This is a genomic window from Agarivorans sp. 1_MG-2023 (genome assembly GCF_030548385.1).
Taxonomy (GTDB): domain Bacteria; phylum Pseudomonadota; class Gammaproteobacteria; order Enterobacterales; family Celerinatantimonadaceae; genus Agarivorans.
Genome location: NZ_JAUOSJ010000005.1, coordinates 57672 through 114945, shown reverse-complemented (window position 1 = coordinate 114945; position 57274 = coordinate 57672). Strand labels below are relative to the sequence as shown.

At 45.2% G+C, this 57274-nt stretch carries 61 protein-coding genes (2 of these 61 only partly in view); 31 read left to right on the top strand and 30 right to left on the bottom strand.

Features of this window, described 5'->3' with window-relative positions:
• Positions 1 to 78: the 3' end of a GTP cyclohydrolase FolE2 gene (folE2, locus tag Q4592_RS08810; protein WP_303512031.1), read on the top strand. It extends 849 nt beyond the left edge of the window; the window shows 78 of its 927 coding nt (coding positions 850–927); its start codon lies off the left edge, out of view; it ends in the stop codon at positions 76 to 78.
• Positions 79 to 136: 58 nt separating this feature from the next.
• On the opposite strand, the gene Q4592_RS08805 is transcribed toward folE2, so the two are convergent.
• On the bottom strand, positions 137 to 1951 hold the full coding sequence (locus Q4592_RS08805) for a diguanylate cyclase (protein WP_303512030.1): 1815 nt from the start codon (positions 1949 to 1951) through the stop codon (positions 137 to 139).
• Between the two features lie 110 nt (positions 1952 to 2061).
• Positions 2062 to 2967, bottom strand: a complete 906-nt coding sequence (locus Q4592_RS08800) for a TIGR01212 family radical SAM protein (protein ID WP_303512029.1) — start codon at positions 2965 to 2967, stop codon at positions 2062 to 2064.
• Between the two features lie 173 nt (positions 2968 to 3140).
• On the opposite strand from Q4592_RS08800, the gene Q4592_RS08795 reads away from it, so the two are divergent.
• The 10 genes from Q4592_RS08795 to Q4592_RS08750 all read left to right on the top strand — a co-directional run bounded on the left by Q4592_RS08795 (position 3141) and on the right by Q4592_RS08750 (position 14616).
• The gene (locus Q4592_RS08795; RefSeq protein ID WP_303512028.1) at positions 3141 to 3518 is read left to right on the top strand and encodes a DUF2750 domain-containing protein; all 378 of its coding nucleotides are present in this window, start codon (positions 3141 to 3143) and stop codon (positions 3516 to 3518) included.
• A gap of 124 nt (positions 3519 to 3642) precedes the next feature.
• Complete coding sequence (tyrS, locus tag Q4592_RS08790) at positions 3643 to 4929, top strand: tyrosine--tRNA ligase (protein ID WP_137673996.1); 1287 nt, start codon at positions 3643 to 3645, stop codon at positions 4927 to 4929.
• A 226-nt stretch (positions 4930 to 5155) separates the two neighbouring features.
• Positions 5156 to 6484, top strand: coding sequence for an RICIN domain-containing protein (locus tag Q4592_RS08785; protein WP_303512026.1), 1329 nt, complete (start codon positions 5156 to 5158; stop codon positions 6482 to 6484).
• Between the two features lie 60 nt (positions 6485 to 6544).
• A complete protein-coding gene (gene aldA / locus Q4592_RS08780) occupies positions 6545 to 7990 on the top strand; it encodes an aldehyde dehydrogenase (RefSeq protein WP_303512024.1) in 1446 nt (481 codons plus the stop codon).
• Positions 7991 to 8490: 500 nt separating this feature from the next.
• Positions 8491 to 8919 (top strand): GNAT family N-acetyltransferase, encoded by a 429-nt coding sequence (locus Q4592_RS08775; protein WP_137673993.1) that lies wholly within the window; start codon positions 8491 to 8493, stop codon positions 8917 to 8919.
• Between the two features lie 63 nt (positions 8920 to 8982).
• Positions 8983 to 9681, top strand: a complete 699-nt coding sequence (mtnN, locus tag Q4592_RS08770) for a 5'-methylthioadenosine/S-adenosylhomocysteine nucleosidase (protein ID WP_137673992.1) — start codon at positions 8983 to 8985, stop codon at positions 9679 to 9681.
• A complete protein-coding gene (locus Q4592_RS08765; RefSeq protein WP_303512021.1) occupies positions 9681 to 10628 on the top strand; it encodes a cobalamin biosynthesis protein in 948 nt (315 codons plus the stop codon). Before mtnN ends, Q4592_RS08765 begins: the two co-directional genes overlap by 1 nt.
• Before the next feature lie 46 nt (positions 10629 to 10674).
• Entirely contained in the window at positions 10675 to 11514 is an 840-nt protein-coding gene (locus tag Q4592_RS08760; RefSeq protein WP_303512020.1) for a cobalamin-binding protein, read from the top strand.
• 337 nt (positions 11515 to 11851) lie between these two features.
• Positions 11852 to 13501 (top strand): peptidoglycan DD-metalloendopeptidase family protein, encoded by a 1650-nt coding sequence (locus Q4592_RS08755; protein WP_303512018.1) that lies wholly within the window; start codon positions 11852 to 11854, stop codon positions 13499 to 13501.
• A gap of 8 nt (positions 13502 to 13509) precedes the next feature.
• Complete coding sequence (locus Q4592_RS08750) at positions 13510 to 14616, top strand: anhydro-N-acetylmuramic acid kinase (RefSeq protein WP_303512017.1); 1107 nt, start codon at positions 13510 to 13512, stop codon at positions 14614 to 14616.
• Here the strand turns inward: Q4592_RS08750 and Q4592_RS08745 are convergent.
• From Q4592_RS08745 to Q4592_RS08730, 4 genes are all read right to left on the bottom strand, one after another.
• The gene (locus Q4592_RS08745) at positions 14613 to 15827 is read right to left on the bottom strand and encodes a multidrug effflux MFS transporter (RefSeq protein ID WP_303512015.1); all 1215 of its coding nucleotides are present in this window, start codon (positions 15825 to 15827) and stop codon (positions 14613 to 14615) included. The genes Q4592_RS08750 and Q4592_RS08745 overlap by 4 nt on opposite strands.
• A gap of 91 nt (positions 15828 to 15918) precedes the next feature.
• Positions 15919 to 16443, bottom strand: coding sequence for a MarR family winged helix-turn-helix transcriptional regulator (locus tag Q4592_RS08740; RefSeq protein ID WP_303512013.1), 525 nt, complete (start codon positions 16441 to 16443; stop codon positions 15919 to 15921).
• Between the two features lie 71 nt (positions 16444 to 16514).
• Positions 16515 to 17366 (bottom strand): SDR family oxidoreductase, encoded by an 852-nt coding sequence (locus Q4592_RS08735; protein ID WP_303512011.1) that lies wholly within the window; start codon positions 17364 to 17366, stop codon positions 16515 to 16517.
• 48 nt (positions 17367 to 17414) lie between these two features.
• Positions 17415 to 18146, bottom strand: a complete 732-nt coding sequence (locus Q4592_RS08730; RefSeq protein ID WP_303512010.1) for a siderophore-interacting protein — start codon at positions 18144 to 18146, stop codon at positions 17415 to 17417.
• Positions 18147 to 18246: 100 nt separating this feature from the next.
• On the opposite strand from Q4592_RS08730, the gene Q4592_RS08725 reads away from it, so the two are divergent.
• Together Q4592_RS08725 and hmpA are read left to right on the top strand one after the other, a co-directional pair.
• Positions 18247 to 18672, top strand: a complete 426-nt coding sequence (locus Q4592_RS08725) for a MarR family winged helix-turn-helix transcriptional regulator (RefSeq protein ID WP_303512007.1) — start codon at positions 18247 to 18249, stop codon at positions 18670 to 18672.
• A gap of 286 nt (positions 18673 to 18958) precedes the next feature.
• The gene (gene hmpA, locus Q4592_RS08720; protein WP_303512004.1) at positions 18959 to 20137 is read left to right on the top strand and encodes an NO-inducible flavohemoprotein; all 1179 of its coding nucleotides are present in this window, start codon (positions 18959 to 18961) and stop codon (positions 20135 to 20137) included.
• A 122-nt stretch (positions 20138 to 20259) separates the two neighbouring features.
• On the opposite strand, the gene Q4592_RS08715 is transcribed toward hmpA, so the two are convergent.
• The 5 genes from Q4592_RS08715 to Q4592_RS08695 all read right to left on the bottom strand — a co-directional run bounded on the left by Q4592_RS08715 (position 20260) and on the right by Q4592_RS08695 (position 26185).
• A complete protein-coding gene (locus Q4592_RS08715; RefSeq protein ID WP_303512003.1) occupies positions 20260 to 20565 on the bottom strand; it encodes a DUF1330 domain-containing protein in 306 nt (101 codons plus the stop codon).
• Between the two features lie 113 nt (positions 20566 to 20678).
• On the bottom strand, positions 20679 to 23807 hold the full coding sequence (locus tag Q4592_RS08710) for an efflux RND transporter permease subunit (RefSeq protein WP_303512002.1): 3129 nt from the start codon (positions 23805 to 23807) through the stop codon (positions 20679 to 20681).
• Entirely contained in the window at positions 23807 to 24910 is a 1104-nt protein-coding gene (locus Q4592_RS08705) for an efflux RND transporter periplasmic adaptor subunit (protein WP_303512000.1), read from the bottom strand. The genes Q4592_RS08710 and Q4592_RS08705 overlap by 1 nt, the downstream gene beginning before the upstream one ends.
• Positions 24911 to 25096: 186 nt before the next feature.
• The gene (erpA, locus tag Q4592_RS08700; RefSeq protein ID WP_137673979.1) at positions 25097 to 25456 is read right to left on the bottom strand and encodes an iron-sulfur cluster insertion protein ErpA; all 360 of its coding nucleotides are present in this window, start codon (positions 25454 to 25456) and stop codon (positions 25097 to 25099) included.
• 69 nt (positions 25457 to 25525) lie between these two features.
• The gene (locus tag Q4592_RS08695; protein ID WP_303511997.1) at positions 25526 to 26185 is read right to left on the bottom strand and encodes a DUF6776 family protein; all 660 of its coding nucleotides are present in this window, start codon (positions 26183 to 26185) and stop codon (positions 25526 to 25528) included.
• A gap of 148 nt (positions 26186 to 26333) precedes the next feature.
• Between Q4592_RS08695 and hemL the strand changes: the two genes are divergently transcribed.
• Positions 26334 to 27617, top strand: coding sequence for a glutamate-1-semialdehyde 2,1-aminomutase (gene hemL, locus Q4592_RS08690; RefSeq protein ID WP_303511994.1), 1284 nt, complete (start codon positions 26334 to 26336; stop codon positions 27615 to 27617).
• Positions 27618 to 27649: 32 nt separating this feature from the next.
• Here the strand turns inward: hemL and Q4592_RS08685 are convergent, their stop codons facing one another.
• A complete protein-coding gene (locus Q4592_RS08685; RefSeq protein ID WP_303511992.1) occupies positions 27650 to 27928 on the bottom strand; it encodes a hypothetical protein in 279 nt (92 codons plus the stop codon).
• 59 nt (positions 27929 to 27987) lie between these two features.
• Positions 27988 to 28359, bottom strand: a complete 372-nt coding sequence (locus tag Q4592_RS08680) for a YbaN family protein (RefSeq protein WP_137673975.1) — start codon at positions 28357 to 28359, stop codon at positions 27988 to 27990.
• A gap of 212 nt (positions 28360 to 28571) precedes the next feature.
• On the opposite strand from Q4592_RS08680, the gene Q4592_RS08675 reads away from it, so the two are divergent.
• On the top strand, positions 28572 to 28757 hold the full coding sequence (locus Q4592_RS08675) for a hypothetical protein (RefSeq protein WP_303511990.1): 186 nt from the start codon (positions 28572 to 28574) through the stop codon (positions 28755 to 28757).
• A 66-nt stretch (positions 28758 to 28823) separates the two neighbouring features.
• Here Q4592_RS08675 and Q4592_RS08670 read toward each other — a convergent pair whose 3' ends face one another.
• From Q4592_RS08670 to hrpB, 9 genes are all read right to left on the bottom strand, one after another.
• A complete protein-coding gene (locus tag Q4592_RS08670; RefSeq protein WP_235836231.1) occupies positions 28824 to 29021 on the bottom strand; it encodes a hypothetical protein in 198 nt (65 codons plus the stop codon).
• A gap of 20 nt (positions 29022 to 29041) precedes the next feature.
• Positions 29042 to 29233, bottom strand: a complete 192-nt coding sequence (locus Q4592_RS08665) for a hypothetical protein (RefSeq protein ID WP_303511988.1) — start codon at positions 29231 to 29233, stop codon at positions 29042 to 29044.
• 26 nt (positions 29234 to 29259) lie between these two features.
• Complete coding sequence (locus Q4592_RS08660) at positions 29260 to 29451, bottom strand: hypothetical protein (RefSeq protein ID WP_303511987.1); 192 nt, start codon at positions 29449 to 29451, stop codon at positions 29260 to 29262.
• 26 nt (positions 29452 to 29477) lie between these two features.
• Positions 29478 to 29669 (bottom strand): hypothetical protein, encoded by a 192-nt coding sequence (locus Q4592_RS08655; RefSeq protein ID WP_137673973.1) that lies wholly within the window; start codon positions 29667 to 29669, stop codon positions 29478 to 29480.
• Positions 29670 to 30293: 624 nt separating this feature from the next.
• Complete coding sequence (locus Q4592_RS08650) at positions 30294 to 30947, bottom strand: dUTP diphosphatase (protein WP_303511986.1); 654 nt, start codon at positions 30945 to 30947, stop codon at positions 30294 to 30296.
• A 27-nt stretch (positions 30948 to 30974) separates the two neighbouring features.
• Complete coding sequence (mrcB, locus tag Q4592_RS08645) at positions 30975 to 33374, bottom strand: penicillin-binding protein 1B (protein ID WP_303511985.1); 2400 nt, start codon at positions 33372 to 33374, stop codon at positions 30975 to 30977.
• A 202-nt stretch (positions 33375 to 33576) separates the two neighbouring features.
• Positions 33577 to 34764, bottom strand: coding sequence for a patatin-like phospholipase family protein (locus Q4592_RS08640; RefSeq protein WP_303511983.1), 1188 nt, complete (start codon positions 34762 to 34764; stop codon positions 33577 to 33579).
• Between the two features lie 128 nt (positions 34765 to 34892).
• Positions 34893 to 35399, bottom strand: coding sequence for an outer membrane beta-barrel protein (locus tag Q4592_RS08635; RefSeq protein ID WP_303511981.1), 507 nt, complete (start codon positions 35397 to 35399; stop codon positions 34893 to 34895).
• Positions 35400 to 35668: 269 nt separating this feature from the next.
• Positions 35669 to 38143: an ATP-dependent helicase HrpB gene (hrpB, locus tag Q4592_RS08630; RefSeq protein ID WP_303511979.1), complete on the bottom strand. Its 2475-nt coding sequence runs from the start codon at positions 38141 to 38143 to the stop codon at positions 35669 to 35671.
• Between the two features lie 166 nt (positions 38144 to 38309).
• Between hrpB and sfsA the strand changes: the two genes are divergently transcribed.
• From sfsA to Q4592_RS08575, 11 genes are all read left to right on the top strand, one after another.
• Positions 38310 to 39011 carry a DNA/RNA nuclease SfsA gene (sfsA, locus tag Q4592_RS08625; protein ID WP_303511977.1) on the top strand — a complete coding sequence of 234 codons (702 nt, stop codon included), beginning with the start codon at positions 38310 to 38312 and terminating at the stop codon, positions 39009 to 39011.
• Positions 39012 to 39331: 320 nt separating this feature from the next.
• On the top strand, positions 39332 to 39775 hold the full coding sequence (gene dksA / locus Q4592_RS08620; RefSeq protein ID WP_137673967.1) for an RNA polymerase-binding protein DksA: 444 nt from the start codon (positions 39332 to 39334) through the stop codon (positions 39773 to 39775).
• A gap of 70 nt (positions 39776 to 39845) precedes the next feature.
• Positions 39846 to 40721: a tRNA glutamyl-Q(34) synthetase GluQRS gene (gluQRS, locus tag Q4592_RS08615; protein WP_303511975.1), complete on the top strand. Its 876-nt coding sequence runs from the start codon at positions 39846 to 39848 to the stop codon at positions 40719 to 40721.
• A 163-nt stretch (positions 40722 to 40884) separates the two neighbouring features.
• Entirely contained in the window at positions 40885 to 42180 is a 1296-nt protein-coding gene (gene pcnB, locus Q4592_RS08610; protein ID WP_235836233.1) for a polynucleotide adenylyltransferase PcnB, read from the top strand.
• Positions 42181 to 42182: 2 nt separating this feature from the next.
• Positions 42183 to 42683 (top strand): 2-amino-4-hydroxy-6-hydroxymethyldihydropteridine diphosphokinase, encoded by a 501-nt coding sequence (folK, locus tag Q4592_RS08605; RefSeq protein WP_303511973.1) that lies wholly within the window; start codon positions 42183 to 42185, stop codon positions 42681 to 42683.
• 55 nt (positions 42684 to 42738) lie between these two features.
• Positions 42739 to 43533, top strand: coding sequence for a 3-methyl-2-oxobutanoate hydroxymethyltransferase (gene panB, locus Q4592_RS08600; RefSeq protein WP_303511971.1), 795 nt, complete (start codon positions 42739 to 42741; stop codon positions 43531 to 43533).
• Positions 43533 to 44381 (top strand): pantoate--beta-alanine ligase, encoded by an 849-nt coding sequence (panC, locus tag Q4592_RS08595; protein WP_303511969.1) that lies wholly within the window; start codon positions 43533 to 43535, stop codon positions 44379 to 44381. The genes panB and panC overlap by 1 nt, the downstream gene beginning before the upstream one ends.
• Positions 44382 to 44406: 25 nt before the next feature.
• The gene (gene panD, locus Q4592_RS08590) at positions 44407 to 44787 is read left to right on the top strand and encodes an aspartate 1-decarboxylase (protein ID WP_137673961.1); all 381 of its coding nucleotides are present in this window, start codon (positions 44407 to 44409) and stop codon (positions 44785 to 44787) included.
• A gap of 240 nt (positions 44788 to 45027) precedes the next feature.
• The gene (locus Q4592_RS08585; protein ID WP_303511966.1) at positions 45028 to 45420 is read left to right on the top strand and encodes a hypothetical protein; all 393 of its coding nucleotides are present in this window, start codon (positions 45028 to 45030) and stop codon (positions 45418 to 45420) included.
• A gap of 89 nt (positions 45421 to 45509) precedes the next feature.
• Positions 45510 to 46601 carry a methyl-accepting chemotaxis protein gene (locus Q4592_RS08580; RefSeq protein WP_303511964.1) on the top strand — a complete coding sequence of 364 codons (1092 nt, stop codon included), beginning with the start codon at positions 45510 to 45512 and terminating at the stop codon, positions 46599 to 46601.
• A gap of 1 nt (position 46602) precedes the next feature.
• A complete protein-coding gene (locus tag Q4592_RS08575) occupies positions 46603 to 47442 on the top strand; it encodes a nitrate- and nitrite sensing domain-containing protein (RefSeq protein WP_303511962.1) in 840 nt (279 codons plus the stop codon).
• Positions 47443 to 47450: 8 nt separating this feature from the next.
• On the opposite strand, the gene Q4592_RS08570 is transcribed toward Q4592_RS08575, so the two are convergent.
• Genes Q4592_RS08570 through hpt form a run of 4 tightly spaced genes read right to left on the bottom strand, consistent with a single transcriptional unit; the run spans position 47451 to position 50389 of the window.
• The gene (locus Q4592_RS08570; protein WP_303511960.1) at positions 47451 to 48113 is read right to left on the bottom strand and encodes a tRNA (guanosine(46)-N(7))-methyltransferase TrmB; all 663 of its coding nucleotides are present in this window, start codon (positions 48111 to 48113) and stop codon (positions 47451 to 47453) included.
• A complete protein-coding gene (locus Q4592_RS08565) occupies positions 48113 to 48880 on the bottom strand; it encodes an ABC transporter permease (RefSeq protein ID WP_303512483.1) in 768 nt (255 codons plus the stop codon). The genes Q4592_RS08570 and Q4592_RS08565 overlap by 1 nt, the downstream gene beginning before the upstream one ends.
• A gap of 2 nt (positions 48881 to 48882) precedes the next feature.
• Positions 48883 to 49800, bottom strand: coding sequence for an ABC transporter ATP-binding protein (locus Q4592_RS08560; RefSeq protein ID WP_174235958.1), 918 nt, complete (start codon positions 49798 to 49800; stop codon positions 48883 to 48885).
• Between the two features lie 58 nt (positions 49801 to 49858).
• Entirely contained in the window at positions 49859 to 50389 is a 531-nt protein-coding gene (hpt, locus tag Q4592_RS08555) for a hypoxanthine phosphoribosyltransferase (protein WP_303511957.1), read from the bottom strand.
• A gap of 288 nt (positions 50390 to 50677) precedes the next feature.
• Here hpt and Q4592_RS08550 point away from each other — a divergent pair, with 288 nt between their 5' ends.
• Positions 50678 to 51295: a TetR/AcrR family transcriptional regulator gene (locus tag Q4592_RS08550; RefSeq protein ID WP_137673954.1), complete on the top strand. Its 618-nt coding sequence runs from the start codon at positions 50678 to 50680 to the stop codon at positions 51293 to 51295.
• 31 nt (positions 51296 to 51326) lie between these two features.
• Here Q4592_RS08550 and mpl read toward each other — a convergent pair whose 3' ends face one another.
• Both mpl and Q4592_RS08540 read right to left on the bottom strand, forming a co-directional pair.
• Positions 51327 to 52676, bottom strand: a complete 1350-nt coding sequence (gene mpl / locus Q4592_RS08545) for a UDP-N-acetylmuramate:L-alanyl-gamma-D-glutamyl-meso-diaminopimelate ligase (RefSeq protein WP_303511954.1) — start codon at positions 52674 to 52676, stop codon at positions 51327 to 51329.
• Positions 52677 to 52744: 68 nt separating this feature from the next.
• Complete coding sequence (locus tag Q4592_RS08540; RefSeq protein ID WP_303511953.1) at positions 52745 to 53077, bottom strand: hypothetical protein; 333 nt, start codon at positions 53075 to 53077, stop codon at positions 52745 to 52747.
• A 49-nt stretch (positions 53078 to 53126) separates the two neighbouring features.
• Between Q4592_RS08540 and Q4592_RS08535 the strand changes: the two genes are divergently transcribed.
• The 4 genes from Q4592_RS08535 (at position 53127) to Q4592_RS08520 (ending at position 56055) form a co-directional block, all read left to right on the top strand.
• Positions 53127 to 53366, top strand: a complete 240-nt coding sequence (locus Q4592_RS08535) for a hypothetical protein (protein ID WP_137673951.1) — start codon at positions 53127 to 53129, stop codon at positions 53364 to 53366.
• An 81-nt stretch (positions 53367 to 53447) separates the two neighbouring features.
• Entirely contained in the window at positions 53448 to 54368 is a 921-nt protein-coding gene (locus Q4592_RS08530) for a hypothetical protein (RefSeq protein ID WP_303511949.1), read from the top strand.
• Between the two features lie 76 nt (positions 54369 to 54444).
• On the top strand, positions 54445 to 54987 hold the full coding sequence (locus tag Q4592_RS08525) for a YtfJ family protein (RefSeq protein WP_303511947.1): 543 nt from the start codon (positions 54445 to 54447) through the stop codon (positions 54985 to 54987).
• A 246-nt stretch (positions 54988 to 55233) separates the two neighbouring features.
• Positions 55234 to 56055, top strand: a complete 822-nt coding sequence (locus Q4592_RS08520; RefSeq protein ID WP_303511946.1) for a TIGR03899 family protein — start codon at positions 55234 to 55236, stop codon at positions 56053 to 56055.
• Positions 56056 to 56125: 70 nt separating this feature from the next.
• Here Q4592_RS08520 and Q4592_RS08515 read toward each other — a convergent pair whose 3' ends face one another.
• Positions 56126 to 56878 carry a phosphoadenylyl-sulfate reductase gene (locus Q4592_RS08515; protein ID WP_303511945.1) on the bottom strand — a complete coding sequence of 251 codons (753 nt, stop codon included), beginning with the start codon at positions 56876 to 56878 and terminating at the stop codon, positions 56126 to 56128.
• Positions 56871 to 57274, bottom strand: partial view of an assimilatory sulfite reductase (NADPH) hemoprotein subunit gene (gene cysI / locus Q4592_RS08510; RefSeq protein ID WP_303511944.1) — the 3' end only. Its footprint extends 1300 nt past the window's final position; 404 of the gene's 1704 nt are visible here — the last part of the coding sequence; its start codon lies beyond the right edge, outside the window; it ends in the stop codon at positions 56871 to 56873. The genes Q4592_RS08515 and cysI overlap by 8 nt, the downstream gene beginning before the upstream one ends.

The window sequence follows — 57274 nt, the reverse complement described above, 5'->3', positions numbered from 1 at the left end:
CACTTAGAAAGCTTACATGCGCATGACGCAGTGAGTGTAGTCACTAAAGGCATTGCCCAAGGTTATCAGGCTTACTAAAACAACAAAGGCATTTCTATTTGAAATGCCTTTGTTACTTCAGCGACTAAGTGAGTGATTAAGTGTTGGGTAAGCTCTCACTGCAACTGTCTCCAACGCTGCAATACCTTGCCTTACCTTGGTGTTTAGCCCGATACAATTGCAAGTCAGCCACTCTTACTAGCTCGCCATAATCCATACCTTGTTCAGGTATTGCCGTGGCCACCCCTATGCTCACGGTAACAATCTCTTTTGCTTCCGAATACTCATGAGGGATTTTTGCTTCAGCCATAAACTTAAGCACATTTTCGGCGATGTTTCTCGCTCCCTCGGCACCGGTGTGTGGCAATAAAATAGCAAACTCTTCGCCGCCGTAGCGCGCCACTAAGTCTGAGCCACGTTTTACCGAGCGGCTAATCAGTTTAGCTACTTGGCGCAGCGCTTCATCACCTTGCTGGTGACCATAATTATCGTTGTATTGTTTGAAGCAATCGATATCAAGTAATAGCAAACTTAACTCAAGGTTCTCGCGGCGATGAGTCAGCCAAAGTTGGCTGAGTTTTTCATCAAAACTTCGGCGGTTAGCCACCTGAGTTAGGCTGTCGATAAAGCTTAATTCTTGCAACTGCATAATCGCATCAGCCAGTTGCTGCTCTGTGGCTTTACGCTCGGTAACATCACGCGTGATGAAGATAATCCCACGTTCGCCACTCACATCATCAAAGTAAGGGCCTTTAATCACCTCGTACCAAATTTGATGGCCATCATCTAGATACACCAACTCTTCGTAACGGATTGGTTTTCCATCTGTCAAAATTTGGCTATTTTGGTGTTGGTGTTGCTCTAGCTGTTCTTCGCTCAGCACTTCGGTAATGTGTTTACCCAGTAAATCGTCACTGGTGTAGTTAAACATTTTGGCGAACGGTTCATTACCACCAATAAAGTGGCCTTTGTCATCAATAAAGCCGAGTGGATCGGGAGTAGAATTAAATACCGTGCGAATCAGGTTGTTTTGTCGCCCTAATTCCCGCTCTGAACTCACCCGGTTTTGGTTTTCTTGTTCTAACTTACGGTTTAACTCATGCCACTTAGTCACGTCGTAAGAAACGTTCAGCACACCGGTCACTTCGTCTTGTTGATTACGCAGCGGATAAACATGGTTTTGTAATAAGATTTGTCGGCTATCGGGGGCACTAAACCACTCGGTGTGTTGGCATTGTTCTCCAGCGAGTACTTGTCGATCGTAATGCTGAGTACGCTCTAACTCGTTACGGGTTAAAAAATCACTCAAGCGCTTTCCGGCCAGCTCTCCGGGTTTTAAGCCATGAAAACCCGCCCAAGCTTGGTTACAACCGAGTAAGCGCTCGTTTGCGTCTTTAAAATAAATGAATTCGGGGATAGAGTTAAGCACGTTAGCAAACAGCTTTTGCTCTTGCTCAATTCGATTTAAGTAAGAATATCCTTGAGCATTTTCGTATGCATTAATAAACCATACTTCACGACCTTGATGCTGTTGCAGCACTGCATAAAGCAGCAATACTTTAGGCTGGTCGTTTAAGGTAACTAGCCAGTTCACCCCTTCAACGTCGCCTTTAGCCTTAAAGGGCCGCATCACGGCAAGTAGCTGCTCTAGGTGTTCCGGATCGGAAAACTGCCAATTATTGCCGTTATTTGAGAGTAACAACAACTCGCAAAAACGCGGATTGGCAAACTTCACTTGTTTGGCATGAAGATCGAGAATTAACTGAGCCGCGGGTGACTTTTCCATGGCAGCGCGCTGGGCAGACACCTTCCTGCGAGACAGTGCCCACATAACAATAACCACCACCAGCAATACGCTAAGTAAGGCGATAGTGGCTTGCATCCAGATTTCTGGATAAAAACTTCCTTGCATTGATTGTCCGTATATTTTGCAACCGCAGCTACTTTACCCGATTATATTACTTAAGAAAATAATCATTTACTAAACAGGTAATTAGCTCACATTCACGAACAAAAATTTGCTTAAAGAGAACTGCCTTGTGAACCTTCTGCGGCCAGTTTTTTAGCAATGTCGGTTAGCGCTAACCATTTGTTTTCACACCAACTTGGCGCGAGTAACATGGGTGGACGAGCATGCGCACTGACCCGATGGTAAACCACATCGGTAGGTGTATGGCGAATCAAACGAACGGCTTGCTCAATGTACTCTTGATGACCCAAGGTTGTTAAACGCCCAGCACGCCACGCTTTCGCCATAGTGCTGCCCTCTACAACATGTAGCGGGTGTAACTTAATACCAGCAATTTGTTCATCCAGCACTGCATTCAAGGTCTGCATATAGTGCTCAGGCCCTTCGCCCGGCAACCCTAAAATAAGGTGCGCGCACACTTTCAAGCCATGATGATGAGCGCGCGCTACGGCTTGTTGAAACGCGGCAAAATCGTGGCCTCGATTAATTCGCTTTAAGGTCTCATCATGTGCGGTTTGCACACCCAGCTCTAGCCAAACTTCTTTACCTTGGGCTTGGTATTCAGCCAGCATTTCCAGTACAGCTTCTGGCACACAGTCAGGTCGAGTACCAATGCACAAGCCCACCACTGAGTCGTCAGCCAAAGCCTGTTGATACATGCTTCGCAAATATTCAACTTCTGCATAAGTGCTGGTATAAGCTTGAAAATAAGCCAGATAACGAATGTCTTTATGCTTTAGCTCAGCTTTGCGCGCATCCAGTTGCTCGCCAATTGGCATCATTTGCTGTTCGGGTTTAACAAAAGCATCTACGTTGCAAAAAGTGCAACCACCCTTGCCAATGCTGCCGTCACGATTAGGGCAGGTAAAATCACCATCCACACTTAACTTACGCACCTTGCCACCAAAGCGTTGCTTAAGATGACGCCCTAAAGTGTTTACATATAAATCTAATTGCACAACAACCACTTACTCAAAATCGCTGAAACCAGCCTTAAAAAACCGCCGCCAGTCTACTGTGTGGGCCGCTAAGCTGCGCCGTTTTAGATCAAGAGAGGGTAAGATTTAAGCACTATTTTGCTGCCGCTAAGCTGTTATACTACGCGCCGCCAATTTAGCACTTAGGATTGCCCATGAGCACCCCATCATCAGTTGAAGAAAACAGTCGCCTCACCACTAAACAGCGTTACCAGCAGTTTATTGAACAGGCCCGTAAAACCCAGCAAGTTTGGACCTTAAGCGACGAACAAGGCTGCCTAATCATTGAAACCGGTGACGAGAAAGTATTGTTGCTATGGAGCGAACAAGCGCTAGCCGAGCACTGGGCCAGCAAAGATCATTCAAGCTTTAACGCCTTAGCGATATCTTTGAGTGACTTAACTGAAAAATGGCTACCCGGCATGGCCAACGATGGATTTGACGTAGCAGTGGCACCTAGCTTTGCTGGCGAAGGCACCATTGTTGCGCCGCTAGATTTAGCCGATGAGCTAAGCAGTGGAAAAATCAAATAAGCCGAGCATTTAAAAGCGCTTAAGTCTACTAAGCAGTTTTTTTAACTAGTACTTAGGTGTAGAATCTTCGGCTCAAAAATTGTTAATTGCCCATCAGGGTACAGAAATACAAACAGGTTAAATTATGACAACAACGGTTAATCCATTAATAGAAGATCTTAAGGCGCGCGGTTTAGTTGCTCAATGCACAGCCGATGAAGAACTGGCCGAACACCTTTCTAGTGGAGCCCGCACCCTGTATTGTGGTTTTGACCCTACAGCCGACAGCCTACACATTGGCAGCCTAGTCCCTTTATTGATGCTTAAGCGCTTCCAACTTGCTGGTCACAAACCGCTTGCCTTAGTAGGCGGTGCTACTGGTCTGATTGGCGACCCAAGCTTTAAAGCGGCTGAGCGTAAGCTAAATAGCGACGACATTGTGACTAACTGGGTAAGCAAGTTACAAAAGCAAGTTAGCCAGTTTATTGAATTTAGCGAGCAAGCTAACTCAGCGAAAGTGATCAACAATCTAGATTGGATTGGTAAAGTTAACGTTATCGACTTCATGCGTAACGTGGGCAAGCACTTCAGTGTAAATACCATGATCAAAAAGGAATCGGTGAAACAGCGTATCGACCGTGATGAATCGGGTATTTCGTTCACCGAATTTAGCTACATGTTGCTTCAGTCATACGACTTTGCAGAACTAAGCGATAAAGAAGCCACCACCTTACAAATTGGCGGTTCTGACCAATGGGGTAACATTACCGGCGGTATCGACCTAGCGCGCCGCATGTACGGCAACAAAGTATACGGCTTAACCATGCCGCTAGTGACCAAAGCAGACGGCACCAAGTTTGGTAAAACCGAAACCGGTACTATTTGGTTAGACCCAGCACGCACCTCGCCTTACGCGTTTTACCAATTCTGGATTAACTCTGCTGATGCCGACGTGTATTCATTCTTACGCTACTTCACCTTTATTGATGTTGCTGAGATTGCTGAAATTGAAGCGCGAGATAAAGCCGCTCAAGGTCGTCCAGAAGCCCAAGGCATATTGGCGAAAGAAGTGACTCGCATTGTTCACGGCGAAGAAGGTTTAGCCTCTGCAGAGCGCATTACTCAAGCCCTATTCTCTGGTGACTTAGCCTCTCTTAGCGAATCAGATCTAGAACAACTGGCTCAAGATGGCCTGCCAAGTACTAAGCTTGAACAAAGCGAAGCTGGTTTAGTAGAGCTACTTACAATGGCTGACTTAGCTAAATCAAACAAAATGGCGCGTGAGTTTATTGGTAACGGCGCGGTATCGGTGAACGGTGAGAAGCTCACCGACCCACAACTTACTTTGCAAGCCAGCGATGCTCTTTACGGTAAATACTCAGTAGTTAAGCGCGGTAAGAAACTATTTGGTTTGGTGATTTGGGCTAACTAAGCCGTTAATCGCTAACTACAAACGATAAGGCCAGCTATGTGTAATAGCTGGCCTTTTTTTACATCTCGCGTTTATCAAAAAGCATAACCTTTCAATCTTTTCATAAACCTTCTTCTGTTCTACCACAAAATAGATCAACCAATTAAAATAAATGTTAACCAGTTTACAGATTAATTGCCAAATAACTGGCAGAATTGGTTTACACATTTTAACTGTATGAGCCAACATGCTTTTTAGAAACACCGCCTTAATTGTCGCCACCAGCTTATTGTTTACTGTTCAAGCCAAAGACTGGGCTGACTACCCAGTGCCAGCCGATCCCGGCTTTGGTAATACTTGGGAACTGGTTGAAGCCTTCTCTGATGATTTTAATTACCAGGGTAAAAACCAACAATTTAGCGATAAATGGAATGATCACTATCACAATGCCTGGACCGGCCCTGGTTTAACCGAATGGAGCTCGGCCCATTCTGATATTGTAGATGGAAAACTGGTTATCAAAGCCGCCAGAAAACCCAATACCGATAAAGTACACTTAGGCGTAGTAACCTCAAAAACGCCTATTATCTATCCTGTTTATATGGAAGCAAAAGTTAAAGTAGCCAACCAAGTATTATCATCTAACTTTTGGTTACTTAGCCCTGATGACAAACGAGAGCTGGATATTCTGGAAATATACGGTAGCGATCGTGCCAATCACCACAAGCATTCTCGGCATGCAAATACCAACTATCATGTCTTTATTCGCGATGAAGAAAGCAACTTGATCATTAAAGACGTAGGCTCTCAGCAGCATCACTTTCTGCCTACAGAAGCGCCTTACCGCGACAACTTTCATCGCTTTGGCGCCTATTGGATAGATCCTTGGAATGTTGAGTTTTATATCGATGGTCGCTTAGTGCGCCGCCTTACCAAAAGCTCATTAAAAGATCCCGAAAACCTCGGTTTAGACCGCGAAATGTTTATGATCATTGATATGGAAGATCATGATTGGCGCTCTAGTGTTGGCCACATTGCTAGCGACGCAGATTTAGCCGATGAGACCAAAAACAAAATGTTAGTGGATTGGGTTCGTGTGTACAGTCCCGTAAAGGCAAAACAAGGCGATCAAGCATTAGCGCCAGTCACCTTACCTAGCGAAGCGGCCGGTTTAAGTCTTCGACATAGCACCAAATGTTTTGAGATTAGAAATCCGCGTTCAGAAAAAGGGGGACGCTATCGTCAGAATTATTGCGATCATCGCAGCCAACAACAAAAATTCAACTTTGTTGAGCAAGCAGCAGAAGACCAACAAATAAGCATCAACAACGCAGCCAATAACTACTGTGTTGCAGCCCGCGAAGGGAAACAAGACCTGCGTCAGCAAACTTGCGATTCGCAGTCTGCAGCTCAATCTTGGATAGTCACTAACCAAGGGCAACAATGGTTCAGCATTAAAAATCTCGCCACCGGTGAATGTTTAGAGATGGCAAAAGCATCGAAGAAAAACGGTAAGCAACTGTCATTAGGCAGCTGCGACGGTTCAGAACATCAAAGCTTTAAATTTATTCAGTAACTTAGCGGTTGGGCAGATAAACCTGCTCAACCAAAGATCCCTTTTATAAATAGGTCGTTCATGAAGAATTATCAGATGTACATTAACGGGACTTGGCTTGACGCCAATTCTGGCGCGCGTGTTGAGGTGATCAATCCTTCAACTGAAGAAGTGATTGCAACCGTCGCCAATGGCGATGAATCCGATGCAGAACTCGCTATGAGTGCAGCGGTGGCAGCGCAAAAGCAATGGCGAAAACTGCCGGCACGTAAACGTGCTGAAAAGCTGTTAGATCTAGTGGCTGAAATAAAAGCCCATCGCGATGAGCTAGCCAAGTTACTCGTAACCGAGCAAGGTAAGCTACTTAAAGTCGCCCGTATGGAAGTAGATGTAACCTGCTCGTTCATCGAATATGCCTGCGAATGGGCACGCCACATTGAAGGCGACATTGTTGAATCAGATAATCCGGACGAGCATATTTGGATCCACAAGGTTCCGCGTGGAGTAGTGGTAGCCATTACCGCTTGGAATTTCCCGCTAGCCTTGGCCGGGCGAAAAATTGGCCCGGCCTTGGTAGCCGGTAACGCGATTATTGTAAAACCAACCACAGAGACGCCACTGGCCACACTTGAGCTGGCTAAGCTGGCAGACAAAGCAGGATTACCAAAGGGTTTATTAAACGTGGTTACAGGCCCCGGCCGAACCTTGGGAGATGCCTTAGTTCGCCACCCTAATACCAGTATGATTTCAATGACCGGCAGCACCCCTGCCGGCCAAGCCATTGTGCGTGCAGCGTCTGACAACCTTGCTCACGTGCAGTTAGAGCTGGGCGGTAAAGCACCATTTATTGTATTGGAAGATGCCAACATTGATGCCGCGGTAGATGCTGCACTAGGCTCAAAATTTGATAACTGTGGCCAAGTTTGTACCTGTAATGAGCGTTTGTATGTACACCAAGCCATTTACGATCAGTTCATGGAAAAATTTGTTGCCAAAGTGAAAGCCATAATAGTTGGCGATCCGATGCATGAAGATAGCGACATGGGTCCTAAAGTCAGCGCTAAAGAGTTGGCCAATATGGAAGCCATGACTGCTAAAGCTTTAGAAGAAGGTGCAACTTTAGCCTGCGGTGGTAAACGCTTAACTGGCCCAGGGTTTGAAAAAGGCTACTGGTTTGAACCCACCGTATTTACCAACGTAACGCAAGATATGAGCTTGGTACACGAGGAAATCTTCGGCCCTATTCTTCCGGTGGTCAAATTTGACGATTTTGATCAAGTTGTTGCTTACGCCAATGATTCTGAATATGGCCTTTCGGCAATGATCTTCACCAACAAAATCAAACTGGTGATGGACTTAGTCAACGATTTGGAATGTGGTGAGATTTACGTAAACCGTGGCCACGGAGAACAACATCAAGGCTTCCACAATGGTTACAAGCTAAGTGGATCTGGTGGCGAAGACGGCAAATATGGCTTCGAGCAATATCTAGAGAAGAAGACCTTTTACGTAGACTTCTCTAAATAAAAATAGCTTTCCTTAGGAAGGCATTAGAGCAGCTTTGAGTGAATATAACTTAGAGCTGCTCTGTTACCACGGTATACAGAACATTTTAGCTAAAGGCCATAATGGGCCACCAATAACGCCCCCAAATAAAGAGGATCAACAATGCTCTATATTGGATTTTTTCTTGGCTTGGTTATGTTGTATCTAGCCTATCTAGAGTTACTTGCCCGATGCAGAGCTAAGCATTAGTCCTCATATTGGGTCATTTTCCTCAAACTGCCTTAGCACCCATTCGCCCTAGCTTTATAATATTCGAATGCCTTAATCGATTAACGTAGAGGTTTAAGTGCCTGTTCCAATGATGAAGCAAGGCCAATTCTGACTAAACACTCAATAAAATCCTGCCTTTTGTCTTAAAAAAGTCATAAATCTTACCTAAGCTGCTTGCAGTTCACTGCCTATGTCGGTAACTATGGTTGTATAAAACCATTGGTTGGTTTTAACACATTTTAAGGAATGCTATGCAGATTCGTCCGGTACATATCGAGGACGCGGCAGATATTGCGAGACTAGCAAAACAGCTAGGCTACAATCCATCCGCGCAAACTGTATTACCCAATATTCACGGTATTTTGGAAAACTCCACTCATCAAGCTTTTGTTTACTTAAACGAAGAAGAGCAAATTGTTGGCTGGATACATGTATTTATTGCTCTACGTTTAGGCTCTTTACCCTTTGCCGAAATTGGCGGTATGGTGGTTGATCAAGACTCTCAGCAGCAAGGCATTGGCCGCAGACTGGTTAAACAGTGTCGCCATTGGGCTGCCAGCCATGGCGTTGGAGATATTCGAGTACGCTGTGACACCACTCGTGAGCAAGCTAATCAATTTTATCAGCACATTGGCTTTAAACAGCGCAAATCACAACGCGTATTTGTGCGCGATCTCTAGCTGTTCCTTACCCCTGCTTGTGGTAATATTCCGCTGATTTTTCCTTTTGATAAAGAGACGGTTATGACTACAGCAATTATTGGTGCTATGGAACAAGAAGTGGTTGCACTTCGTGAATTGATCGACAATTGTGATACCTATAGTTTTGCTGGTTGTGAGTTCTACAGCGGTGAAATAAACCAGCACCCGGTGGTTGTAACTCGTTCAGGTATTGGCAAAGTAGCTGCCGCCATTGCCACCACCGTATTACTGCAACGCTACCAGCCAACCCAAGTGATTAACACTGGTTCTGCTGGCGGCTTTGACCCCTCATTAAAAGTAGGTGACGTAGTTATTTCCGATGAACTGCGTTACCACGATGTAGACTTAACTGCATTTAGCTATGAAATGGGGCAACTCCCTGCTAACCCAGCTGCCTATAAAGCCGACGCGAAATTAATTGAGGTAGCAGAACAAGCCGCCACTCAGCTTTCTGGTCACCAAATTGTTCGCGGACAGATTTGTACTGGCGATATCTTTATGGCCGACCCAGAGCGTGTAGCCAAAGCTCGTGCAGACTTCCCAAAAATGGCAGCAGTTGAAATGGAAGGCGCTGCAATTGCCCAAGTTTGTCATTTGGCCGATGTTCCCTTTGTGGTGATTCGCTCGCTGTCTGATATTGCAGGTAAAGAATCACCATCGTCATTCGATGAGTTTTTAGAAACTGCCGCTAAACACTCAACCGCATTGGTATTGGCCATGTTAGAGAAACTCACTAAATAATGGATGAACACTCCTGGCTGTGGTTAAGCCTAAGTTTACCGTTGTTGGGCATTGCCCTAGAACGTTTATTACCTGGTCGAGGATTTGGCCAGGTAATGTTATTGATTCGCTGGTTTGGCGAACAACTAGCAAATAAAGTCAATCGCAGTACCAACGGCCCCAAACAACAACGTTTAGCGGGCGCTATTGCCTTGCTCACGGTGTTAACTCCTCTTGCCTTAGGCATTGCCTTATTCAATCAACTTAACCCTCTGAGTGCCTTGTTAGACGCACTATTGCTACTGTGTTTATTACAGTGGCAAGCCCCTATGCATAGCTTTCATCGAATTACCTTGCTACTGAATAAGCAACTACATCAGCAAGCCCGTGGCATTTTAAGGCCTTGGGTATTACGCGATTGTGATGGCTTATCGGCAGTAGGTGTTGCTAAGGCCTCGGCAGAAATGCTGCTACTGAGGTTGGCAGCCAATTGGTTTGGCGTGATTTTTTGGTTTATGTTGGGTGGCATTGTGCCAGCCTTAATCTACAGAATAATTAGTGAGTTACACCTAGCCTGGAATCCAAAGCTCTCCCAGTATCGCCAATTTGGCAACAGTGCCAGCCGCTTTTATCAGGCACTGAGCTGGCTGCCTTTTCAGTTATTGGCGCTAATTATTTGTGTTTACGGCAAGCTTTCACGTAACAAAGCAGCCTTAAGCCAAGGTTTTCGCTGGCCTTACAGCGCCAGTGGTAAGTTAATTAGCGTGAGTGCTAGCAGCTTACAAAGTGAATTAGGCGGCCCGCGCCACTATCAGCAGCAAAAAGTAGAACAAGCGCGCTTTGGTCCCGCCAAGCAATACCCAGAAGCAGCAGAGCTTGATCGCTTAGCCTTAAAACTCAATATGAGTGCGCTGCTGTTCTTATTGATCTTAAGCCCAATTTACCTTGTTCGTGTTATCTACTTATAAGCGTTTTACTGTCGCAAACTTAGCCCTATTCCTGGCGGCTGTATGCTTGCTTTTTAGTTCCACCTTGCACGCCAAACCACAACGTATTATTGCCTTAGCACCACATTTAACCGAGCAAGTTTACGCCCTTGGCGCTGGCGATAGGCTGATTGCCACGGTGGATTACGCAGACTACCCTGAAGCCGCTAAAGCCCTGCCACGCATTGGCAATTATCAATACATCAGTTTAGAAAGCATTATTTCATTGAAACCAGATTTAGTGTTGGTGTGGAAACAAGGCAACCAAGAAAGTTTGGCGCAAAAGCTAAGGGCCTTGAACATTGACGTATTTGTCTCTCAGCCCAAGCAACTCGCCACGCTACCCAAGCAACTCGCCACGTTAGGCGAAATATTGGGCGAACCAGAAACAGGCCAAAGGCTTAGCCGCTATGCCGAGCAGCAACTGGAACAACTAGCCCAACAGTACCAATCGCAACGCACTGTGAGTGTGTTTTATCAAATGTGGTACCAGCCATTACGGAGTATTTCTGCCAAAAGCTGGATAGACGATGGTATTCGCTTATGCGGCGGAGAAAACATTATGGCCGAAGCCGTTGCCCCTTACCCGCTGCTATCTGAAGAGTGGGTATTAAGTGCAGATCCTGAAGCCATTATTGTTGCCCAGTGGGAATTTACTCATTCGTGGGATAAATGGCCACAATTGCAGGCGGTAAAACATAGCAACATTTACCAACTAGATCCCGATAAGGCGCATCGCCTCACTCTTCGTACCTTAGAAAGCCTAAACACACTGTGTAGCATGCTAGATAAAACCCGAAAAAAAACCCACTCAGATAAACCGAGTGGGACGAGAGCATATACGAGTGAAGAAAAATCTTCGTTATAAGTAATGGAATTCTTGTGCCAGCTTTGAGCTAATTTAGCATTCACATGGTCATTCGATAGACACTGCCACCCCTAAAGAGGTATTTGGTTATTTATCTTGCGAAATGAGCTGCTGTTTAATCATTCACCAACATTTATTCTTTAGTGACTTTTCCTTAATAAATCTGCGGGTTAAGTAACTAAAATCGATATTGCACCAGTACTTATCAAGCTGCGCCAAATTGGCCACCCGCTGCGCTGTATCCCTTATAGCTCACGGCTTGCGATGTAGAATCTGGCATTCTCCTCAGCATCTGGCTACAATCGCCGTAATCACTTGTTTGTATGTTGGAAGTAGATTGCAAAGCTTATTACCCAAACGCCACCGCCGAATCTTAATCATTCTCTTTCTTGTAGTAGTGGCTGCTCTTCTTTTCCCTAGCGAGCAAAGTTCTCCCAGTGCCAGCCAGCGCCAAAGCATAGACTTATCTGCAGCATCAACTAATACGCAAAGCGCTGACCCCTTAACGCCGCAAATTAAAACCAAAGCTGAGCCGTCTATTGAGCAAATCAAGGTAGCAGAGCAACTTAAAGAAGCGGAGCAACAGCCTAGTGCTAAATCGCCTGAAGTGGAGTCAGTCGCAAAGACTCCGCAACCTAGCCAAGCTGCAGCCACGGAGCTTGTCAAAAACGAACCAGCCTCTGAGGCAAACCCTGAAACACATACCCTTGCATCAGAACAAGGTACGCCTTCAACCGCTAAGGCCGTTATCGAGCAAGATTCAAGCGGCGGTGAGGTCGATTTAAATGATGCAGCTGCAGTACTTGAGCAAATTCAGCAAGGCAACGAATTGCATTTAGGCGTACGTTACCCTTTAGAATTAGCCATTGAGTCTGATCAAACGCCACTAGAACAAGAGCACTTTTATACGCTTAAACGCCAAACAGTAAAATCTGGCGATAGCATGGCGTTAATCTTTTCCCGCGTGGGGTTAAGCGCCCGCACCTTGCACAACATTGATCAACTAGGCGGCGAAGCGCGTAAATTACGTACCGTACACCCCGGTGATACCCTAGATTTTTACCTCGATGACAACGATCAGCTTATCGAATTGCATTACCCTCAATCGAAATATCAAACTCTGATCATTGAACGTGACTCACAAGACCAATTTAGCGCTCGCATTGATACACAAGAGTTAGAAACTAGAACTAACTTTGCTCGTGGCACCATTAACTCAAGTTTTTGGAATGCCGGTATTAGCGCCGAGCTAAGCCAAGGCCAAATAATGGACTTGGCCGCAGTATTTGGTTGGGACATCGATTTTGCCTTAGACATTCGCAAAAATGACAGCTTTATGGTGCTGTTTGAAGAGCTATACGTAGACGGCCAATACGCCGGCAATGGCGATATCATTGCCGCTGAATTTATCAATCAAGGCGATGTATTTCGAGCTGTTCGTCACGACGATGGCAATTACTACACCCCTGAAGGCCGGCCAATGCGTAAGGCCTTTTTACGCGCTCCAGTTAACTTTAAATACATAAGCTCTAGCTTTAACCCTCGCCGCTTACACCCAGTAACCGGCCGAGTACGCGCTCATAACGGCATCGATTACGCCGCTAAAGTGGGCACGCCGGTACAAGCCGCTGGCGATGGCCGAGTCACCAAATCGGGTTACAGCAAATACAACGGTAATTATGTGTTTATTCAGCACAGCAGCGCTTATGTCACCAAGTACTTACACTTGCATAAACGTTACGTAAAAACCGGCCAACGAGTAAAACAGGGCAAGAAAATTGGTACCGTAGGTGCAACAGGCCGAGTAACCGGCCCGCACTTACACTATGAGTTCTTGGTACATGGGGTACATAAAAACCCGCGTACGGTTAAGCTGCCTACCTCTACCCCACTTAAAGGTGAGCAAAAGCAACGCTTTATGCCTATTGCTAAAGCCCGTATTGAACAGCTAGATAATACCAAACGGGTATTACTGGCCATGAACTAGGCAAGGCAATGAGTGATATTTATCTAGGATTAATGTCTGGCACCAGTATGGATGGCGTAGATGCGGTGGTAGTGGATTTTGCCCAATCGCCCCCTAAGCTACTGGCTCACCACCAGCAAGCTATTCCGGCTAAATTACTCCGCCAATTACACGGCTTATGTAGCCCAGCAGAGAACGAATTAGCCAACATGGCATCGGCTAGCGTGGCAGTTGCTGGCTTATTTGCCGATACCGCGAATCAAGCCATTCAGCTTGCCGACTTAAGTGCCGATAACATCACCGCCATAGGTAGCCACGGCCAAACCATTCGCCACTTCCCTGAGCTAAGTTTTAGTTTGCAGATAGGCAGCCCAAGCCACATTGCGGTGCAAAGCCAAATAGACGTAGTGGCCGATTTTAGAAACAAAGATATGGCACTCGGCGGCCAAGGAGCGCCCTTGGTACCAGCCTTTCACCAAGCAATGTTTAGTCACCCTAGTGAGCCCCGTTTCATCCTAAACATTGGTGGCATTGCTAACATTACTACTCTTGTTCCCGAACAAGAGTTACTGGGTTATGACACTGGGCCCGGCAATACCTTATTGGACCAACACTTTAAGCGCTATCACCCTACCGGTTTAGATTACGACGACAACGGTGACTGGGGCCGCAGCGGCACGCTGATACCTTGTTTACTAGAGCAGATGCTAAGCGATGATTATTTTAGTTTAAGCGCCCCCAAAAGCACTGGTCGTGAACATTTTCACCTTACGTGGTTAGATAGCTTTTTAACGCGGCCTGAGTTTTCTATGGCCTCGCCAGAAGACATTCAATGCACCCTGCACCATTTAACCAGCCAAAGTATTGCTCAGCAGTTGTTAAACTATGAAAAAGGTACGGTTTACTTGTGTGGTGGAGGTGATAACAATGGCTTTTTATTGGCGTTGTTAGCCAAGGCTTTACCCAAACTCACGCTGAGTAGAACCTCGGCATTGGGCATACCAGAACAAGCCTTAGAGGCCATGGCATTTGCCTGGCTTGCCCGCTGCTTTGTGCAGCAACAAACCGGCAACGCCAGCTCGGTAACTGGCGCCAGTAAACCGGCTATTTTGGGCGGGTTTTATCCCGCGAATTAAGCTTCTTGGCTTAGCTCAGAGATAGTGTCGGTTACATAAGAACGGTTTCTTACCAATAGCCATAAAGCCCCGCCCGTAAAGCCGATTACACACTGAATAGTGCCTAAGTTTTCAATCAAAGACTCAGGCCGTAACGACACCAATACCATACCCAGCGAACCGCACATCATCGCAAAAAATTGAATAATTGCCACCGCCGAACCGGTATCACTCTCTTGTTGTTCAAGCATTAGATTGGTGCCAGGTACACGCATACCAATTACCCCAACAGTGGCAGGGCCAGCAAGCATAGCAAACAGCCAAGGTGATAAATGCCCCACGGTAAGCATTAGCACGCCACATAGTGCCAATAAACCAAAGCACATCATCACTATCGTTTGAACAGAGATGTGCTTAGACAGTTTCATGTATATGCGTGGCCCAAATGAGGCTAACAAAGCATTGAATGCAAATGCATAACTAAACTCTTGCTCGGTAAGGCCAAAGCCATTGACATAGATGTACGACCCTGCCGCCAAAAACGCCATCATTGCCATGGCCGGAATAGAAAATATCCCCAGTAATGAAGTGAATCGAGGGTTTTTCATTACTACCGCTAAGCGCCCCCAAGAACGAACAATAGAACCGGTATAGCGCGTGTCTAGAGTTTCTCGGTAGCCAATGGCGAGTAGTGCAGACAAACCACCAAAAATGGCTAAAGCCACAAACATCATGCGCCAAGAACCAATCTTAAGCAAAAACGCCCCCAGTACCGGCGCCACCATAGGGGCAATGATCACTAAAGACATAATGGTGGCCATTATTCTTTCACGCTCTCTACCATCGTAAAGATCTTTAACAATGGCGGTAGCCACCACGGTCACCGCGCTGCCACCAAATGCCTGTATTAAGCGAGCTCCAATCAGCATTTCAATATTAGGCGCAAGGGCACATAAAATACTGGCGGAAATATAGATCGCCATGCCCACAAGCAAGATAGGTTTGCGGCCAAACTTTTCGCTTAACGGCCCCCAAAATAGAAGACCAACGGCATAAGTAACAAAATAAACACTGAGCGTTAAGTTCACCATGGTTTGATTGGTATTAAAAATATCGACCATTTGTGGCAAAGCGGGCAAATAGAGATCAGTGGTTAAGGGCGGAAACGCACTGATCACCACTAAAAATAGCAAGGTGCCCGTTTTCCCTAAAAAGGGTTGCTCTTTTTTCAAGGTACTACTCCAAACTACATTTAGTACAGGGGAGGAAACAACGCACAAGCGTTAACGCGAAGAAGGCTTAGTTCATTGATTCAGACAATGCTTACTTTAAGTTGTGATTAACTCGATGCAGCAACGAGCAAAACAGCTGAGACTCTTCTTCACTAAAGTCCTCCAGCATGTCGTTAACGATCTCCATTTCCACTTTGTCCAAACATGCTAGCAACTGCTGCCCACGTTCAGTTAAGGCCAGCAATACTGCTCGCTTATCGTCTGGATTGCCGTGCTTAGTGATGAGATCTTGTCGCAGTAAACGGGCTACTACCCGCGCTATTTGCGCTTTGTCTTTACTCATCGACACAACTAGCGTTTGCTGAGAGGCGCCTTCGCAGGCTGCAATATCGCTCATTGCCTTGTGCTCTAGGGGAGAAAAGTCCACCTGTTGGCGCTTTACCTCAGCCATCATTTTGGTTCGTGTTTTCAGGCGAATATCTCGCAAGGCGTGATTAATAGAACGATGAATCGGCACAATTTCTCCAAACGAGATGAACTTAGTAAAATAGCGAATAAGCGTGTGAGACGGGCTGCGCTGCCAACATAGTTGACTGCGACAACTATGTTGGCACATTTAGTTGTTCCAATCAACTAAATATTAAGAGTAAGCCAATCCAGTTTTTAACTGCACCTTAAGTCATTTAATCATAAAGGTTTGTTTAAAATGGAAAAATAATCATCCCAAGCTTGATGCTGCCGACCCGTTGCTGCTAAGAAATGGCTTGGGTTATCCGCTTCGCCTTGGCGAATACCGTCATAAATACCTGAAATTACTGTTCCGATAAACTCACCCAGTTCAGCAATTCGCTCTTGTTTATACTCTTCAACCAACATGGGGGTGTAACGCAGCGTGGTGTTGAAAGCACGATTAAAATACTCCGCTAAGTCGTATTGGCTAAGCGCCTCGCCATGTAAGTTATAGGTATTGCCATTGTGTTTATCATCACTGAGCATAGATGCATAAGCATGGGCTAATTCGGAACGCGTGGTATAGCCGCATTTCCCGTCACCGGCGCAGTTAGCGATTACCCCTAACTTCTTGTAGTTTTCTAGATATTCAATATCAGGTTCAATGTAGATGCCATTTCTACCAATCACCCAATCTAGGCCACTTTCTCGCACATCTTGCTCGGTTTGGCGATTGCTTTGAATCACCGGTGAAAAAGCCGTTCCCTGTTCTGCCCCTTGTACGCTGGTATACACTATCTTTTTAACACCTGCGTTCTTGGCTGCACGAATAACATTTCGGTGTTGCTCAATGCGCTTATCTGGCGCGTCCATACCAGATACCAGCAATAGTGCGTCAATACCCTGTAAAGACTGCTCTAATTGGCCTTGGTTATTGTAATCACCAGGGCGAACTTCTACGCCCAAAGCGGCGGCTTTTTCTGGGGTACGGGCCAGTGCCACGACGTTTTCTTTCGACAATAAAGCGATAGTCGCTTTAGCGATTGCAGAGCCTAGCTGGCCGTTAGCGGCGGTTATTGCAATTTTCACGGTATTCGTCCTCATCTCAATATTGTGGTCTTAAGTCATCTAGCAATCTTACAGAGGCTGAGCCTTCTTCTGAGCGCCAAAGCGGTCGGCATTTACGCCTTGTTTCCAATACCCTACTGCCGAAACATTCAATCTATCAAAGCCAATATCTTGCTGCAGAACCGAACGTAATGCGCGAATACTTCTCGCTTCAAGCCCCAAAAATACCTGGGTATCTAGAGGCATGTTTTTAGCCCGCTCAAAGACAGCTTGCTCTAACGTGCCAATGGCTTCATCTTCAACAAACCATTCGGTATGCACCGAGTTGCGGTAATCCATTTCGATAATGTCGGCACGAGTCGGTACGCTAATTACCACGTTTACTTCGGCACTTTTATTAAACCGTGGCACATAGCCGTTAATCGCATTTAGCGACGTGATGTCGCCCACTAGCAAGTAGCTATCATGCTGATACTGAGTCATTTTCATTGGCCCTGGCCCAGCGATACCGAGGCTGTCGCCCACCTTTGCATTTTTGGCCCAGTCGGTCGCTGGCCCACTATGGCGATTAACCACAAAATCCAAAGCGAGCTCTTTGGTTTCGGCACTAAAAGAGCGAATAGTATATGAACGCAGTATGGGATCTTTTGAGGTACTTTGTTGCAAAACTACTTTTACATGAGCGCCTTCTTTACCAATAGGAAAGTCACCTAAGCTATCGCCTGTTACCACTATTCGGCGCAAGTGTGGCGAAAGCTCAACAATATTAGAAACATGGGTTATTCGCATCTTTGGCTTCAAAGTGTTTCCTTCTTTAGCTTGAACAACATCAATTAAGTTGATAAGGTCTACTATAGTTCAACTAAGTTGACATTGTCAACAAAATATCAAAGTAGGATCTATGGATAGCCATTCAATTTCCAATACCATTTTCAGCATTGCACATTCATACCGCTTAACCATGCGTTCCGCACTTAAAGCTAACGAGTTAGGTTTAAACAGCATGCATGTAAAATGTTTAAGCTATATTCACAACTCAGAAGCCTGCACGGCCAATGACATTGTTCAATTTTTGGGAAGAGACAAAGCGCAGATTGCTCGCCTAGTTAAAGAAATGATTAGCAATAACTGGCTAACAAAAACCGCCAACCCAGAAGATAAAAGAAGCCAGTTTTTATCACTAACTGAGGAAGGCCAAGCGCTAGCCGCGCTTATCGCCGATACACAGAGCAAAGTAAGTATAAAGATGAAGCAGAATTTAAGTGATGAAGAGCTAAAGGAGTTCAGCCGAATAGCTGGGATAATATCAAGCAACCTAAAAATGTAGCCGCAAGAGACAACAAGATAAGGAGATATGTTCGGTGCAGTGTGTCCTTCAAGAGCAATGCTCAATCTGCAATATTATCAGCGCTATACTCTAGCACCCCAGCATTACAGCAAACTTTGCACATCAATAAAAAAGACAGAAAGGAGTCATTAAGACCTCAAAAATGAAGAGTCACAATGACACATTCATGCAATAAATTGATTTAAATCAATGTTTCCCACCCTGGCATGTTTCTGGCTATGTGTACTAACAGCACGTTAATACATAGAACAACAGGAAATAGGTAATGTTAGATACAGACACAATAAACATAATAAAAGCCACCGTTCCCGCAGTAAAAGCAAATGCCGACAACATTACCGCTTGTTTTTACCCGCTCATGTTTAAACAACACCCTGAAGTTATTCCATTCTTTAATCAAACTAACCAAGCAAAAGGCAGCCAACCTAAGGCACTTGCTAATGCCGTTGTCGCCTATGCCGCCAACATAGACGAGCTAGGCAATTTGAGTGAGGCGGTCAGCAAAATTGTTCAAAAACACTGCTCATTAGATATTCAGCCTGCCCATTACGACATTGTAGGTAGCTGCCTGCTGCAAGCCATTGCTAAAGTACTAGGAGATGCCGCCACGCCAGAAATAATAGATGCTTGGGGTAAAGCCTATGGTCAACTAGCCAAAATACTGATTGATGCCGAAGAAAGCATCTACGCAGGGAAAGAACAAAACCCGGGGTGGTGGCGAGGAGAGCGGGAATTTACTCTGGTTAAAAAACAGCAAGAAAGCTCCGTAATTAGCTCTTTTTACTTTAAGCCAAGCGATAAGGGCCAGCTGCCAGACTTTACCGCGGGCCAATTTATTAGCTTGGTATTAGAGATTAAGGGCCAAAAAGTCCGCCGTAATTACAGCCTTTCAGATGCACCAGGCAAAGGATACCTGCGGATCAGTGTAAAACGCGAAAGCGAAGGCTTGGTCTCTAATTATTTGCACGATGAACTAGCACTAGGGCAAAGCCTATCGTTGCTGGCGCCATGCGGCGATTTTGTGCTGCGCGACAACAATAAACCTCTGGTGCTGGTCACTGGCGGCGTAGGCATTACGCCTGCGATTAGTATGCTTAACGCCTCAACCAACGGTGAGCGAGAGATACGCTTTATTCACGCAGCGCTAAACAGTGACGCCCATGCCTTTAAAGACCATGTTGATCAGCTTGCCACTACTCGAAGCAACCTCACGCCGCTCTATGTTTACAACCAGCCAAGTGATAACTGCCAAGCCCACGCTACGGGTTTTATTACGCCAGAACTTATAGCTTCTCAGCTACCTGAAGACAGAGATGTAGAGTTTTATTTATTAGGCCCTAAGCCGTTTATGGTGGCAGCCTTCAACATTGCCAAACAATTAGGTGTACCGGAAGGTCAAATTCATTTTGAATTCTTTGGTCCAAGTGAAGAACTCAGAGCTTAATTAAGGTTTTGAAAATGATAAAGAGAAGGTGCTTAAACCGATAGCCTTCTCTTTTATTGAGCTCAATATGTAAGGCTGTGAACTATCTATTCATTTGACTAAGCGAATGAGTAGTGGGGAAGTTAAACACTTTTCTCATAGCTAGCGATGATAGTTGTGCTAGCAACTGATGCTTCGAAATAGTGTTCTCGCACCTTTAAGTATTCAGGGTTTGCAAAAAAAGCTTCTTTTGCAGCACCATCAGAAAAATAGATAGTAAAGACACGGTTAATGTCACTATTCTCTTCAGGGCGTAATACTTCAGACACCTTAAAGTCGTAACCAAACCCGCCGCCGTAACTTGAGAGAATCGGCCTCATCGCATCACGGTACTGCTGGTACATATCGTCATCTAATACATGTAAACCCACTAACATTTCATATGACATTAGAATCACCATTGTTAACCAAACTTTGGGGCAGGGTATTTTTGTTTTGCGTACCTTTCTTTGGCTAAACAAAGAAAAGTACGCTGTCATCAGGCAAAACCTAACACCATTACTTACGCTCCCAACATCTCTTGCTCTTTGGCTTCTTCAAGCTCTGCGTATTTATCTTTGCGGCTAAACTTAGCGCCTAACATCAATAAACAAGGGGTTAGGATTAAAGTCAGCAAAGTCGCAAAACTTAACCCCCCCGCTACAGCTGTAGCCAGTTGTGACCACCATTGTGAAGAGGGTGCGCCCACTTCAATCGTGCGTTCGAATACATCAATATTCAGCTGCAACACCATCGGCATTAAACCCAAAATAGTGGTGATGGTAGTTAGCATTACTGGGCGTAAACGTTGAGCACCAGTGCGCATAATGGCTTCTTGCGCCGGTATACCTTGCCTGCGTAATACATTGTAGGTATCAATCAATACAATATTGTTGTTCACTACAATCCCCGCCAAGGTAATGACCCCCAAGCCACTCATAATAATGCCAAAGGCTTGCCCTGCCACTAACAGCCCCAGCAATACCCCAATGGTAGAAAACACTACCGCCGACAGGATAAGCAAAGCTTGGTAGAAGCTATTAAACTGGGTAACCAAAATAAGCCCCATAACAAACAACGCCACCATAAAGGCCTTACCTAAGAAGTCCATGGTTTCTTGTTCGTCTTCGTTTTGGCCGCGAAGCTTCACCTCAACCAATGGGTCTAGCTCAAGTTGTTTAAGCTGCTCTTGTAATAGCGGCAACTCTAAACTTAGGTTTTGCCCTGGTGCCATATCAGCACTAACCGTAATCACTTGGCGGCCATCCACTTTGTTAATCACGTCTTGCTTAGGCTTAGCCTCTAAAGAAACAAAGTTAGTGATAGGCACTAAACCGTATCCCGTTTTAACCCGTAGTTCACTTAGGCGGCTAATGCTGCGGTTTTCTTCAGGAAAGCGAACACGAATCTCTAGCTCGTCATCCACATCATCGGGTCGGTAATCACCAATATTCAAGCCATTGGTAACAAACTGTACCGTATTACCCAACAGCGTGACGTCGGCGCCAAAACGTGCCGCTTTTGCGCGATCAACTTTAAGCTGCCATTCAATGCCTGGCTTGGTGGTAGAGTCTTCGGCGTTAACAAAGTGCGGATTATCGTCCACCATTGTGCGGATCTTTTTCGCCATAGGTTCTAAGCGCTCAGGAAAGCGAGAGCTAAGTTCTAGCTGCACATCTTTACCCGCTGGCGGGCCTGCTTTATCTTTGCGAAACTCAATTTCTAAACCAGCGATGGGCGCTAGGCGCGAACGCATATCTTCAATGATTTCGTTAGCTGGACGGCGCTCATTCCAGTCTTTAAGGTTTACTCGAATATCGCCTAATTGGTCACCACCTACTTTGGTGTAGAGGGTGTCGTAGTCATCAAGCTCAACGATTCTACGCTCTACTTCTAACATCACTTGTAGCTTTTCATCGGTAGAGTAATCGCCATGAGAGCGCACAATCACGTTGTAACCAACAGGTTCTACGTCTGGGAAAAACTCCACGCCTTTACCAGCGCTGCCGTAGGCCATAATCACTACAACGGCGATAACAATGCCCAAAGCTAATACGCGCAACGGTGCATTTACTGCCTTATGCAATACCCGTAAATAGACACCTGTTAAACCTTGTAGGTCTTTCCACTGTCCTTGGTCAGCTTTAATCAGCGCTTGTTGCTGCTTAGCACTTAGCTTACGCGGGCGACCAAAAATATTGCCTAGCGAAGGTACAAAGATCAACGCCATCACCAGTGAAGCACTTAAGGTGGCAATCAAGGTTAACGGTAAATAGCCCATAAACTGGCCGACCATGCCCGGCCACGCCAGCAGCGGCGCAAACGCCGCTAAGGTAGTTGCAGTAGAAGCAATGATTGGCCATGCCATACGTTGTGATGCCAGCGAGTAAGCTTGGTGCCGTGGTACGCCTTCACTCATTTGCCTATCGGCAAACTCGGTGACCACAATGGCACCATCCACCAGCATGCCCACCGCCATAATCAGCGAGAACAAAACGATCATATTAATGGTGAGACCACCCAGTGATAACACCAAAATACCGGCTAAGAATGAGCCCGGAATAGCAATGCCGACCAACAAGGATGAGCGCACGCCCATTACCGCGATAATCACCACCACTACCAATAATACCGCTGACAGAATGTTGTTTTGCAGCTCCGACAACATGGTGCGAATGTCTTTTGATTTATCGCCAGCGTAATCCACAATCACCGAGTCTGGCCAAAACTTACGTTCGTCGGCTATCAGCTGTTTAACCTGTTCAATGGTTTCAATCAGGTTTTCGCCGGGGCGTTTACTCACTTCTAAAGAGATAGTTGGTTTGCCGTTTACTCGAGCATAGGTGCTAGCGTCTTTAAAGGTGCGGCGAGCAGATGCTACATCTCCAAAGGTCACAATGCGGTCACCGTCCACTTTAATCGGTAACTCGATAACGTCTTTCACGTTTTCAAATACCGCGGGTACTTTTACTGCAAAGCGGCCGTTACCAGTATCTAAAGTGCCTGCGGTAACCAAGCGGTTATTACGGCTGACTAAGTTGTAAATGTCGGCTTGGTCGAGCCCGTAAGACTCCATCAGCAGCGGGTTAACAATAATCTCTAAGAAGTCTTCGCGGTCACCGCCAATGTTTACTTCTAATACCTGCTTCATGGTTTCCATTTGGTCTTGCAGGTCACGCGCAATGGTTAGCAATGCGCGCTGTGGCAAGTCGCCAGACAGCAACACAGTAATAGCTGGTTGCTCAGTGGCCAAAGTCACTTGATGCACCTCAGGTTCGTCGCCGCCAGCTGGTAATTTAGGTTTAGCTTGGTCTACTTTAGCGCGTACATCGGACAAGGCTTGGTCGATGTCTACCCCAACTATAAACTCTAATACCACCGAGCCATGACCCTCACTGGCGGTGGCGGTCATTTCCTTAATGCCCTCTAAACCTTGCAGCTCTTGCTCCATAGGGCGAAGCAGTAAGCGTTCGGCGTCTTGCGGTGAAATCCCGTCGTGCGGAATAGACACATAAATCACCGGGATCTCTACATCAGGATCCGATTCTTTAGGGATGTTGTTATAAGTAATGATGCCGGCGATAAACAAAAACACCAACAGCGACAGCACCGTACGAGTGCGCGACAAAATCGCTTCAATAAAGGCGTGCATTATTCAAGCCTCTCTTGGGCAAGTAGCTCCGCTTTGGTAACCGGTTCAACCTTGTCACCTTCACGTACAAAACCTTGGCCCAGTACAATTACGTCGTTATCGCCAGTAAAGCCAGATAACCAAGCACCATCTGGGTCTGAGCGCACTAAATCCGCCGGGATAAACTGCACCACGTCGTCCACTACCGTTTTAACGCCTAAGTTACCTTGCTCATCTAAGGCCAATACAGCGGGGCTGACTTTAATGGCAGCCACTTCTTCTAAGGGAATACGCACACTGGCACTAACGCCGGCCATCAGTTTTTGGTCTTGGTTTTTTAGCAGTACTTCTACTTTAAAGGTTCGGGTATTAGCATCAGACAAGGTGGCGATAAAATCGATAGTGCCTTCTACTTCTTGGCCAGTAACCAAGGTCACATAGGCTTTCTTATCTAACTTTAACTGGGAGATATCGCGCTCAGATACGTCGGTGCGTACCAATAACTGTTGGGTATCGGCTAACCGAAGAATCGGGTCACCAATGCCTAGGTAAGCACCTGCTTCTACAATGTTCTCTTCAAAAATACCTGTGTAAGGCGATAGCACTAAGGTGTTATCAATCGCCAAATTAAGGGTTTTTACCATTGATTCAGCTTCAACTAAGGACGCTTTGGCCTCGGCCAAACGCGCTTTACCTTGGAAGCCTTGCTTGCTTAAGGCTTTTACACCGGCATATTCAATGGTGCGCTGCTCAAGCAATGCTTCGGCGCGTAATAGCTGCGAACGACGGTCTTGAATATCTAGGCGGGCTAAGGCTTGGCCTTTTTTAATAGGGCGCCCTTCGGCAACCAAAAATTCCAATAGTCGACCAGAAACTTCAGCAGAAATAACACTTTGACGACGCGCTTCGGTTTGACCGTATAAATGCAAGCTACGTTCGATGGGCTCAGCGGTAAAAGTTTTAACTTGTACTCGAGTAAGTTGATGCTCGGTTTTAGTCGAATCTAGTGGCACTTTTTCTGCAGAGCTAAGTTGTCCAGAGAGCATCCATAAGACGACTGCGGTAACAATAATGATAGAAAAAATATATGGGCGAGCAGCAAAAAATTGTTTTACGGCAGACACAATCAAACACTCCCTGTTGACGATTCAATGGTAAGAGAATCAGTATACTAGGTAGAGCCTTTGATCTATATGCTTTCAAGAATACTACTGACAAATTTGCTACAAAGCCTGTGCTAAGGCTAAGAAACAACAAAGCCACCTTGCGGTGGCTTACAAAACAATACAAACATTAGCTATTATTAAAATCTAAATACTAAAAGAAGACCCACAGCCACAGGTTGTATTCGCATTAGGGTTGTTGACTAAGAAACGTGAACCCTCTAAGCCTGAGGTAAAATCAACAATGCCGCCAACCAAGTATTGTAGGCTCATTGAGTCAACAACCATTGATACGCCCTGCTTCTCTACTAAGGTGTCGCCTTCATTTACTTTTTCATCGAAAGTAAATCCGTAAGAGAACCCAGAGCAACCACCGCCGGTGACATAGACACGCAACATTAGTGCTGGATTTTCTTCTTCAGCAACCAACTCTTTTACACGTGATGCAGCGGCATCGGTAAATTGAATCGGAAATGCGGCTTGTTCAGTTACAGCTTGCTCTGACACTATCAATTCCTTAAATATGTTAACTAGCGCAGATTATCTAATACCTGAGTAATTTGTTCAAGTATTATCCTAGTTCGGCCAGTTTTGCTGATGAACGATTTCGGCCTTCTTGTTCCACTTATTGCCTTTCACTTTTGCCGTAAGCTCTATGCGCTCCGGCTTAAACCCATCCGGCAACTTTAGGTCGGCATTTACTTCTTGGAAATAATGAAACTTAAAGCTAAGTGCAGCGGGCTCTTGCTGCAGTTCGCTTAGTGAGTATTGAGCAGGCTGCTGGTCTTGGCTTCCGATAACCAATAATTCTAAATCGCCTTTTAACCAACGCTTATTGCGCGCAACCTGCATCAGCAACACTTGCATACGATAATAACCAGGGCTAAGCATTGGCTCGATATGTAACTGCTCTATCTTCATGCCGCCAGCTTGTTGCTCGGGCGCCATAATAGTTCGGTATACCAGTAACTCTTCGGTGATGCTTACATTTTGCTGGGTTAGCTCATCAATATTGCGTTTAAGCTGAGCCACTTCGGCTAAGCCAGTATCTTGCTCTAGCTGCACCATGGATAAACGCTGTTGTAAAACCGATTGGCTATCAAGGGCATTGCTTAAACGCAGTTGCAATTGGCTAATCATTTGGTCTTTTTCTTCAACGACCACCGATAAACCATAAACACTTGTTAAAGCTAACGCGCCAATTAAACTCACCACTAACAACTTCGGCTTTGCCACTTTCTACCCACTTACCCTGAAAAAACGACAGTTTACCCAGATTTATCTCCGGCAACAAACCAGAGATGTAGCCCCCGTTGATAGTTTGCTATAGTGAGCCCAATTTAGCGCCCAAGCGGCCAGTATTTTTGATATTAAAGGATGCTTTATGTCTCGCTCAGAACAACTCTTTAGCCAAGCCCAGCAAACCATACCTGGCGGCGTTAACTCTCCAGTGCGTGCCTTTAATGGCGTGGGCGGTACGCCAGTGTTTATTGAACGAGCCGACGGCGCCCGCATTTATGATGCTGACGGCAATAACTACATTGATTATGTTGGGTCGTGGGGGCCAATGATTTTAGGCCACAACCACCCCGCTATTCGCCAAGCAGTGATTGACGCAGCCGCCAAAGGTTTAAGTTTTGGTGCGCCTACTGCCACTGAAATAGACATGGCAAACCTAGTATGTGAATTAGTGCCATCTATGGATCAAGTGCGCATGGTGAGCTCTGGTACTGAAGCGACCATGAGCGCGATTCGCTTGGCTCGCGGTTATACTAACCGTGACAAAATATTAAAATTTGAAGGCTGCTACCACGGCCATGCCGACTCACTATTAGTAAAAGCAGGCTCTGGCGCATTAACCCTTGGCCAACCTAGCTCACCAGGTATTCCTGCAGATTTTGCCCAACACACTCTTACTGCGACATACAACGATTTAGCCTCGGTAGAAGCACTGTTTGCAGAATATCCTGAAGACATCGCTTGTATTATTGTTGAGCCTGTGGCCGGCAACATGAACTGTATTCCCCCAGTGAAGGGCTTTTTAGAAGGCTTGCGTGCGATTTGTGACAAATACCAAGCGGTATTCATTATTGATGAAGTGATGACAGGTTTTCGCGTATCACTAGGTGGTGCTCAAGCACATTACGGCGTTAAACCAGATCTAACCTGCTTAGGTAAAGTCATTGGCGGTGGCATGCCGGTAGGCGCATTTGGTGGTAGCAAAGAAATCATGGATAAACTGGCGCCTATTGGCCCAGTTTACCAAGCAGGCACGCTATCGGGTAACCCTATCGCGATGGCTGCTGGCTTAGCAGCGCTAACTGCACTTAAAGATCCAACGGTTCACCAGCACTTAAATGCAATGACCGAACGCTTAGCCAAAGGCCTGAAAGAAGCCGCTGATCGCCAAGCGATTCCACTGACTGTAAATCAGGTAGGCGCAATGTTAGGTTTCTTCTTCACCGAAGAAACAAGTGTGACTAACTTCGCCCAAGCTTGTGCTTGTGATGCAGAACGCTTTAAGACGTTTTTCCACTTGATGTTAGAAGAAGGTATTTACTTAGCGCCTTCAGCTTTTGAGGCGTCATTTACTTCGTATGCGCATACCGAAGCGGATATCGACGCCACCATTGAGGCGGCAGAACGCTGTTTTTCTCAACTAAAATAAGCTTATCAAACCGCGCTCGCTAAGGGCGCGGTTTAACGTAACCACTCTATTTTCACCACTTGCCCAGTTTTTAAGTACACGACATATTTCTTGCCGTTAATCTTATACAATACGCCTTCAAGTTTATTGAAGTTATCGCCACTCACTACTTCTTCATATTCTGGTTTGCCACAAGCGCTTATCAACTCAAGCTTATCGGTACCTGATCGGATCCACGTGCCATTGCAATTCACATTAGACACTTCTGTCCCATTACCAGCATTAACATTATTCGCCAACAATAAGCTACAAACGATAAACAGTATGCGCATCAACAACCTTAATATTAAATTTATTACTTAATAAGAATTATAGACAGAAAAAGAGAGGCTTAGCGAAGCAGCTTTTTAGTGGAAGGGCGAGTCCACAAAAACACCATTACTGCAAGCAGGCAGACACCAGCAACAATTCTTCCAATCCAAGGCACATTCATCCACAGCATTAATCCAGCAGAGATGGTGACCATTAGTGTAGCGCTTAATTTAGCTTTGAGGCTCACTACACCATGTTGGTGCCAATCATTAATTAAGGGGCCAAAGGTAGGGTGCTGTTGTAACCAGGCTTCGAAACGCGGTGAGCTTTTCGAAAACAAGGCTACCGCCAACAAAATAAATGGCGTAGTGGGTAACAAAGGTAGAAAAATACCTAGTGTTCCTAACAATACTGATAGCCAAGCGACCAGCATATAAAACAGTTTTAGCATGTAGTGCAGCCCAAACAAAAGCAGAATGGCTATCTTACTCTTTCAGAACTCGATAAATAACTAATAGTTATGACTTGTGGCAAAACATAATTAGACATCCAGATGGCCAAATGTAATTCTACCTCTGCCGCCGATTTAATCAACAACTTGCGGGCGGCTAACAAATACCGCTAAAGCGCCTCTAGGCGCGAACTAATATTTAGGAGTTCGTTATGTTTGAAGCATTTCAAAAAGAAACCACTATTCGCCCCACAAAGACTCAAGCAACTAGCAAAGGTTTGCCAACCATTGCCTTAAGCAATACTCAATTACACACTCAAGACTCAGAGTTATTAGCTTTGCTCAACGACTACTTTGAGCAACCTAGCTTTAGTGATCGTTGCCGACCAACTGCTTAGCCTAGCCAACAAGCAGATCAAAAAAGGCGATGTGAATTCACATCGCCTTTTTTGAAATCTGTTCACCTAACAAAACGGCGACTGTACTTCACCACGTAATGCTTCACGCTGACAAGTATGACGGTCAACACCGCTAGTACCTATTTGCAGACTGCCCTGAGCACTATTGGCTGGAGTAAAAGAGGCTTGGCTAGCAGCGCTAAACATTAAGGCTGAACCAAACACAACACTGAGTAAACTGGTGGTTAAGGCTTTCATCATCATTCTCCTAATACTTTATCTGCTTAACAAAACGGCGACTGTACTTCGCCACGTAATGCTTCACGCTGACAGGTATGGCGGTCAACACCGCTAGTACCTATTTGCAGACTGCCCTGAGCACTATTGGCTGGAGTAAAAGAGGCTTGGCTAGCAACGCTAAACATTAAAGCTGAACCAAACACAACACTGAGTAAACTGGTAGTTAAGGCTTTCATCATCATTCTCCTAATACTTTATCTGCTTAACAAAACGGCGACTGTACTTCGCCACGAATTGCTTCGCGCTGACAGGTATGACGGTCAACACCGCTAGTACCTATTTGCAGACTGCCCTGAGCACTATTGGCTGGAGTAAAAGAGGCTTGGCTAGCAGCGCTAAACATTAAAGCTGAACCAAACACAACACTGAGTAAACTGGTAGTTAAGGCTTTCATCATCATTCTCCTAATACTTTATCTGCTTAACAAAACGGCGACTGTACTTCGCCACGAATTGCTTCGCGCTGACAGGTATGACGGTCGACTCCACTGGTTCCTATTTGCATGCTTCCTTGCGCCCCACTTAAAGGGCCAACCGCCGCCTGACTAGCAGCGCTAAACATTAAAAAAGATCCAAACACTACACTTAACACTGTTGAAATAACGGCTTTCATAATAATTCTCCTGGTAATGATCCAAGACTGCGCAGCCATGTTCAAGAAGACCCAGTGGTCTACTGGCTTATTTCACAAAAATGAGAAAAAAATGAGGAGAAAGTGACGCAAAGAGGAAAAATACTAGATTTATCTGAAACTTAACTCAGCTAAAAAAGTGTGATTTAGTTAACAATAAATTAGCAATAGGGGGGATTTTAAAGCGCTCATCGGAAATAAGCGCTTTATTAGAATAGTGGATGAAAACCAACTACTCGACTATTTAGCATTGTTACGGGTTTGCTTATCACTAGACTTACTTGGACAAAAACTCGCACCTGAAGCACCTCTAAAACTTGAAACAGCCATAATATTTACCTCTACTACTTGGATTATGAAAGCGTGATTACCTACTTAACCACACAAAGTATAAGGAGCAATAACAAGGCCAGCTTTTCTTAAAAACCAATTTAGAGTAAAAATTCCACAAGCAAGTAGCTGAAAAGCATACCAATAGAATAATTGACTAGCTTTGCTGGGCATTTCACAAATAATCTAAAACAAGCGCGAGGAGAGGTGGTTTAGCGTATTGCAAATGCTCACAAAAAAGGCGCATCAATGCGCCATTTTGCAACAAAGCCTACATTACTTAGATTGGCTGTAGCGTTGATGTAGCGCCTGATACAAATCATCTTGGAAGCTCAAGCTAGTAGCATCCAAATCCAGCATCAACTCCACTAGGTGTTCGTTATCTTCTCGACCGCCCCACACTTTTCGATAAGTGCCTTGCTTATAGCCGTTGTCTTGGCGGAAAAAGTTAAGCACATTTTTGCTCACATATTGCTGGTACAGATCCACCCAAGTCATTTGGCAATCCGCCAACAAGGCTGAGAACAGACCAATACTAGTACGTTTGGCCGCCGCTAAACCAATGAGTAACTCTAGTTTTTCTAACAAGTTAAGTTCAGAGAACTGCCAAGTATTACCATCAAACTCTAGCGATGTTTCGTCGATATGGGCAAAAACATGGGCCTGAGCGGGTGCATGCTCCCCATTTTCTTGTAGTAAAAGCTCTGACAATACAAAGTGCCAAATATCTACTAGCTCCATTTGTAACTGCTCTAAGTCGCAGTCTTGTTTTTTCCACCATTTCCAGCCGTGATGCTCAATGGCTTCCGCGCCTTCAATAACAACCGCACGTAAAAACGGTGAACGCGTAGCCAGCCAATCTGGATTCACTTTAGCGTTCATGTTGTCTTGCAGTTGCAGCATTATTTGCGCTTGGTTTGCTTGTAACATTACGAGTCCTTAATCGATTAATTCGGCTTAGTTAAATATGCTTTGTAGCCAGGTTTTAGCCTTGGTCGCAGTGTGTTGTACACAGCCTTCGGCCAGCTCTGCTTGGCTACTTGGTGCAGGCAATAATTGGGTTTCACCACAGCCAGCCGAGGTAGGATGGCCATTACTTTTAGCAAAGTGAACCCAAGATAGTTGATCCGGTTGCATCGCTCTTAGCGATTGCGGGTAAGAGGTTTTTAAGTAGGCAGCATACACTGGTAGCGCTGCTGATGAACCGGTGACAGCAGCAGGTTTATTATCATCTCGGCCCACCCATACGGTAACGATTTCTCGCTGATCGATGCCCACATACCAACTGTCTCTTAAATCGTTGGTCGTGCCCGTTTTACCGGCTAAATCAACTTTAGGAATACGCCATTTCAGTGAACGAGCAGTACCGCTGCGCGTGACTTGGCTCATCCCGTATAAAGTGAGGAAATTACTCATTTCCGACCATCGGCGTTCAACATTGCTATCGGCGCGATACAATACATTGCCGTGGCCATCATTTACTTGATGCACCGCGTACAATGGGCGATATTCACCGTCGCCTCCTAGTGTTTGGTATAACTGCGCCATTTGAAAGGGCGACAAACTCAAACTGCCCAACAATAACGAAGGGTAAGCGCGAGTATTTTCCTGCAAGCCCGCTAATTTAAGCGTATCAACGACTGAATCAACCCCAACTTCGAGACCTAAACGAACCGTAGGCACGTTTAGCGACTCGGCTAGAGCACGCACTAACATTACTGGCTCACTAAAGGTTTTATCGTAGTTGTTGGGCTGCCAATTGGTGCCGTCATCTAAGGGAACAGAGAGCGGGCTATTATCCAGTAACTCGCCTAACTGGTGGCCTTGCTCTAGGGCAGTAAGATACACAAACGGTTTAACCAGCGAACCAATTTGACGACGCGCGTCTAGCGCGCGGTTAAATCCATGATTATTTTTTTCGCGGCCACCAATTAAGGCACGAATAGCTCCACTATGGCGCTCACTAATCACCATCGCCGTTTGTAGCTGCTTTTTATTGCCTTTGTCGAGTTGCTCTAATACTGACTGCGCGGCAGTTTGAGCGTGGCGCTGTGACAAAGGATCCAACGTGGTGAATACTTTCACCCCGTTGTGGCTGCTCCAGTCGTTAGCATATTGCTTTAATTCGCGGCGCACTAAAGAGACAAAGCCCGGCGTTTTTTGGTAACCCATGCTGCCGCGTTTGCTCAAGCCTAAAGGCTGTTTAACCGCCAGCTTGTAGCGCTCTGCCGATATCTCGCCTTCTTCAGCCAAGATACGTAATACAATGTCACGACGATTTAATGCCCGTTCTTCACGGCGCCACGGGTCGTAATAAGACGGCCCCTTGATAATTGCCACCAACAAGGCCACTTGCTCAACCGATAAATCAGTGACGGGGCGTCCGAAATAAAAGTAACTGGCCAAGCCGATACCGTGTACCGCGTTGCTGCCATTTTGGCCCAGATACACTTCGTTAAAGTAACTCTCTAATATCTCATCTTTGCTGTAACGAAAATCAATCAGCAGAGCCATGTATGCCTCTTGCAGTTTTCGCCACAGAGTACGGTCACGGGTTAAAAAGAAGTTTTTTGCTAATTGTTGGGTAATGGTACTTCCCCCCTGCACCGTTCGCCCAGCCCGTAAATTAACCACTAAGGCTCGAGCAATTGCCATAGGTGAAACACCGTCATGCTGATAAAACTGACGATCTTCTGTGAGAATAAGTGCGAGCTTTAGCGATTCTGGAATCTCATTAAGCGGCACAAATAGTCGGTCTTCTTGCTCGGTTACATTTAAGCGCTCTAGCAATACAGGATCGAGTCGGGTTTGGGCTATCTCTTCTCCGCTATCGCGATGCTGAATTTTAGCTAAACGTGATGGGCTAAAGGTGAGCAACATCGGCAATTCTGGCTCTACCCCATCGGCAAATTCAAACTGCCTGCGCACCACTTCAATTTTGGTTTCAGATACCGCATATTCACCACCACGTTTGGCCCGTTTTACTTTGCGGTAATTAAGTAAGGCTAATTCATCTTGTAGCTCTTTTCGGCTTAAGCGAAGCCCTGGATAGAGTTGAAGCTCACGGCCATAAACCGCAGCGGGTAACTGCCACTTGTCTCCGGCAAAACGCTGCTGAATTTGTCTATCTAATACAACTCCCCATGCCACTAACACCACAATACCAACTACGGCCAGTTTCCAGCCGATTCGCCATAAACGTTTACCGAGAGAGACTTTTGGGGTGTTTTTTTTAGCACTGCGTGGCTTGGTGGTTTTCTTTGCTGGAGATCGCTTGGCTTTACTGGCGGGCTTTTTAGCAGTCGTTTTTTTAGGACTTGGCTTTTTAGCCGAAGAATTGGGCTGTTTTGGACTCATACTGCCTTACTGCTTAATTAAACGTTAGTTATTAGCCAGCCAAAATGTAGCGAGAAAGGACCAGCGAATAGAGCCATAAGGATACTCTCCCTTGCTACGTTTTATAAGCATAAATTAGTATTAGCGCTACTCGCCCCTCTAACAGTAAATAAAATGGGTAAATGCTATACGGTTTACTCGATAAACCCCGTTACAGGCAAGCTTAATTTGCCTGTAAGCTAGGCGGTAGGGTTTGCCAAAGGCCTTCATTCATGGTTTTTTGGTATGCGTAGTCGTACACAGCGTTCATATATTCTTTAGTAAAAGCCTCATCTTTAATTAACTCAAAATCGTCATCAATATATGCCAATTTAAAGCGCATATTATGACGCTGAGAAAAGTGATAAATATGCTCCACATCTCCAATGCCTTGATTACGAATCATGGTTGATAATGAACGCAAGCTAATGTCGGTAAGATTGTTCTCTACCACCTGATAAAAAGGCTTTAACGCACCATTTCGAATCACATAAACATGTTGTGGTAGCCCGTTAACATAGTCACTATGGTAAGCCCATTGTGGTGCCAAAAATACTTGCCGAGAAACACCACCATCTACATGTAGTTCTTCAAAACGCTGATGGCCATCATCAATCACAATGCTTTTAGCGGGGAATGCACCGGGCACCGAACTGCTAGCAATAATAATGTTTTGAATCAGCTCTACGGCTTTATCGCTACCCTCTTGGGCAATTTTTCCTACATCCCACATCGATAACTTTTCATTATCAAGGTTCGTAGTACCAATAATTAGCAGCCGGCCCTCGCTGCGTTGTTTGGCTAATTGGCTAACAATATCAGCATCAATATAACTACGAACCTGTCGTTCAAACCCGTTAGTATCTAAAACCGCTTCACCGCCCAACAAGCTCCAGTAACTGTTCACTTCAAACAGGCTGCTTAAGCTCGTTTGGGTATAGTATTTTTTTAGTATATGGTCGTAGTCGCTGCCGAGGTAAGCGAATATAGATACAATCGCGCCAGTAGACACACCGGTCACTAAATCAAACTCTGGGCGGTTTCCTTTCGCTGTCCACGCATTCAATACACCAGCAGAAAATGCACCATTAATCCCACCACCCGATAACGCTAGGTGATACACCTGATCTTGGTCTTGTGCTCTGCTTTTTTTTCGACTGCGTAAAATATGTTGGTACTCGGTCTCTAAGTCGTGGCCTGTGATTTCTTTACTTTCGCCATCCCAATAACGAATGCCTGAGGTTGCTAGAGGTGACATTAATTCTGAATGCTGAGAGGCATTTCTTGGCGGCGCGCTGCAAGCAACCAATAACAGCAAACTAAACAACCACAGGGGTTTGAGGGTCACAAATTTACACAGCTGGCTAGCCATGAGGGCGTACTCCAATTCAATTGATATGAGAATAAATGGCAAAAAGAGGGGGGAAACAGACGTTGTAAAGACGACGTTGATTAAAACACTAGGCTGGCATCCGTGCTCAGCCAATAGTAGAAAACTGTTTAGAAGCGGTAATCAATTGACAGCATAACTTGCTGAGTATCATTTAAACTAAAGTTCGCTTCTTCATAATCTTGCTCTAAGTAACGGTAGCTTAGCTCGGCACTCCAATTGCTGTTGATGTTGTAAATAGCACCTACTTGGCCGCCCCAAACAAACTCTGTTGAGCTTTGATTGTTAATTTCGCTATCGGCTGCGCCCATAGAAGCACCCGCAAACAAGCTAAATTTTTCATTCAGTGGGTGAATATAGTCATAAGAAGCTAAAAAGGTATTTTGGCTAAGTTCATCCATATAGGCATAGGTGCCCATTACTCGATGATTGTTGTTAATAATTACACCACCACGCAACTGATAGGTTGCGCCGTCGTCTTCGCCGTTATACATGCCCTTTACATTATCAGCCTGATAACCCACACCCGCGCCAGCGAACCAATCTAGATCAGCTGCGATAACGCCAGTAGACAGTGAAGAAACAATCAGTGCGCCTAATAAAGTCTTTTTATTCATAATGCTAGCTCTCACAATTTAAATTAAATCATGACAAGTCACTCGTTCGAAGGGAGTCACTCGTCAGCATGTCACTCAATAATTAATTTGAGGTAATGCGCCCAGTAACAAGGCTTAACTCGTTACTGCCCGAGCATGATATCCAGATAAATTGTTCGGATATACCATCCGCAGCATCACATACTGTCACACTTATCATGACAGTATAAATGTTTGATATGAGTTCAGGGTAATCAAGATTGCACTATAAAATCCCGTTTAGAGGCAGATTATGTTTTAGAGTAGTTAAGTTGTCGCTTAGTTTTATGGGTTGCTTGGGCACTCACCGGATCATCGGGCCAAGGGTGCTTGGGATAACGCCCTTTCATTTCTTTTTTTACCTCGACATAAGCGGATTGCCAAAAGCTGGCTAAATCTTGCGTCAGCTGCAGCGGTTTTCCACCCGGTGATAACAGCTCTAGAGTAATCGCAATTTTGTTCCCCAATTGCGGGGATTGCGGCTGACCAAACATCTCTTGCAGTTTAATTGCCACTACCGGAGCTTGACCTAACTGATAACGAATAGCCGCTCGATTACCCGATGGTGCCAAATAATGACTCGGTACCAACTGTTCAATCTGTTGTTGTTGCTGCCAATCTAAGCGAGATTTTAAAGCCGCTAACCAATCTATGCTTTTTAACTGCTGCCAACTGCGGCACGATTGTAAATGCATATTTAGCCATTGCTCAGCACTATCCACTAAGGCTTGGTCACTAAAGTCTAGGAGTTTTAGATCGCCAAACCACAGCTCTGCGCAACGCACCTTTTCTAACCACGCTTGGGCCTTGTCGCCAAGGGGTAACCAACTAAAGCCTTTACGATTAATTTGCTCAAGCCAAGCTTGTATCACTAGCTCTGGCTCTAGCTGATTGGCGGGTTGAGAAGACAGCACTAAGCTGCCCAATCTTTGCTGTTGCTCGGCCACTACCCGCTTAGCAGACTCAGACCACAAACAATGCAGTTGTTGACTAAAACGCTCAGGCTGAAATTGGCGTAAACGCTCAATGTCTAGCTCGCAAGCTAAAGCCACACGACCTTGATTTCGCCCTTCTGGCCAATATAAATCGACCACCACCATGGCTGAATACTTCGCTAACGCTTGCTGGTCTTGCTGTAACTCCAAACCAAATCCAGCACTGGCAGTGTAGCTGTTAGCCTGGCGTTTTAAGGCAATCCTATCGGGGAATGCTTGTGCGAGTAATAATCCATCCCAATAAGACTCAACAGCTGCTTGTGAATTAAGCTTAAGTCGCTGACTTAAGCTTGTTAGCTGTTGTTTGTATTGCTGTTTAGCCGCACCTTGTAGCTGCAAAATGGCTTGATTTGGCTCCACACCATTTAGCGGGGCATTAATATCTAATAATGCAGCTAGTTCACAGGCTCGCCATAACAAGCCTTTCTGAGACAAATTGTTCTGCCATTGCTGAGCTTGATCTAACATCGCCACGCTGCGGGGCCCTAGGCCACTACTCGCTAAACCTTCTGCTCTAGCGGTTAAGCGGCCATCTTCTAGCAGCGCAAGTTGGCTTAACAGCTGTTCGGCTTGCGCTAAGTGCGCTGTTGGCGGCTGATCTAGCCACTGCAATTCATTGGCGCTAGCGCCCCATTGCTGTAATTCAACCACTAAACGGCTTAACTCACTGCGACAAATTTCCGGGCTATTAGCAAACGGTCGATGGTTAAGTTGTTCTTCACTAAATAAGCGATAACAGTGGCCCGCTTGCAGTCGGCCAGCACGACCAGCGCGTTGAATTGCCGAGGCCTTACAAATCATTTTGGTTTGTAATCGAGTGGTACCACTGGTGGCATGGTAGCTGGCTTGGCGTTCTAGGCCGCTATCTACCACACAACTAATGCCGTCAATGGTCAAACTGGTTTCAGCAATATTGGTGGCTAATACCACTTTACGTTTACCTGCCGCCGGAGGCTGAATCGCCGCTTGTTGCTCAGCCAAACTTAACTTGCCATACAGGCTATGTAGCTCTACTTCAGCATTGAGTTGGGTATCGAGCTGTTGGGCAACCTGACGGATTTCGGCATTACCGGGCAAAAATACCAATACATTTCCGGTTTGTTCGGCCAGTGCTTGTTGGGTGACCTTAGCAACGCGCTCACTCCATTGCCAATCTCGGTCTATGGGATGATAACTATAAGAAATCGGAAAACTGCGCCCCTCGCTTTCAAGTAATAAAGCCCCTGGCAATAGTTGCTGCAGAGCATCGCTTTCCAAGGTTGCAGACATTAGCATCAATTTAAGTTCAGGGTTAAACGCCTGCTGAACTTCTAAACTAAGTGCTAAGCCTAAATCTGCATGAATACTGCGCTCGTGAAATTCATCAAAGATAATTAACCCAACACCCGCCAACTCGGGGTCGGCTTGAACTAAGCGAGTGAGAACCCCTTCTGTTACCACCAACAACTGAGTATTAGCCGACTGTCGGTTCTCACCACGCATTTGATAACCGACACGCTCACCTACTTTCTCCCCTAACTGGCTAGCAAGGTACTGAGCAATGTTTCGAGCCGCTAGTCGCCGTGGCTCCAACATGATGATTTTTCCATCAAGCTTGGCTTGTTTAAGTAACATCAATGGCAGTGCAGTAGATTTACCCGCCCCTGGAGGCGCACAAACAATAAAGTGTTGTTGAGCCGCTAAGTGCTCGAGTAATGCGGGGAATATTTGTGCTACTGGTAGCGCGCTCAAAGCTGCTCCTCAAACCTAAAATCGTAAAACCCGTTTAGTGTACCCAATCAAGCACCATGACCCAAGTTCACCTTTTGTAATCCGCTAGCGCTCAAATAGCTAGGCTACTCGCTGGTATTCAATCAGTGTTAGCATGGGCTCACTATTTGTAAGATTACTCAAACCAATGTCATTTGAATCTCCGTTAAAGTCAGCCACATTAATCAAACGTTATAAGCGCTTTTTAGCCGATGTCACCTTGGCTGATGGTAGCGAAACCACCATATATTGCGCTAACACAGGCGCGATGACAGGCTGCGCAGAGCCTGGCAATACCGTTTGGTATAGCCAATCCAGCAACCCAAAACGTAAGTACTCACTTAGTTGGGAGCTAAGCCAAACTAAAACGGGCGATATGATTTGCGTAAATACAGCTAAAGCCAATGAGTGGATAGAACAGGCCATTAGCCAGCAGGTAATTACTGAGTTACAGGGTTATCAAAGCCTACGCCGCGAAGTGAAATATGGCAGCGAAAATAGTCGTATCGACTTTTTGTTAGAAGACCCACAGCGTGAAAACTGCTACATAGAAGTAAAATCTTGCACCTTATTGCAAGACGGCAAAGGCTACTTTCCCGACGCCGTCAGCACCCGTGGCCAAAAACACTTACGTGAATTGATGGAAATGAAACAGCAAGGGCATCGCGCAGTGTTGTTGTTTGCAGTGTTGCACAGCGGCATCACTTCAGTACAAGCCGCTGCGCATATCGACCCTAAATATGCCGAACTTCTGCAACAGGCAAAACAACAGGGTGTAGAAGTATTAGCCTATAAAGCCGAGCTAAGCCCACAAGCTTGCCAACTTCGCTCAGCCATTCCTACTAGCTAGGCCTCTGCGCAAAGAGTGGCTTTGTATATTATAATTTAGGGAGTGTTAGCAGAGCCTAGACAAATTAAAACAGAAATAAACAGTGAACGCCTGAAACATTAAGTGACATATTTGTGACAATAGCACTTAGCGATTTACTACTTTAGAGGAGTGATTAAAAAACAAGCAAACAGTCTTCAATATGTGGCGTAGCTTAGGTGGAATTGGCAAATTCATGGCAATTCATTTGCGGAGCGTTAGCCTTTCTGATATAGATACCCGCCTAATTTACATCCTCGACTGTTTAACGAAAAAAGTCGTACGGAATTTGGGAGAGAAGTATGCCAGACGGCAAAAAGAAAACACTAGGTGTGCTCTCTATCGCAGGGGTTGAACCATATCAAGCTCAGCCTGGCGAAGAGTACATGAACGATGCTCAGATTGACCACTTCCGCACTATTCTTGAAGCGTGGCGTAACCAACTTCGTGAAGAAGTTGATCGCACTGTAACGCACATGAAAGACGAAGCGGCTAATTTCCCTGATCCAGTAGATCGCGCGGCCCAAGAGGAAGAATTCAGCCTTGAACTTCGTACTCGTGACCGCGAACGCAAGCTGATCAAAAAAATCGAAAAGACTTTACTCAAAATTGAAGAAGACTTTGGTTTTTGTGATGCCTGTGGAGTGGAAATCGGTATTCGCCGTTTAGAAGCAAGGCCAACGGCCGATTTGTGTATCGATTGCAAAACCTTAGCTGAGATCAAAGAGAAACAATTGGTCGGCTAGTTTTGTTAAAACTTGGGCAGATTTGCTATCACTGCATTTCTGCCAAGTTTTATATTGTAAGACTTTAACTATGAGCGCTAAGCCCTACGTAGGCCGTTTTGCCCCCTCCCCTTCAGGCCCCTTGCATTTAGGTTCTTTAGTTGCTGCTGTTGGCAGTTATCTGCAGGCGCGTAGCCAGCAAGGCCAGTGGTTAGTTCGAATTGAAGATATTGACCCCCCGCGTGAACAAGCAGGCGCAAGTAAGGTAATCCTCAAACAATTGGAGCAATTTGGCTTACATTGGGATGGTTCGGTACTTTACCAAAGCCAACGTTTGGCCGCCTACCAACAACAAATTGACCAATGGTTATACCAACAAGCTGCGTATTATTGCCAATGTACCCGCAAGCAAATTAAAGCAGCTGGCGGTTATTATCTCGGCACCTGTCGCGACTTAGCCTTACATAGTGATAACTGCGCGACACGTTTATCCGCCAGTCGGCCAATATACAGCTTTAATGATCAACTGGCTGGAGAGGTTATTATTCCAAAAGCCCTAGCTGAAGAAGATTTCATTATTAAACGCCGAGATGGTTTATATGCCTACAACTTAGCGGTGAGCTTAGACGACGCCGAGCAAGGGATTACCGAAGTAGTACGCGGCGCTGATATTATTCTTACCACAGGCAGGCAACTGGCTATTTTTGAATTATTAGCCAAAGCTGCACCCAATTATTTGCACCTGCCGTTAGTGCTAGATGAACATGGAAATAAGCTCAGTAAGCAAAACCATGCACCGTCTATTTCCGGTAAACAAAATCAGCAATTGCTGCTGCAAGCCTTACGTTATTTAGGTCAAGCAAGCGAAGCAGGCTGGCTTGAACTAAGCTGTGAACAAATATTAAACAAAGCCTTAGCTAACTGGCAGCTTTCAGCGATACCAAAAATCTCGCTACACAGCCAGTGAATTGGTTGTATTTCTTTGTAAAAAAGCTATATTAGCGCCTTATTTTTCACCATGTAGATAATGCGCGCTCAAGGGGGCACCCATTTTACGCAAACTCGCCAAAGTATATAAGCGGATCATAAATCCAAACAGTGCCGAGCCAGCTAAGCTGGAGCAGCAAGTGATCCCCCGTGCTGAACACAATATTTCTCGCCAAGACATTAGCGAGAACGCGCTTAAAGTGTTGTATCGTCTACATAAATCTGGGTACAACGCTTACTTGGTTGGCGGCGGAGTACGAGATTTATTACTTGGCAAACAGCCAAAAGACTTCGATATAGCAACCAATGCTACCCCTGAGCAAATTAAGGCGCTATTTCGCAATTGTCGTTTAGTGGGCCGTCGCTTCCGTTTGGCGCATATACTATTTGGTCGCGAAATCATCGAAGTCGCTACCTTCCGAGGCCACCACGACAGTGAAGCCGCCAATACTGAATCGAAGCGCAGTGAAGAAGGTATGTTGCTGCGTGATAACGTATACGGCAGCATTGATGAAGATGCTGAACGTCGCGACTTCACTGTAAATGCCTTGTACTACAACATTGCCGATTTCTCGGTGGTAGATTTTGCTGGCGGTATTAGCGATATTGCCGACCGTCGTTTGCAACTGATTGGCGACCCAGAAACCCGTTATCGCGAAGACCCTGTGCGGATGCTCCGAGCGGTGCGTTTTGCGGTAAAACTTGATTTTGATATAGCCAAGGAAAGTCGGGATCCAATTGCTCAATACGGCCATTTGTTAAAAGACATTCCAGCGGCACGTTTATTTGAAGAATGCTTAAAACTATTTTTAAGCGGTGAAGGTAAATCTACCTTTAAAATGCTGGCCGATACGCAATTACTGTATCCATTATTCCCGCTGTTAAAGCCCTTGTTACAGCCATGGGATGAAGACTCACCAGAACTACGTTTTATGTTGATGGCTTTAGCCAGCACCGATAAACGAGTCCGTGGCGACCAAAAAGTAACACCAGCATTTGTGTTCGCCGCCCTATTGTGGCCGCTATTAGAAATTAAGAAAGACGAGTTATTGATTGAGCTTTCGCTTGGCGAGCATGACGCCTCAGCCATGGCAATGACTTGGTTGCTGGATCAGCAATGTAAAAGCGTGGCCATTCCAAAGCGCTTTACCACCGGTGTTCGCGAGATTTGGCAATTGCAATCACGCCTAGATCGCCGCTTTGGTAAGCGTGCTTTCCAAACCTTTGGCCATCCGCGCTTTAGGGCTGCGTTCGACTTTTTAGAGTTACGTGCCAAAGCCACTCAAGATAACAACTTGGTAGAGCTAGCGAGTTGGTGGCAACAATGGCAACGCAGTAATGAGCAAGGCCGTAACACCATGGTACGTGAGCTTAATAAAGCGTCAGGCCGCAGTAAGAGTCGCCGCCGCCCACGTAAGCCGAAGAAGACCGAAGGCTAATAATGGCCCGTTGTTTCCTTGCCCTAGGCAGCAATTTAGTTGATCCGCTCAAGCAAGCAATAGCTGCCAGGCAAACCTTGGCAGCTAGCCAACAGCTCACCCTCGTTAAAAGTTCTTCTTTGTATCAGAGCCGCCCAATGGGCCCGCAAGATCAACCAGACTACTTAAATGCAGTATTTGAGTTAGACACTGAGCTCACGCCTTTAGAATTACTCAACCTCACTCAAAAAATTGAACTAGAGCAAGGCCGGCAACGCAAAGATGAACGCTGGGGCCCACGCACTCTCGACCTCGATATATTGCTCTACGGCAATCAAATCATCGATACTCCACGACTAACCGTCCCTCACTATGGAATGAAGCAGCGAGAGTTTGTATTATTACCGCTCGCCGAAATTGCCGCCGATTTGCACTTACCAGACCAAAGTTTGGTACAACAATTAGCAGCATCTATTGATAGCAACGGCTTACAGATTTTTAAACGCCCTGCTGACTGGGCTTAAATACTATATTCACTAATTAATTTGCCTTGTTGTTAAAGGCAAACGGTAACTAACTATGAGCAGAATTACAGTTTCTCACTTACAAAAGTTTAAGCAAAATAACGAGAAATTTTCCTGTATCACCGCTTACGACGCTAGCTTTGCTTCGTTGTTTGACGAGCTAGGCATGCACTTGCTACTCATTGGCGATTCCTTAGGCATGGTATTGCAAGGCCATAAAGATACCCTAGCCGTAAGCGTAGATGACATTGCTTACCATACCCGTTGTGTAGCCCGTGGCACTGAAAAAACCATGATTGTTGCCGACATGCCATTTATGTCGTATGCCACGCCAGAACAAACCTACCAAAACGCAGCCAAACTCATGCAGGCTGGCGCGCAAATGGTAAAAGTTGAAGGCGGCGAATGGCTAAGCCCAACCATTAAAGGCTTGGTTGAGCGTGGAGTGCCTGTGTGTGGTCACTTAGGTTTAACACCGCAATCCGTGCACTTATTTGGCGGCTACAAAGTTCAGGGCCGCGGCGAACAGCAAGCGCAAGAGATGCTAGAACATGCTAAACAATTAGAAGCGGCTGGCATTCAATTGTTAGTACTTGAATGTATTCCTACTGAGCTAGCAAAACTGATTACTGAAGCCCTCACTATTCCGGTAATTGGCATAGGTGCTGGTAATGTGACTGACGGCCAGATCCTAGTGATGCACGATGCCTTTGGCATTAGCAAAGGGCATATACCTAAGTTTTCGAAGAACTTTTTAACCGACACTGGCGACATTCGTGGCGCGATCAGCTTGTATCTAGAACAAGTAGCTTCGGGAGAATTCCCTGGCGAGGCACAGAGCTTCAGCTAATGATAACAACTGTAAATCTGCCGAAGCAATTACGTTCGGCACTACAAGGTGCTCGCCAGCAAAACCAGCGTATTGGTTTTGTGCCCACCATGGGTAACCTGCACGCAGGGCATATAGCCTTGGTGAAAGAAGCACAGCGCCACTGCGACGTGGTGGTGGTGTCTATCTTTGTTAATCCATTACAGTTTAATAACAGCAGTGATTTAGACAGCTACCCTCGCACCCTAGAAGAAGATTTAGCCGCGCTAAGTAAAGCCGGAGCAGACTTAGCCTTTATTCCTAACGCAGAAGTACTATACCCCAATGGTTTAGCGCTTGAGACCAAAGTCAATGTACCAGGTATTTCTACAATGCTGGAAGGTGCACTGCGTCCTGGCCACTTTGAAGGCGTTTCCACGGTAGTCTGTAAACTATTTAATCTGGTTCAGCCTAACGTGGCGGTATTTGGTGAGAAAGACTTTCAGCAGCTCGCTTTAATTCGAAAAATGACGGCTGATTTATTGCTGCCAATTGAGATTATTGGCCTTGCGACGGTACGTGAGCCAGACGGCCTAGCCATGAGTTCGCGAAATACGCGTTTAAGCTCCCAGCAGCGCCTGCAAGCACCGCAGTTAGCCCAGCAAATGCAACTCATTGCTCGGCAACTAAATCACAACAATGTTCCCCAATTACAAGCTCAAACTATTCAACAGCTAGAGCTACAAGGCTTTCGCTGTGACGGCATCGATATCGTTGATGCCAACACACTTGAGCCCATTACTTCACAATCAACCACTGCTGTTGTTCTTATGGCCGCTTTCCTTGGGGAAGTGAGACTAATAGACAACTGTGTGGTTGAATTAAGCTAATTTGTCGATCAATAGAGAGAACGTCATGCAAACTACCATGCTAAAAGGCAAACTACACCAGGCGCGCGTTACCCACGCGGAACTAAACTATGAAGGTTCATGCGCTATCGACCAAGATGTGTTGGATCAAGCTGGTATCCTCGAATACGAAAAAATTGATATCTACAACATTGAGAACGGTGAGCGCTTTTCTACTTACGCTATTTCTGGCGAGCGCGGTTCTAAGATTATTTCGGTAAACGGTGCTGCTGCTCGTCGCGCAGCAGTAGGCGATCGCGTCATTATATGTGCTTATGTAAGCATGAGTAACGAAGACGCTAAAAACCATAAACCTTCTTTAGTGTATTTAAACGAAAATAACGACATCGTTCGCACCAGCAAAGACATTCCTGTACAACTAGCCTAAGCACTATGGCTGTGCACAGTGACAAAAGGCGCACCATTGCAGTGCGCCTTTTTGATTAAATGTTCAATAAGCATTAACAAATCCTGCCTTGATAACATCTAATTAGCACTTACAAAACAACCAGCCAACATCACTCCCCTATGTAGCGCATAATTTTACCAATTCAGAAAAAACCTAGCTCTTGGTTTGCTTTTTGCTTTATTCAAAGCGAATTTACGCTTACTTGCACCGGGAGCAGTAGTGCTAAGTATTTACCTAATATTGATGGTGTTGTTTGCTTTAGCCATGGTGCCGATCCCCAGCCTAATCAAAAGCCATAAACGCGCCGATAAACAGCAACAGATTGAACATAGCCAACTTCTACAATCGCTCTCTCATATCACTCGGCGACATTGGCGATTGCACGCCCAAAAGCTATGCGACCCGCTCTATTCGCCCGCTGAATTAGATAGTACCAAAGAACAAATTGATGAAATTATGGTGCTGCTTCAAGCCCGCATAAACTATCGGCATTGCCAACACTTAGAGAATATTATTGCTCATTGGCAAGCACTCTCGCACTGTGAGCAGTTAGCCATGTTGCGACATCATCACCAACAAATATTGCAGCTAAGCCAGCAAGTCAATGAATAGGCTTTTAGACAAAAAACTCAAAAAGGAATGGTCTTTGCTTTGTGGTAACTAAGATTTACAAAATACGCTGATATGTATGAGGAGTTTTGATGCATAAAGCCACCACCACATTTAATAGTTTCTTGTTAGCTTACTTACTACTCACCATAGTGAGTGTTGTTAACCTGCAGCACCAACCAAGCTTATTAGCCTTAACCTTAACTTGTTTATGTGTATGCTTAGCCATTTCTAGCTTATTCATTCTTAAACTGTTAATTAGCCAAATTCAGCAACCCGACCAAGAACAAAGTAAAGGTTTAGCTAGCTACTTTTTCCAAGATTCACGTCATCAACAAATGGAGTTACTCAGGCAGCAGCAACGCCGCGTAATAGAACAGCAAGATGCCTTAGACGAAATTAACCACTGTTCGGCGGAGCTATCTTTGCAAGCCCAATCAGTAGCAAGTGGCGCAATACAGCAAGCCGACGCTAGCCAAGCCTCTGCCAGTGCCGTAGTAGAAATGAGCGAGAGCATTAAAGACGTAGCCGAGCAGGTGAAGCAAGTAGCTCAAGCCAGTTACGAAGCCAAAAGCTTTTCTGAACTAGGCCAAGAGGCCGCATTAGCGGCTCAGCAAGGCACCGAGAAAATGGTAGCCAAAGGTGAAGTCAGCCTCGACAAAGTGACCCAATTACATCAAAAGTCACACACAGTAAGTAGTATTTCAAAAACCATTGAAGAAATAGCCGAGCAAACCAACTTGCTGGCTCTCAATGCTTCAATTGAAGCGGCGCGAGCGGGCGAGCACGGACGTGGATTTGCGATTGTGGCTAACGAAGTAAGAAACCTAGCCAACCGAAGCCATCAATCGGCCAACGAAATTAGCCAGAGCATGCAAGATGTGCAAGGCAACATTAACGAAGTATTAGAGCATATCACCCAGCTCACCACCCAAGCTCAGGACATTCAACATACCGTGGACAATTCACGTCAACAGCTCAAACGCATTTATAACAAAAACCAAGAGCTACAAGCACAAACCGAAATCATTGCTAGCAATAGCGAGCAACAACATGCAGCCACTATTGAGTTATCGGCTCATATTAGCCAAGTCGCCGACTCTGCGCGCAATAACACAGCCAGTGCAGAGCAAAGTGCCAGCATTGCCAAACACCTTAGTGTGTTAAGTCAGCAAGGAGCTTAATATGAACACTAGCGCCATTATTGCCACCAGCATACTAAGCTTATTGAGTCTTGCGGCCATTGTGTCTTGGCTTTTAGCCAAACGCCGAACGCAACAACAATACGCCGGTCTTGCGGCCCTTAAACAACTAAAAAACCTGGTGGTGGCAATTCAGAAACATCGCGGGTTAAGCTGCGCCTTTCTCAATGGAGACCAGCAACAGATCCATGCCTTAGAGCAACAACAACGGGAAGTAGCCAAAAGCCAACAACTGCTCGCCGACAACAGTTTTGTCGCTAGCCAATCTCGTTGGGACAGTTTTCTGCAGCATTGGCCGCGATTACAACAAAGCTGGAAAGAGAACAATTTAGAAAACAACATTGCCCAACACAGCTTAATGATTAAGAACTTGCTGTTTTTATCACAAGATTTGGCGGGGTTTTATTGCTTAACCACGCTAAGCAAACAACACAAAAACATTGATTTTTTGTGGCACGAATTGCTAGAAACAGCGGAATCGATTGGCCAAGTAAGAGCTCTAGGCACCGGCTTAGCTGCCGCCAAGAAAAGCAGTAGCGTGGAGCGAATTCGCTTAGCCTTTTTGCATAACAAAATTTCGCAAATAGATGCGAAATCGCTAAACCACTTTGCCAATAGCTTTGTGCCAGACGATCCTGCCTATCAACCGCTGCTTGAGCATTTACTCACCACCATAGATGAAGAGCTGATTAAGAAGCCTAATCCGTCTATTTCTGTGAATGAGTATTTTAAGCAGGCCAGTAAGGTTCTAGACGGGCTTTACCAATTATTTGATGCCGGTATCGCCCATTTAGAAGCTCAGCAACACGCTAAGCATGAGTAAAATTTAGCTTAAGATAAGTGGCTTTGCAGCTGCCAAAGCTGTTGGCCACTATTTTGATATTTACGCTCAAATGCCGTAATCGGCTTATCGCTCTGATAAGAATTGAGCTCGCTGTTGTAACCCGCCATTGTTAAGGCAATTTGGAACTCTTCTAAGTAGGTCGCCCAATTGCTACGTAACTCCAGCTTTCCGCCCAGCTTAAGCATATAAGGGAATACTGCACTACCGTGCCAACGGCGCTGCAAGTGGCGCGATTTAGGCCAAGGATTAGGGTATAAAACATAATGATGGCTTGGCTGCCAGCCAGCTTCTAGTGCTAGCCGCCAAAAATCATTCAAGTCCACCTGCAATAGCAAATAGTTTTGCCCTGCTTGGTCAAAATGTGCCTGATGTTTAGTGAGCCGGTGAGCAGACTTGTCCATCCCTATCACCAAGGCTTCTGGGTGCAACTCAGCCAAAGCAGCGGTACTTACACCGGTGCCGCAGCAAGAATCGAACACCAAGGGGCGACCCGCGGCTTCGACTTGCTTTTCCAATTGATGAAAAGCATCTAGGGTATGTTGCTGATAAGGCTTTTGAAAAGGCTCATCAAGATGACGTTGTACCACCTTGCGTAAGTTTTCGTGAATGCCCTGCTGATTAGAGCTAACGCTTCGAGAGTTACCTTCCATTAGGCACGTAACCCGTAACCACGTTTAATCAAGATAAACGCCCACGTGTATAGAATAATGATAGAGCCAATAATCATGCTAAATGATAACCATAGCGATACGTCACTAATCCCTAAAAAGCCAAAACGGAACGCATTTACCATGTATACAATGGGGTTGATTTGCGACACGCTCTGCCAAAAATCAGGTAACAAACTGATGGAATAGAATACACCACCTAGGTAAGTCAATGGGGTCAATATAAAGGTGGGGATAATGCTAATGTCATCAAAAGTATTGGCGTAGATGGCGTTGATTAAACCACCTAAAGAAAACAATACCGAGGTTAGTAGCACGGTGAGCCCAATGGCCGCAATGCTATGTAACTGCAGTGGCACAAAAAACAGCGACACTAGGGTAACAATAAAGCCCACGATCAAACCACGTGTTACACCGCCGCCCACAAAACCCAAGATAATAATATAGTTAGGTACTGGAGCAACTAGCAGCTCTTCGATATTGCGTTGGAATTTGCAGCTAAAGAAAGATGAGGCAACGTTAGAGTATGAATTGGTAATCACCGACATCATAATCAAGCCAGGTACAATAAACTCCATGTAGCTATAGCCACCCATTTGACCAATACGAGATCCAATCAAATTACCAAAGATCACAAAGTACAAGCTCATGGTAATCGCCGGTGGCACTAAGGTTTGCACCCAAATGCGGCCAAAGCGAATAATCTCTTTGGTTAAAATACTTTTTAAAGCGGTGCCATATAATGCCAGTTTCATGCTTGCCTCCCTTGCGCCACTAGGGTCACAAACAGCTCTTCCAAACGGTTAGCCTTATTGCGCATACTCTGCACTACTACCCCATTCTCATCTAATAAACGAAACACTGAGTTAAGCCCTTGGCTCTTTTCTACATCCACTTCTAAAGTATGTTTGTCTATTAAACGAGTAGTGAAACCGTTTAAAGCAATGGCTTGGTGGTCGCCTTGAATATCGAAAATAAAGGTTTCAACATTTAGCTTAGAAAGCAGTTGTTTCATTGAGGTATTTTCTACCAGCTCACCTTTATCGATGATACCGATGTTACGGCACAACATCTCCGCCTCTTCAAGGTAGTGAGTAGTTAGAATAATGGTAATCCCTTGCTTGTTTAGCTGTTTCAAGAAATCCCACATAGAACGGCGCAACTCAATATCTACACCTGCAGTAGGCTCATCTAAAATAAGTAGCTGAGGTTCATGCATTAATGCTCGCGCAATCATTAAACGGCGTTTCATGCCACCCGACAACTCACGGGCTCGAGCATTGCGCTTTTCCCACAAATCTAACTGCGATAAGTACTTCTCAGCACGCTCCATCGCCAACGGTCGTGGCACACCGTAGTAACCTGCTTGATTCACCACAATTTGCAGCACTGTTTCAAACTGGTTGAAGTTAAACTCTTGAGGCACTAAACCCACATAAGATTTGGCGGCTTCTAGGTCGGTATCAATATCGTGACCAAAAATCGTCACGCTACCTTCGGATTTATTTACCAAAGAGGTAATCACCCCAATCGAGGTTGATTTACCCGCACCATTTGGCCCAAGCAGTGCAAAAAAGTCACCCTGCTCTACCACTAAATCAAAGCCTTTTACCGCTTGCACACCACCGGGGTAGGTTTTCTTCAAACCTTGAATTGCTAATGCCTGCATAATCACTACTTAATTAAGGATAAAAAAATGGGCCCTTAGGGCCCGATGATAACTCGCCTTAGTCTAGCGGTATCACTTTGCCCACATAGGGTAGATTGCGGTAGTACTGGTCAAAATCAAGCCCATAACCAATAACAAATTCATCGGGGATACTGAAGCCAGCCCAGTCAACCGGAACTTCTACTTCACGGCGAGAAGGTTTGTCTAGCAAGGTGCAAATAGCCACACTGTTTGGCTCACGCAACGACAACATTTCACGTACTTTGCTCAAGGTATTACCGGTATCGATAATGTCTTCAACAATAATTACATCACTATCTTTAATATCATCATCTAAATCTTTAAGTACCCGCACATCACGAGTACTTACCATGCTGCTACCGTAACTAGATACAGTCATAAAATCTAAGATTAGACTACGGTCAATTTTGCGCGAAAGATCCGAAAGAAAAATGCACGAGCCGCGTAACAACCCCACCAGCACTAATTTTCGATCAGAGGTATAAGTAGCAGTAATTTCTTTGCCAATCTCTGCCACTCGCTGAGCAATTTCTTGCTCGCTGATCATTTCTTCTACGCGATGTTTCATAATTTGAACCTATTCATTAGCTGTTTATGTCAGCAAAAACCTGTTTAGCACGGATGTAAAAAAATAAAAAACATAGGAATTATCAATAAAATAACAAACAAGTCATTAGTTACTTATGTCAATAACTATTATTTAGCTTGTAAATACACTATTATTTAATTGAAAGGCATTCAATCGTTCATGGTTCTTTTACACTGAACGGCACATTTTAGATGATTTTCATCAAAAATGGTAAGCAAGAAATGCCTATTAAAATAATAAATGAAATAACAAACGCGAGAACAAACTATGCAAACTAGCACATTAAGACGCCGTACCCGGTTGTCGCCGGAAGTTCGCCGTAAGCAGCTCATGCAATGCGCTGTTGAAATCTTTGCCCGTCGTGGTATTGGTCGTGCCGGTCACGCCGAAATCGCTGAACTAGCAAACGTATCGGTAGCGACCGTTTTCAACTACTTCAATACCCGTGAAGACCTAGTAGACGCTGTCCTTTCTGAAGTTGAACAGACAATGTTAAACTTGGTTGAGCAAACCTACCCAACTGATGAGAACGCAATTACTGCGGTTCAGCACCACTTATCAGCCTTGGTTGAGTTAGCCTACAGCAACTCAGATGTTATTCACATTTGGTTAGAGTGGAGCTCTTCAGTTCGTGAAGACGTATGGCCACGTTTTAGCGCGGTAATGGCTAAAATTAACCAACAAATTGGTGAAAGCATTCAAGCTGGCTTTGACAGCAAAGAAATCAGTAGCGCGCTAAATGCACTACAAGCTGCTCAAGCGATTAACGCAGGATTGTACCTTGCAGTACAAATGATTAATCGCCCAGACAGCCCAGAGCGTCAAGAAGTGGTAGATTTCTTGAACGACTTTGTATTGTCATTATTGCGCCCGCCGGGCAAATAAGCACAGCTAAAGGGGCCTAAGGGCCCTTTTTTTATCGGCTTAGTACCTGCACTAACTTAGCGTGTATCCCTTCAAAACCACCATTACTCATCACTAATATTTGATCGCCACTCACTAACAAGTTTTTAATCTCAGCGACAATTTGATCAACAGAGCTGCATACTTTTGCTTGCTTAAGATGCGCCGCTGTATCTGCAATGTATTGATTATGCTCATCAGGTTGATACAAAAAGACTAAATCGGCTTCTTGCAAACTCATCGCGAGCTTTTCTTGATGTATTCCCATCTTCATGGTGTTTGAACGCGCTTCTAATACCGCAATAATACGCTGTTTAGATACCTGAGCCCGTAAACCCTCTAAGGTACTGGCGATTGCACTAGGATGATGAGCAAAATCATCAAACAAGCGTATTTCATTCGCCTCTGCTAACAATTCTAAACGACGCTTTGGCGGAAGAAATTTCTGCAAGCTCTCAATCGCTAAGCTTGGCAATACACCTACATGCCTAGCGGCAGCAATTGCCATTAGTGCGTTTTCAGCATTATGTTGGCCAATTAAGTCCCACTCTAACTGGCCCTGATGTTCACCATTTAAAACTATCGATATTTCACTGCAATCGCTTTTCATAGCCTGCCATTGCCACGCTTCACCTTCTCCGCTTTGTTCCAATTCAGACCAGCAACCTTGGCGTAATACCTGCTGAATAGCTTGATTGTTTTTTGGTGAAATCACTCTTCCGGTTGACGGGACAATACGTAATAAGTGATGGAATTGTTTCTGGATAGCAGCAAGATCGTCGAAGATGTCGGCATGATCAAACTCGAGATTATTTAAAACGAGTGTTCTTGGTTGGTAATGAACAAACTTAGATCGCTTATCGAAGAAAGCACTGTCGTACTCATCAGCTTCCACCACAAAAAAAGGAGTATCACCTAAACGGGCCGAGCCCTGAAAATTGCGCGGAACACCACCAATTAAGTAACCAGGTGACATCCCGTTATCTTCTAGTATCCAGGCTAGCATACTGGCAGTAGTGGTTTTCCCATGGGTTCCGGCCACCGCGAGCACCCAGCGCTGCGGCAAGATATATTGCTTGAGCCATTCTGGACCAGAGCAATATTTAAGGCCTTTATCTAACACATATTCAACACAAGGATTACCGCGACTCATGGCATTACCTACCACCACTAAGTCAGGTGCGGGATCCAGCTGAGAAGGGTCATAACCTTGAATGAGTTCGATACCAAGCGACTCCAGCTGAGTGCTCATTGGAGGATAAACGTTTAAATCACTGCCAGTCACTCGCATGCCTGACTCGCGCGCCAACATGGCTAGACCGCCCATGAAAGTGCCACAAATACCTAGAATATGAATATGCATAAAATACAGTGTGTTCGAGACTAAAAACCTGGGTCTAGGATAGCATTTAATGTAGCCAATTTTGCCAGCTATTGCGCATTTTCAGCACTTGATTGAGGAGACGGTACTTCAATGTATAGTTGCTGTTGCTGATAACGGTAAGGTCGATACCAATTTAACCCACATTGATAATCACCATTAGCGCTAAATACGCAACCTACAGGTAGTTCACGTAGCCATTGCAATTGAGCCTCTGTTCGCAATTGCTCTTGCCAAAGATGCTGCTCAAGCAGTTCTTTTTTTAACTCAAAGGCGTCTACTTTGTTAGGGTCAGAGCTTTTTTGCACAATAATAGGGCCTGCACTAGCACCAAAGCTGGCGAAAAATAGGCTGATAAGCAGGTAAATCAGTCGACGTTTCATAAGTTTTTCATCTACAATCTTAATCCTTTTAAATTTTAGGTGATTGCTCATGATTAAGCACGTTGTTATCGCATTTTTTACCCTTCTATTAATGGCTTGTAGCCAAGCGTCAGAGCCTCTGCTCAAAGCTGACGGGGTATGTGAAGAGCCGCGCCCTGAGATTTGTACCATGCAATATGATCCAGTGTGTGGCGAAGTGAATGGTGAATTGAAAGAGTACGGCAATGCCTGTTCAGCCTGTGGCGATCCTGAGCTAATGTCTTATCAAGAAGGCACCTGCCCAGAGTAACATTCTATTAACAATAATTAGCAATATCGCCAATCAGTGCTATTTACTTAAGGTATAGCTAAATGGTACTGAGAGGCGTTTATGATTCGTTCTGCAGGCTTATTCGCAATATGTTTAAGTAATTTACTATTTAGCAATCAATCTCTTAGTATCACAACACCCGGCGAGATTAACGATAATACTTTTTATGGAGAATGGCAGTGGGCTGATACTCATGGCGACTCTCAGCAGCTGCAACTGCAATTTTCAGAAGAATTAGTTAACCAGTCTGAAGTGGAAACCTTTCGCATCAGCTACAGTTTAACTTACCCCTCACAAGCGATTAGCGCCTACTTAAGCCCTCGCTTGGAGCATGCGGTATCGATGATTAACCAATACGTCGATGACCCTGAAACACGCCTAGATGACATTTTAGAAGCGCTACGCAGTGATAATGGCAGTCCTTCATCTAAAATGCTTTGGGACGCATATGAGCAATACACTCAAGACGCTTTTCGCCACTTAAGTCTACTTCCTTGTTTACATCCTCAAGGCGCGCAATACCCCTGCGTACGCCCTAACTACTCACAGCTTTTTTATCAAAATAGATCGCGAGTCAATCCGCTAATCGAGCATTTTCAGCAACAACAAGATCTCAATCGTTCCTTGGCTGAAGTGCAAGCTTGGTTACTCACTATTCCAACCAAACAAGAAAACAACTACAGCTTCACTTCTCCGGTGGACGTACTTAAAGATAATCGCGCAGACAGTGACGAACGCGCGTTATTGTTAGCTCTGGTTCTTAGCGAGTTAGCCCCCAATCACCCTATATATATGGTCTACCCCGCTGATAGCGTAGGCAGCGCCTCTCCGGCTTGGCTGACGATTGATGCCAGTAGTGGTATTGAAGGACCAACAATAATGATTGATGAACATCCCCACACGCTAGTTTCAGGCTCTTCAGAACTCATAAAAGAGATGTTGCTCGCAGATGTGCAATTGATAAGCGATGCACTCTATTAACCAATGTTAGTTTTTTGTTATAAATGTTTCACACAGGTCTGACCTGATTAGTGCTGCTAACCACAAGGAATTCGACGTGAAACATTTTTTATTACTATTAAGTTTTCTACCTGCCTGGGCGATGGCGCTCAATATCAATCCTGGTAACTCTGTGCCCAATATCAACATCGACAATGCGGGAGAGTTACAGCTGACTGAAGGTGATATCAGCTATAGCCCTTGGAGCACCCAACAGCTCAATGGCAAAGTACGCCTTATCCAAGCAATGGCCGGGCGCACCAGCGCCAAAGAACTTAATGCGCCAATGATTGAAGCAGTAAAACAAGCTGAATTCGGTAACGATACCTACCAAACAGTTACCATCGTAAACTTAGATGATGCCATTTTTGGTACCTCTGGATTTGTAACAGGCAAAATGAAAACCAATAAAAAGAGTTTTCCTAAAGCCAGCTTTGTTATAGACAAAAAAGGCGATTTATTTGATCTGTGGAAAATTAAAGCGAAGTCTTCAGCCATTATATTGTTAAATGCAGAAGGTGAAGTATTGTTTGCTAAAGATGGCGAGCTAAACCAGCAGGAAATTGACCAAGTGATAGGCTTAATTAAAGCCAATATCTAAACTCAAAAAAATAGGCGTAAGTTATTTACGCCTATTCAAACATTGTCATAAGTACCAGTAGACTGACCACATACACGCTCATTAACACCGTTAATAGCTTGTGTTGCTTTGTCCATACGGTAAGGTTTTTTAACACAGCTACCTCCCAATCAGCCAGTTAACCTAAATTTAACACTTTTAACAATGAATGCAAACTTGCTTTATCAATGAATCCCCAGTAAAAATGAGCAATCGAGGGAGTATTTCATGTCTGACAAGCCAATCATTGAGAACAAAAACAGCCAAGTAGAGAACACTGCATTGCAGTTAGCTAAATTAGCTAAACAACGAGGTTTAGATGCATTACTACAAAAAGACAAAGTGCCGTCTACTTGGTCACAGCGAGCTCAGGCTCGAGCTATCGTTGAAAAAGCAACTCAACAACAAAACTTAGAAAGGATCATTTATTTCTCTGCCCAGAAAACCAGCGAACAAGATGCGGGCAGCGAACCCGATGCTGATTGGATGACTGAATTTTTGCACTTGGCCAGTAATACCCAAGTGAAATCGATGCAAATGTTATGGGCAGACATACTGAGTCAAGAACTCTCCACACCAGGAAGCTTCTCGGTAAAAGCCTTACGTACGTTAAAGCTGATGACACAGCGCGAAGCCAAGTGGTTTCAGTCAGCGTGTGAGTTAAGTTCAACGATAGGTGGGGAAGCAAACAACAAGATTATTACCGGTATCGTCCGCCCTGCCAGTAATTTAGGTTTAGTAAGAGCAAAGCTGGATAAAATCAGCTTAGGCCAACACCGTATGCCTTATCACCACGTTCTGCAACTCACCGAACTAGGGTTGTTATTTGATAGGGAGCTGGAAATACGCCCTTCTGCTCATCACGATACGCCATTAATTCATGGTGAAGCCCACTATAGCCTAAGACCGCGATTTAAAGGCTGTAAGTTGATTTACCACCGTTTTACACCAATTGGTGATGAGCTAGCTCAATTAATTAACAAGCAGGCTCTGTCGTCTTATCAAGAGCAATTGGAACAATTGCTACACAATTACTTTGAGCGCAACTAAGCTCTGTAGAAATAAAATCAGCACTTATAAAAAACGCGGCTTAAGCCGCGTTCTTTATATTGGTAGCCGTTTAAATACCGCTTCCAGCCACCTCTTCGTGAATGCCACACTCACGTTTCAAGCCAAAGAAGCGAGTATCTTCTTCCGTCATGCCCGCTTGCAACGGCTGCGAAGTTTGCACATCACCCACCGATACATAACCTTCTTCCCATAAGGGGTGGTAAGGCAAGTTGTGCTCTTTTAAGTAGTAGTGCACGTCTTTATTGGTCCAGTCAATAATCGGCAGTACTTTGAAGGCACCATTTTGAATCTGCAATACAGGCAAATCAGTACGGGTTGAAGACTGACTGCGACGCAAGCCAGAGAACCAGCTCTTCACTTCGAGCTCTTTAAAAGCACGTTGCATAGGTTCTACCTTGTTTAAGGTATTGTATTGCTTTAAGCCCTCTACACCTTGCTCCCAAAGCTTGCCAAAGCGCGCCTCTTGCCAAGCATTTGATTGCTGCGACTTATACACCTTCAAATTAAGGTTTAAGCGGCTAGCCAGCTCATCAATAAAACGATAGGTCTCAGGAAACAAGTAGCCAGTATCGGTTAAAATAACCGGAATATCAGGTTTAATCTGAGTCAGCATATGCAAACTCACCGCAGCTTGAATACCAAAACTAGAGGTTAACACCACCTGTTGTGGCAGATTATCTAAGGCCCAAGCAGCGCGCTGTTGAGCAGTCATGCCCTCAAGCTCTTTGTTTACATCAGATAACTCAGCAATACGCGCTTCTACAGGAAGCGCAGCCAATTGCTCTAAATCGAAGTTAGTCATGAAAATCCCTAACGCTTACTTTTACTTCAGCGACAATACCTACACGAATAACAAAGTCACCAAAAGCTTCATCTTGCTCACGTTCCTTAGACCAGCGCGCTATCAATCCGTCAAATTCAGACAAGATTTCCTGCTCACCAATACCCTCTAAATAGAGTTTTGGAATACGTGTTCCGCTTTGGTTACCACCTAAATATAAATTGTACTTACCAGGGCCTTTGCCTACTAAGCCTGCTTCGGCCAACATAGAACGACCACAACCGTTAGGACAACCAGTAACCCGTAGAATGATGTGTTCTTCACTCATATCATGCTTAGCCAGCAACTGCTCTACGTCATCAACCAAACCAGGTAGATAACGCTCAGCTTCTGCCATTGCCAAGGGACAGGTAGGAA

Coding starts and splice junctions, on each gene's coding strand:
- Q4592_RS08805 (WP_303512030.1), bottom strand. CDS start 1,951: ATGCAAGGAAGTTTTTATCCAGAAATCTGGATGCAAGCCACTATCGCC.
- Q4592_RS08795 (WP_303512028.1), top strand. CDS start 3,141: ATGAGCACCCCATCATCAGTTGAAGAAAACAGTCGCCTCACCACTAAA.
- tyrS (WP_137673996.1), top strand. CDS start 3,643: ATGACAACAACGGTTAATCCATTAATAGAAGATCTTAAGGCGCGCGGT.
- Q4592_RS08785 (WP_303512026.1), top strand. CDS start 5,156: ATGCTTTTTAGAAACACCGCCTTAATTGTCGCCACCAGCTTATTGTTT.
- aldA (WP_303512024.1), top strand. CDS start 6,545: ATGAAGAATTATCAGATGTACATTAACGGGACTTGGCTTGACGCCAAT.
- Q4592_RS08775 (WP_137673993.1), top strand. CDS start 8,491: ATGCAGATTCGTCCGGTACATATCGAGGACGCGGCAGATATTGCGAGA.
- mtnN (WP_137673992.1), top strand. CDS start 8,983: ATGACTACAGCAATTATTGGTGCTATGGAACAAGAAGTGGTTGCACTT.
- Q4592_RS08765 (WP_303512021.1), top strand. CDS start 9,681: ATGGATGAACACTCCTGGCTGTGGTTAAGCCTAAGTTTACCGTTGTTG.
- Q4592_RS08750 (WP_303512017.1), top strand. CDS start 13,510: ATGAGTGATATTTATCTAGGATTAATGTCTGGCACCAGTATGGATGGC.
- Q4592_RS08740 (WP_303512013.1), bottom strand. CDS start 16,443: ATGTGCCAACATAGTTGTCGCAGTCAACTATGTTGGCAGCGCAGCCCG.
- Q4592_RS08725 (WP_303512007.1), top strand. CDS start 18,247: ATGGATAGCCATTCAATTTCCAATACCATTTTCAGCATTGCACATTCA.
- hmpA (WP_303512004.1), top strand. CDS start 18,959: ATGTTAGATACAGACACAATAAACATAATAAAAGCCACCGTTCCCGCA.
- Q4592_RS08715 (WP_303512003.1), bottom strand. CDS start 20,565: ATGTCATATGAAATGTTAGTGGGTTTACATGTATTAGATGACGATATG.
- Q4592_RS08710 (WP_303512002.1), bottom strand. CDS start 23,807: ATGCACGCCTTTATTGAAGCGATTTTGTCGCGCACTCGTACGGTGCTG.
- hemL (WP_303511994.1), top strand. CDS start 26,334: ATGTCTCGCTCAGAACAACTCTTTAGCCAAGCCCAGCAAACCATACCT.
- Q4592_RS08685 (WP_303511992.1), bottom strand. CDS start 27,928: ATGCGCATACTGTTTATCGTTTGTAGCTTATTGTTGGCGAATAATGTT.
- Q4592_RS08680 (WP_137673975.1), bottom strand. CDS start 28,359: ATGCTAAAACTGTTTTATATGCTGGTCGCTTGGCTATCAGTATTGTTA.
- Q4592_RS08675 (WP_303511990.1), top strand. CDS start 28,572: ATGTTTGAAGCATTTCAAAAAGAAACCACTATTCGCCCCACAAAGACT.
- Q4592_RS08670 (WP_235836231.1), bottom strand. CDS start 29,021: ATGATGATGAAAGCCTTAACCACCAGTTTACTCAGTGTTGTGTTTGGT.
- Q4592_RS08665 (WP_303511988.1), bottom strand. CDS start 29,233: ATGAAAGCCTTAACTACCAGTTTACTCAGTGTTGTGTTTGGTTCAGCT.
- Q4592_RS08660 (WP_303511987.1), bottom strand. CDS start 29,451: ATGAAAGCCTTAACTACCAGTTTACTCAGTGTTGTGTTTGGTTCAGCT.
- Q4592_RS08655 (WP_137673973.1), bottom strand. CDS start 29,669: ATGAAAGCCGTTATTTCAACAGTGTTAAGTGTAGTGTTTGGATCTTTT.
- Q4592_RS08650 (WP_303511986.1), bottom strand. CDS start 30,947: ATGTTACAAGCAAACCAAGCGCAAATAATGCTGCAACTGCAAGACAAC.
- mrcB (WP_303511985.1), bottom strand. CDS start 33,374: ATGAGTCCAAAACAGCCCAATTCTTCGGCTAAAAAGCCAAGTCCTAAA.
- Q4592_RS08640 (WP_303511983.1), bottom strand. CDS start 34,764: ATGGCTAGCCAGCTGTGTAAATTTGTGACCCTCAAACCCCTGTGGTTG.
- Q4592_RS08635 (WP_303511981.1), bottom strand. CDS start 35,399: ATGAATAAAAAGACTTTATTAGGCGCACTGATTGTTTCTTCACTGTCT.
- sfsA (WP_303511977.1), top strand. CDS start 38,310: ATGTCATTTGAATCTCCGTTAAAGTCAGCCACATTAATCAAACGTTAT.
- dksA (WP_137673967.1), top strand. CDS start 39,332: ATGCCAGACGGCAAAAAGAAAACACTAGGTGTGCTCTCTATCGCAGGG.
- gluQRS (WP_303511975.1), top strand. CDS start 39,846: ATGAGCGCTAAGCCCTACGTAGGCCGTTTTGCCCCCTCCCCTTCAGGC.
- folK (WP_303511973.1), top strand. CDS start 42,183: ATGGCCCGTTGTTTCCTTGCCCTAGGCAGCAATTTAGTTGATCCGCTC.
- panB (WP_303511971.1), top strand. CDS start 42,739: ATGAGCAGAATTACAGTTTCTCACTTACAAAAGTTTAAGCAAAATAAC.
- panC (WP_303511969.1), top strand. CDS start 43,533: ATGATAACAACTGTAAATCTGCCGAAGCAATTACGTTCGGCACTACAA.
- panD (WP_137673961.1), top strand. CDS start 44,407: ATGCAAACTACCATGCTAAAAGGCAAACTACACCAGGCGCGCGTTACC.
- Q4592_RS08580 (WP_303511964.1), top strand. CDS start 45,510: ATGCATAAAGCCACCACCACATTTAATAGTTTCTTGTTAGCTTACTTA.
- Q4592_RS08575 (WP_303511962.1), top strand. CDS start 46,603: ATGAACACTAGCGCCATTATTGCCACCAGCATACTAAGCTTATTGAGT.
- Q4592_RS08570 (WP_303511960.1), bottom strand. CDS start 48,113: ATGGAAGGTAACTCTCGAAGCGTTAGCTCTAATCAGCAGGGCATTCAC.
- Q4592_RS08560 (WP_174235958.1), bottom strand. CDS start 49,800: ATGCAGGCATTAGCAATTCAAGGTTTGAAGAAAACCTACCCCGGTGGT.
- hpt (WP_303511957.1), bottom strand. CDS start 50,389: ATGAAACATCGCGTAGAAGAAATGATCAGCGAGCAAGAAATTGCTCAG.
- Q4592_RS08550 (WP_137673954.1), top strand. CDS start 50,678: ATGCAAACTAGCACATTAAGACGCCGTACCCGGTTGTCGCCGGAAGTT.
- mpl (WP_303511954.1), bottom strand. CDS start 52,676: ATGCATATTCATATTCTAGGTATTTGTGGCACTTTCATGGGCGGTCTA.
- Q4592_RS08540 (WP_303511953.1), bottom strand. CDS start 53,077: ATGAAACGTCGACTGATTTACCTGCTTATCAGCCTATTTTTCGCCAGC.
- Q4592_RS08535 (WP_137673951.1), top strand. CDS start 53,127: ATGATTAAGCACGTTGTTATCGCATTTTTTACCCTTCTATTAATGGCT.
- Q4592_RS08530 (WP_303511949.1), top strand. CDS start 53,448: ATGATTCGTTCTGCAGGCTTATTCGCAATATGTTTAAGTAATTTACTA.
- Q4592_RS08520 (WP_303511946.1), top strand. CDS start 55,234: ATGTCTGACAAGCCAATCATTGAGAACAAAAACAGCCAAGTAGAGAAC.
- Q4592_RS08515 (WP_303511945.1), bottom strand. CDS start 56,878: ATGACTAACTTCGATTTAGAGCAATTGGCTGCGCTTCCTGTAGAAGCG.